This is a genomic window from Myxococcus sp. AB056, from assembly GCF_006547365.1.
In the GTDB taxonomy this organism is placed as follows: Bacteria; Myxococcota; Myxococcia; order Myxococcales; family Myxococcaceae; genus Myxococcus; species Myxococcus virescens.
In genome coordinates, this window is the sequence record NZ_VHLB01000028.1 from 1 (window position 1) to 57,671 (window position 57,671).

A 57,671-nucleotide genomic window follows, 5' to 3' on the forward strand; every position below is an offset into this window, starting at 1 on the left:
CCCCGAACCGTCCCGCCCCCACAGCCCCGCGCCTTCGGCCAACACTCCGAAGCGCGCTGCGTCAGGAAACGCATACACCCGTGCCCCGGCGAGCATCCGGAAGGCCGTCCGTCCCAGCCGGAGCTGAGGCTCCAGGAACGGCGACACCACCAGCGTGGGCCCTGGCACGTCCAGCGGCGGCAGGGCCCACGGGTGGATGGGCCAGGACAGCACCCAACCCTCCTGGGCACCCGGCCCCCACTCGTAGCGGACGTCGGGGATGAGCGGCTCCAGGAAGCAGCCTGTGTAGAGGCACAGCGAGCGCTTCCAGGACACCAGCACGGGGGCTCGCTCGTCGTCGCCCTCACCTTCGTCCGAAGCCTGGGCCGGCGCGGCGGCCAGGAGACACGCCAGCAGTCCCCCGGCCGCGAGCCCCTTCACCGCGCTACTTCCCGGTGAAGGTCGCGGGGCGCTTCTCCAGGAAGGCCTTCATGCCTTCGCGCTGGTCCTCGGAGCCGAACAGGTCGCCGAAGGCCTTGCGCTCGATGTCGTTCGCCGCGCGCAGGTCCTGGTCGGCGCCGGCCTCGATGACCTGCTTGGCCTTGGAGATGGCCAGCGGGCTGTTCTTGAGAATCTTCTCCGCCACGGCGCGGCAGTGCGCGAGCAGGCCGTCCGCGGGGAGGACCTCCAGCACCATGCCAATCTCCTTGGCCTTCGCCGCGTCGATGCGGTCGCCGGTGAAGATGAGTTCCTTGGCGCGGGCGCGGCCCACCACGCGGGTGAGGCGCTGGGTGCCGCCGAAGCCGGGGATGACGCCCAGGCCGACTTCCGGCAGGCCGAGCTTGGCCTTCTCGGAGGCGTAGATGAAGTCACAGGCCAGGGCCAGCTCGGAGCCGCCGCCGAGCGCGAAGCCATTCACGGCCGCGATGGTCGGAATGGGCAGCGCCTCCAGCGCGGCCATGACCCGGTGCCCCAGGGCGCCGAACTCCTGGGCCTGCGCGTCGGTGAGCGCGGCCATCTCCGCGATGTCCGCGCCCGCGACGAAGGCCTTCTCGCCGCCGCCGGTGACGATGAGGACGCGCACGTCCGCGGGAAGGGACTTCAGCGCGGACTCGAGCTCCTGCAGCGTCTTCGTATTGAGGGCGTTGAGCGCCTTGGGGCGGTCGATGAAGAGGGTCGCGATGGCGCCCTCCTGCTCCAGCCGGATGTTCTCGTAGGCCATGTTCGAGGCTCCTGGGGTGGAAGTGGGTAACCGCGGGGCTCAGTACTTGTAGAAGCCGCGGCCGTTCTTCTTGCCGTACCAGCCGGCTTCCACGTACTGCCGCAGCAGGGGGCTGGGGCGGTACTTGGGGTCGCCCAGGCCCTTGTGGAGCACCTCGGCGATGTAGAGCACGGTGTCCAGGCCGATGAAGTCCGCCAACTGCAACGGGCCCATGGGCTGGTTGGTGCCCAGCTTCATCGCGGTGTCGATGTCCTCGACGGAGCCCAGGCCCTCCATGACGGCGAAGCAGGCCTCGTTGAGCATGGGGATGAGGATGCGGTTGACGATGAAGCCCGGGTAGTCCTTGGAGACCACCGTCGTCTTGCCCATCTTCTCCGCGAGGGCCCGCGTGGTGGCGTACGTCTCATCGGACGTGGCGGCGCCGCGGATGATCTCCACGAGCTGCATCACCGGCACCGGGTTCATGAAGTGCATGCCGATGACGGACTCGGGGCGCTTGGTATACGCGGCGATCCGGGTGATGGGGATGGACGACGTGTTGGTGGCGAGCACGCCGCCCGGGCGCACGATTTCGTCCAGGTCCAGGAAGATGCCGCGCTTGAGGCCCTCGCTCTCCGTCACGGCCTCGACGGCGAAGTCCACGTCCTTGGCGTCGGTGACCTTCGTCACGGTGACGAGGTTGGCCTCGGCGGCCTGCTGCTTTGCCGCGTCGAGCTTGCCCTTCTCCACCAGCTTCTTCAGGCCGGCGCGGATGCGGTCGGCGCCCTTGGCGAGCCCCGCCTCGGAGACGTCCGCCAGCGTGACGCGAAGGCCCGCGACGAGTGCTACCTGCGCGATGCCCGCGCCCATCTGCCCTGCCCCGACGACGACAATGTGTTCCGTTGCCATGGCGTGTACGCACCTCTTGGGTCGGAAAGTGTGAAGAACGTTGTGCGGGCGGCCTTAGCCCACGCCCCCAGGTCGGTCAACGAACTGCGGCGGGCAACTGGAGCTGCCGGACGATGTACTGCCCTTCGCCGACGACGAGCTCCGTCTCCAAGCGCACACGGGTGTCGCTGCCCTCACGTTTCACGAAGAGCGCCGCGTCCCAGGTGCCCTCGGGCAGGTCCACCTTGTACGTGAGCTCAGGCGGTGGTCCCGAGGGGAAGAACCGCTCCTCGCGCTTGATGAGCTGGCCTTCCGGGTCGGAGATCTGCAGGTCCACGGCGCGCACGGAGGCCCAGCCCGGGCCCGCGAGCTGGAAGGCGACGTCGCGCTCGGGGGTGCCTGTCACCTGCCACAAGTAGAGTCCCAGGGCGACGAGCAGGAGCAGCGGCAGCCGCTTGGCCAGCGCGCTCTTCCGTTCGTTCGGGCGCGGAGGCGGCGCGGCACTCGAGGGGGACTCAGCGGGAGGGGGCGTGTCCGCCACCGTTACTCCTTCTTGGTGCGCTTCGCGCTGGGGCGCTTCGCGTTGAGCTCGGAGATGACCACGCTGGGCGTGGCGGACCGGCGGGACTTGGTGGGGGCTTCCGACTCGGAGGGCTTCTCCTCCTTCTCGGGAGGCACCAGGCGGATCTGCGCCTTGATCTCCACCGTCATGCCGGACATGAGCTTGAGGAACTCGTCGCGCAGCTTCTCGGACTGGAGGAAGCGGCGGAGCTCCTCGGTGACGGCGCGCGTCACCTCGTCCTTGGTCTTCTCGGCCTGACCGAGGATGAAGCCCAGGGCTTCCTTGGGGAGCTTGAGCTGGCCCGCGAGGTTGCGGATGCCCTCTTCCGTCATGAAGAGGGCACCCAGGCCGGCCACGGCCATGCGGCGGACGAACTCCGGAACGAAGCCCGCGGGCCCGTTGGAGCCACTGGAGCGGTCCTGCCGTTCGTCTTCGTCGAGCAGCGGATCGGGCGGGAAGTCGTCGTTGCCGGCCGGGGCCATGATGTCTCCTCGATAGTTAGCGGGCCTGCATCACCGGCAGCGGAACGCTCTTGATGCTCTGGGCAGACACGCGCCCTGCGACGTTCCGCGCGACTTCCTGGAAGGCCTTCGCCTCCGGGCTGTCCTTGGCCCCCACGACCACCGGAACGCCGGAGTCTCCAGACTCCCGCACCTTCAGGTCCAGCGGGATTTCACCGAGGAATGGAATCCCGAACATCTGCGCGGCCTTGCGGCCGCCGCCGTGGTTGAAGATGGCCGTGGTGTGCGAGCAGTTCGGGCAGACGAACTGGCTCATGTTCTCCACGATGCCGAGCACGGGGATGTGGACCTTGTCGAACATCTGCTTGGCGCGAACCACGTCCGCGAGCGCCACGTCCTGCGGCGTCGTGACGAGCACGGCGCCCGCGGCCCGGACGGACTGGGACAGCGTGAGGGCCACGTCGCCGGTGCCGGGCGGCAGGTCGAGGACGAGGTAGTCGAGCTCGCCCCAGTTCACGTCCCGGACGAGCTGCATCAGCGCGCCGTGGAGCATGGGGCCGCGCCAGATGAGCGCCTGGTCGGCCTCCACGAGGAAGCCGATGGACATGACCTTGAGGCCGTGGGCCTCGAGCGGGTTGAGCGACTTGCCGTCCGGGCTGACGGGGCGCTTGTCGCCCAGGCCGGTCATCAGGGGGACGGAGGGGCCGTAGAAGTCCGCGTCGAGCAGGCCCACCTTGGCGCCGTGCTGGGCCAGGGCCGTGGCGAGGTTGAGGGCGACGGTGGACTTGCCCACCCCGCCCTTCCCCGCGCCGACGAGGATGATGTTCTTCACCTGGGGGAGCAGCGCGCCAGCGGGCATGCCCCCGCCGGCCGGGCGGACCCGGGCGCCCCACTCGATGTCGAAGGACTTGAGGCCGGGGACGGCCTTGAGGGCGGCCTCGGAGTCGGCCTGGATCTTCCCCTTCATGGGGCAGGCAGGCGTGGTGAGCTCGATCTTGAGTTTCGCGGTGTCCCCACTGACGTGGATGTCCTTCACCATTCCCGCCTTCACGAGATCGATGTGAAGCTCGGGATCCATCACCTTCGACATCGCAGCGAGGATGTCGGCCTGGGTAACGCTCATCAGGACACCTGAAACCTTTGGAAAACGGGCGGTTGTCAGCCGCCAACGGGCGCGGAATCTGCCAGCCCAGGGGGGGCTGTCAACGTCGTTTAACGGGGCTGTACGCCCAGCGCACCCTGTAGGTCCCAAGGACGGCCGGTGAGTGTCGGCCCGCTGAACGGGCCTATCAGGAGCGCTGGTGTGGGCCCCGCTCACCATCACGCTTCGGTGGCGTAGAGGCCATTGGCTGTGCGCCTGCACGGGGACATTCAGCGGGCTTTCTTCGCTCGTTGAAAGCCCATCACGACCATCCAAGTAGCCCATGTAGTCGTCGTCCCTCTATCCGGCCATTCGCTCGTCCATGGGAGCACGTACCTCGTAGTGGTGCTCCAGATCCTCAACCAGCAACCTCGTCGCAAACATGGCCGTATCGGATCTGACCCGCCCGACTCACTCCTCCTGCCCAACTCCTGAACAGTTCGCTTGTCGCGGCGCCGCCGCACACGGTCCTCGTGCGTCTGCAACCGATCACGCCACGTCATTGACCGGACGGTTACCCCTGAACTGCTCGCTCGTCGCGGCGCTCGCCGAACACGGTTCTCGTCCGTCATCAAGCCTCCCGGAACGACGTCCACCGGACGGTTACTCTTCGTCAGCACTCGCAAGTCCACCGATGCCGAAGCCATGGCGACCTTCGTGCGTGCGCACTGGGAGGTGGAAAATGGGCTGCACCAGCGTCTGGACGTCGTGCTGCATGAGGACGCCACGCGCATCCACAATGGCCCGGGCGCTCAGAACCTCGCCGTGGTACGCCGTGCTGCCCTTGCCGTCCTGAAGGCTGACACCTCGTTCAATGCCAGCCCGCCCAGGCGCGTGCGACAGGCTGGTCACGACGACACCTACCGCACCCACCTCCTCACCCTCGTCATTTCATAGGCCTATCGTGCGGGCACCCTGCCTGCCAGGGGGAGACCATCTCGGTTGGTTTCACCGAGGAGTTTCCCTCTTTCTCCCTCGTCCCTCATCACCATCTACACACTTATAGGGACACGACCGGTGAAGAGCCGTCCCTACCGCGACCGTCGCTAACGGGAGTGCGCTCCACGTGAGCCCCTGCATGAATTCGACACATTTTCAATGACAAATAGATAGACAGCATGACGCATTCACTCCCTACGAAGATAAACAAGGCGCCCCACCACAACAACAGACTCCCAAGGTCCGGAGTCCACAACACTGCTCAACCACACGCTCTCGCCGGAAGTCTGGAGAGCCTCCAGCTCAAATACTATATCGTCGACAGCTTCCGACACATCCTCATTGGAGCGCTCTAAGATCACTCTCAGTTCAACCCCCCCCTCGCGCCTCACGAACGATACTGCGCGGATTTCCGGAACAATATTTCCAAGCATTGCCTGAACAACACACAGAGCCTCAATGTCATCGCGATCGTTCATCGCTTCGGCCTCACTACGGGAGACGTCGGAACAACACTTGGGCTTTTCTGTCCCTTTATCAAAAACACATTCGTCGCCTGGTCGACAAAACCCTTTAGGGGATTATTGTTGTACCCTGTAACCCCATCATACTGCACCCTGAGGTGTCCTTGCGAGGTCACTTCGAGAATAGTTGCCTCGCCCGAATGAACAGCGTCAAGCACCTTCTGTGCATCTTTAGCGCTCTTCATGTATCCACCACCGCCCTCGCGGCGCTCAAGCCACTCCTTCCGCCCCTCCACATGTCTGTATTGTTTCTGGCCAACCTTTGTTCCAATTGAGCGCCTAGCAGCCTCCACATTCAATCCTTCAGGAAGCAGGGCCAAGGGCAGCTTCCCTTCCGGAAGCAGGGCGGGCATTGGGGCTGGCGAAACCCCAGCGACAACAGGCGCTGGCTGTGTGGCTGGCGTAATAGGCCGCTCCCATACCCCGGGAGAAACCTCAGCAAGATCAATCAATACCTTCGCATGCGGATTCACGGGCGTCATGTTTGACGCTTCAGGTGGCAGCACCTCCGCTATCGGCATCTGAGGTCGTCCCCGCCTCAAACTGCCTAGTCCCCCGCCAAGCATGCCACCCGCAATGTCCCCAGCAAGGCCAACACATGACTCCGCATCACCGTTAGCGCAATGACGTCCCTCATTGACAGCGCCATCTGCCGCCTCAACGGTAAACTGGCCAGAGGTATGCAGGCCGCCAGCGAGCGCGGTCATGCAGGCCGTGCCTCCCGTAACAACACAGGCAAACGATATTGCAGTTGCTACAGCCGCACGCCTTTGGAATGTGCCATTAAGGCGGTGCCCAGTAGCCACGTCCTCTGCGATGGTCTCAGGCATGCACTCCGGCCCACCGAGTCGCTCGCGGTTGTAGCATTGCTCCGCAAAAATCGAACCGATGGTATCGGAACTCGACTGCCTCCCGTCTGGGTCCGTATACCGGAGCGGATTGCCATTTGCATACAGCCAAGGCTGCAGGCCCGTAGGTGTCGCCAGGTACGCCGTCGCACTCACCGGGTCCTCAGACAAGAAGCGTCCCGTCGACGAGTCGTACCATCGCTGCTGGGCGTACGTCAGGCCCACCTCGGCGTCCCAGGCATGTCCGGTGTACCCGATGCTAGGTTGGGTTGACGTCGGCCCATTCCCGTCGCGGTAGTTGCCCCACGCGTCATACCGATTGGTCGTCAGCGTGCCATCGGACGCAAGACGGCCCACTGCGCTGCCGAGCCCGTCATGGAGGATGCGCTCGCCTCCCGTCGCCACAACCAACCCGGCCGCGCGCTGGTAGAGCACCGCCCCGGTACCCGGCAGACTCTCTTCGACCAGCGTCCCCCCGCTCCACAGGTATTCTGTGGTCGCGTCACCTGCCTTCCGGGAACGCCGCAGACCCGCGTAGTCATACTGATACTTCACCTGATGCAGTTCTTGGCCCTGCGTTTCTTCCACCTCGAGCAGGCGCCCAGCAGCGTCGAAGTGCGTCAGTCGCGTGAAGTCTCCACGCCTTTCGCTGACAACGCGCCCTGCACTGTTCGTTTGGTACTGGGCCACCGTAATGTCTGGCGTCGGCTCTCCAGTCTCCGGTGCCGCGACCTTCTTTTTGACTGTGACCAGCCCGCCAATCTGAGGATCGTACTCATAGGTGAGGTGCTGTTGTGGAACCGTCAAAATGGCGAAACCGTCAGGACCTAGCCCTCCCGTGTACTCAGTGGCAAGCTTCTCGGCCTTCCGAGATCCGTCACGACTAAGTTGGTAGAGAACGGACTCGCCCCCCGGATAACGGACGCCGGTCAGTCGGTCTGCAGTGTCGTAGCCATAATGTGTCGTCTCGACTGTCCCCGTGCCATGTCTGTGCACGCTCTCAGAGAGCCTATTGTCCCGATCGTCGTAGGTGTAGACAAGGCGAAGCAACGGCGAGGCGATTGGAGTTGTGCAATTCTCTGGATCAGTCGCATGTGTCACTGATTTAATTCTGCCGCGCACATCATGGCAGTATGACTGCGTGAGCGCTGAGTCTCCCAGGGTCGACAGTCGTTCTCCACCAGCCTCCCAGCCCACTCCAAGGGCCCGGCCATCAGCCAGAGTCACCGTGTCCAGGCGTTGAAGTTCATCGACGCTGTACTGAACAATTCCCGCAGGGGACTGCAGGGACTGCAGCGCGCTGCTGTTGTGATAACTGTAAGTTATCGAACTCGCACCATCGCTGTTCGTCCAGAGCCGATCGCGTGAATCGTAAGTTAGATTGTAAGCGATTGCTCCGCTGCCACGGCGTTCGATCGCCTGTCGCAACTGATCAATGCCGTTAAAGACATAGTCGACGGATTCGATATCTTTAAATGTTCGCAGCGATCCTGAAGCGGTGCTTTGAGGAGGACCTGGCTTGAATACTTCGCGAACAGTTCGGCCGCGCCCATCGAGAACCCGCTCGACTCGCTCGCCCAGCGAATTCAGTACTTCAGCATTCCCGTTCAGCCAAAAAGTGCTCCAAGTAGACGTTCCGCGAGTTCGCGACCGCTCACGTCCGAGTGAGTCATACTTGAAGGTTGAAGAAGGCGTGACGGATCCAGTCGGAGGATTGATGCCGGCGAGTCGACCGAAGGCGTCATAGGCATACTCGAACGAGCCTATGTCGGAATTTGAGATCTGGAGCAATTCCTCGTTTGGCCCATGACTGTAATTCCATATGCTTGTTTCGGACTGCGAATCGGCTGCATGCCAGATCTGGGTAACATTTCCGGCATTGTCATGTGCGACATAGCGGGTGCTCCGGAAGTCGTCGTCACGCCCATATTTCTCAGTTTCGAGCAACCCTCGGGCATTGAATGCTAGCATCTGGACGCGCTGGTCTGGAGTCGTAGTGGATTTGGGCAGGCCATCCGCATAGTAGGTGTATGAGGTGATTTCCGGGCCAAAGAGCATATCCTTGACCCGTCCGCTTGACTCGTACGTCCACGTTCGTGCGGCAACATTGGCATCAAAGCCGAAGGGAACCTCCCACAGCAATTTCCCGTCGGCATAGAAGTCCCATTGGTCCGTGCCGCCGCCCTGGGTGCGCTGAACAGCGTTACCGAGGCTGTCAAATCGTGTTGTTACAGTCCTGCCTCCCAGGTCCGTCGTTCCCCAAATCCACGAATCAACGACGGTAGACTGTCGGGGAAGCCACTGCGTGCTCGTCTCGTACCGGTATTCGCGACCCTGTGAAGACCACGCTTCAACTTCATTTCGTGTGCGGCCACGGTCATCAACACCACTTGCCGCTTCCCGAGACACCTCAAACAGGGACTGGCCTTCCGCTGACTCGTGTCGCTTTACCCAGGTTCCGTCGTACCACGTACGAACAGTACGCGGCTCGTAATCCCCTTGTGCCCAAAGCTCCTCTTCCACCAACCCGCGGGCGTTTCGAGTTTGGGTGACGATGGTGTCATGAGGGGCACGCTCCCTCTCTAGTCCACCACCGAGGTACTCGTAGTTCCACTCAGCCAGCACGCCAGCGGGGCTGCTTGGGGCCAACGCTTGGGTGCGACGCTCCAGTCGCCCCAGCGCGTCGTAGTACATTTGCAACTCAGCGTTGCTCTGCGGCCCGACTTGCCTGCGAATGCGGCCTTGCTCGTCATGAAAATACTCAACCGTGCCAGTGGAGGGGACACTGGCCTTCAGGAGGTTGCCAGCCGAGTCATACTCCCACGTTGTCTCTCGGCTGAACGTCGACGGATCGGTGTACTTGACCTGCCTACCGAGCGCGTCATGGCTCCATGAATGAACGGCCAGTTGTCCGTCCACGGTCTCCTGCATTGTTCGAGCACGTCCGAGTGTGTCGAGAGTGTACGTCCTGACTTCCTGCCTATTCGAATCCTCGTCCCTGCCGTTCAGGTTTCTGGTCACGACAAGCGTCGTCGTCCCCGCAGACGAGTCGCTGTAGGCGCGCGTCTCTAGCAGGGTTCTCGTTCCATGAACGGACTGAACTGTACGCTCGTGCCGCGTCATTCGTCCCATGACGTCGGCATATTCATACGTGTCGCGGAGGCCTGTCTCGTGGTCTTCCCGGAGCGTTACCCTCCCCGCCGCATCGTACTCGGTTTGTGAATTGATGCCGCCATGGCTATCTGCATGGCTGGCAACCCTTCGTTCGCGGCCAAGCGCGTCCACGGTTGACTCAAGAATATGGGGCCTTGGGATGGACCCGTCCTTGAGTGAGCCAAATGTCCGCTCGACTACGGCGCCTGGTGCGTTCAGGACGACTGTTTCGACATCGGCGAATGAGCAATGTCCTGAACAGCCGGGGTCATTGAGTTTCGATTCATACTCCCAGCGAACCGCGCGCCCCAGTGCGTCGTACCCGATACGCGTCCGCAGCCCGTTGCTATCGGTTTTCTCAATAACCTTGCCGTCTTCATCGAGCGAATAGGTATAGGCAGAGACCGTTTCGACCTTCTCTCCGGTCAATCGTCCTGCTGAGTCATAGACGAGCTCATGGAGTTTCCCGCGTTCGTCCCGGAACGAGCGCAGCTGAGTCCCCACGTATCCCGTGTAGTGTACCGTCGCCGGCTGGTTGTCCCGTCCGTAGTGAACGGTTTCTTCGCGCTTGAGCCCTTCCTGGGTCACTGTTTTCCGAATCTGCGTACGGCCCCAGTGTCCAAGGGGAAGCGACTCCGTGACGGTCAGTTCATCGTCACCAAGCTCGTATGCGTAACTCCACTCCTGAGGTGGCTGCCCTGCAACGGTTCGCGTAAGCGCTCGCCCGACCGCGTCATAGACCACATCCACCTGGGCCCCGGTGGTCTCATTGAACTCTGAGATCCGGTTACCAAGTCCGTCGTAGGTGTAGGCGACGGTGTACTGGAGCAATCCCCCAGTAGGCGTCTCGGTACCGTGAGCCGGGTGCGTCACTGTCACGAGCGTGGGGAGTCCTAGCGGCTGGGTGTCGTGCCCCGAGTAGGTCACCGTGTTCCCCGCCGAGTCCGTTCCTTCGATGATGACGCCGTCTGGGTCAGGGAACTGGGAGGCGGTGAATGCGATCCCAAAGGGTGTATCACTGATGGTGACGCCCATCGGATCACCCGCATCCGACAGTGGCGTGGTTACAGCGGCTTGTTGAGTGCCACCCTTGAGCACAGACATGCTCGTTACGCGTCCAGTGACCTCGTGCCGGGATTGGACGGACCAGAGTTCGGTCGAGCTGCCTACACCTGGCACTGGGATGCTGTTCGGAGGCGACTGTTCGAGCAGCTTGCGATCGAGCTGCATCCGGCTGTTGTGGTCGTTCCGGATACTCCGCCCGGAGGGAGACACCGAGACGTCCATCTGCACAGGGCCGCCCCGAGCATCACTGCCCCACGCCATCGTGCTGGGTCCCAAATCAGGGACGCGCACTTCGTTCGTGTTCCCATAGGCATTGAGTTGAAGTGTGACTTCAACACCATCCGGCCGGTGGATCTTTCGCATCGAGGAATCAGGCGCCACGATGCGCCAGCCCGGGCTGGGCATCCCCGTCCCATGGACCGACGTCACTACTTCGTGCAAATCCACATGCGCATAGGCGCCTTGCGCTGCTGCACGGCCGTACGTCGCTTGCCACTGGATTTTGCGGTCGCCCCCCATTGGCGGGCTCAAAAGGTACTTTGCCGTCTTGAGTTCATTTGAAGCAAGCCACAGCTTGTGCCCAGACAGTCCGGCAGGGAGTGGAAGGTACGTATACTCCCACGACTGCGTTGCATTCGAGTTCGTCCCTGGCGTTGCGCTGGGAAGCGGAGTGGACGTCCTCGTGACGCGAGTCAGGTTTCCGCGTGTGTCGTGCCCGAAATCCAGGCTGTGCAAGACATTCTGGCCAGAGACAAGGACCAGTTCTACCGACTTCAGCAGCTTGAATCCTTGGTTTCGCGATAGGTTTTTCAGCCGGTAGGCGATGGCGGGATTCGCAACGTCAATCGCATCGTAGTCGAACTCAAGACGTAGCTTTCCGGGCGAACGCTCCACGGTATCCAGGAGCGTGTCCTCCGCGCGATAGGCCAGCTTCGTCCACCCCTCGTCGCCCACTCGACCCCGACCGTCATGGAACCTGTCGAGCAGCCAGCGTCGCCGCGTCTTCGTGGAGGAGCCACGCGCCAACGTTCCAAACTCGTAGACAAACCCATCAGGGGTCTTCACCTCCACGACGTTCAGGTCACCTCGCTTCACCAGCTTCACGTCCAAGCCATGTGAACGGTCGGTGGCGCAATCCGCCGCGGTGGCTGCCTCTTCGTCAATGGCACCGCACAACGGAACGTCATACGCCTGTCCCGCGAGTACGACGGTATAACGTCCGATCTTCTCCTCTTGGACATAGCCCTCGTAGCTGTGCGTCCACCCCACTCCCGAGGGCCCCACTCGACTGCTCTGGTTGTTGTAGGTGCGCGCGAAGCGGACCACCTCGGCCATTTGCGGGACGGTGAAGTCCTCATGCTCGAAAGAGAGGTGCCCGTCGGCCACGTTGATGCCCTGAATGGTCGCTTGCCCCGGAGCTCGGGCATTGGCCCCCTCAAAACTGCCTCGAGGCCGCCCCAGCCTCTGGACGAGGTGACGAGGCTCGGGAAGCTCAATCTCCTGAACCAGGTAGAACCGCTTTCCTGCCTCAATGGCACCTGGCATGGAGACCATGTTCGCGGGAATTGGAAGCTGGAAGAACCGGGCCGCGTTGAGCCCCACCTCGTCGAGTTGTTCGAGCTTCTGCTGCGTTGTCCCTGCTTCGCCAACGACTCGATAGGCGCCGTTGCCGAGCAACTCCACATCCGCCTGCTTGAGAAGAGTGTCCGCTGCGCAGTTCTCGGACGTGCACACCTTCACCCGCCCTCGGTGGATGACGCCCGGGTCAAGGGCGAAGCGAGCAACGGCGGGCGTCGAAACGGGCCGGTCGGTCACTGTCTGACCTTGAGCATCGACTTCTACGGACCGCTCAGCCGTAAAGGAACTGCCGGCCTTCAGCAGGTCGATGCGCGGAGACACGCCCATCAAGTTGAAGCGATAGAGGACGTTCTCGGCGTTTCCGCTGAGATACAACTCCATGTACAGGATGTCATTCGCCGCGAGGACGTCGTCGATGAACTCGTTGTCACACGAGCCCACCAACGCGCCGTCGTCGAAGCTGACATCACACTCCACGCCATATTGGTCGCTACCGAAGCGCACCACATAGTCGCCAGTCAGCGTCCCGGCACGCCCGGGATCGTCGGGCTCCAAGAGGGTCGCGAGGAACTGGTAAGCAAGGTCGTCGAGCGCTGCCTCCGTGGATTCGCCACTTCCCACGTCGCGTTGGCCGACGCTGTTCTGGGCCACGACTCGGGGATTCGTCAGGTCGAGCACGCGGAATTCGTGCTCGCGATCGCGGTCGTAGCGCAGGACCCGGAAGCCATCTGGGTCCATGCTGGAATAGACGTTCTTCAGCCCGAGCGCTCGCGTAGGCATCCCAGGCAGGTCAGCATCCGCCGACTCAGCAAAGTCGGGCGGACTCGAATTGCGCTCACTCGGAGCAAGAACTCCATCGCCGTCCAGGTCTCGAGGAAACACCTGATGCCCAACGACGTGGAGGTAGAAGTTGGCGCGCGGCAGACTGCTCACGGTCATCTGCTGACCGCCAGTTCCTATGATTCGCATCGCGGCCTGGAGCGCGCCGGAGCCTCGGCCCGGCACCACCGCGAACTGCGTCACCTCCGGCTGCTCCATAGCGGAGTCCGTGACGCGCACCACCCGCCCCGCCAGAGGCGGAACGCCCGCGGGAACATCCTGGAGGTCCTGGCTGCGAAGGCACGCGGCCTGTTTTGTCGCGGAGGCCGCCGCGCCTGGCCCGTACTCCGAGCACGTTTCGAGCAGCACGCCCGAGATACCGACATCCCGCAGGACGTTCGGCGTGCAGTTCGGATTGGCCCCACCGTCCGGTCCGCTGCCTGCCCCGCATTGCGACACGCCGCCGTCCACACGGTCCGGGGGCAGCCCCACATCGATGGGCGACGTCCGCACACCGCCGTCTTCACTTCGCCACTCGACCGGAGCCATCGTCCGAACACGCCAGTGGGTGTCCAGGTGCACGTAGTTGTCACGCGTCGTGGCGGCGCCGCCATGACGGACGAGCGTCGGCGGCTGGTCATGCTGAATGCCCCCTGCCTCGGCACTGCGCCAGATGCGCACGTCGATTTCCGGAGGGAAGAGGTACACCGGCGCATCAATGCCGAGCTGCGCCACCGAACAGCGTGATAGCTGCACCGCCTGGCCGAACTCCACGACCTTCAGCGGCCCCAGCTCATCGTCCAGTGCGCAGCGTCCAGTTTCATCCAACTGCTTCTTGGAGATGGGCGGAACAGGCAGCCGCGTCATTCCGGTGTGGCCCGTCGCATGGTTGACCGCGACGACGACCAGCGGCTCGCCGGCGGTCAACCGCAGGAAGTTGGTGTGATTGTCACGGCACTCCGTCTCATAGAAGGCGCGGTCGGCCTCGCTCAGGTGTCCGGGCGCAGGCGCACTTGGGTCGTAGACGAGGGCGGGGTTGAGTTCCCGGCAGCGCTCCCGGATGACTCGCTTGAAGGGCGTGGTGGGCCCCATACGAACTCTCGCATAACGACCTTGCGGATCGCGCTGTCCCTGCGGTGCCGGCGCGCACTCGTTGTCGGGCACGCCCACCGTGAACTGGGCAATGGGGCGCGTCAGGTCATCCCCACGGAAGAAGTGGACCTCCGTCTGTGAAATGTCCGCATTGGCAATGGAGACATATTCCCCCGCATCCGGGCTGTACTCGCTGGAGGCGTTTGCCTCGCAGTCGTGACGCAGCGGCCGGCCTTCTCGGTCCACGAAGTGCAACGCTCCGTGGAGCAGCCGGGCATCCACGAGCAGATCCGCGCGGACCTGGCTTCCTGAGCTGACCGTAAAGGTAGGTGAGCAGGTCGGGTAGCTCGCGGAAACCATGGACTGAACGACGGGGGCGCCCGTCGCCGTGTCACGCCCGAGCACGGGCCTGGCACCGAGCGGCACATCCGCACAAGCAATGCCCATTGAGGCGCCAGCGGGGACCGACACAGGAATGGCGAACTCCCCCGTAGCGCCCGTCACCCCACTCATCGTCGGACCGGGCCCCGTGACGGTGACGCGCATGCCCGGGAAGCGAACCACGGAGTGCATCTCCTCCGTGCCCGCAGTGGCCTGTTCATCCAGTTTGAAGACGAGCCGATACGGAGCTCCCCCAGTGCCGCCATCGCCTGCTGCTCCTGCATCGGGCGCGGTTCCCACCTCCGGATCCACCGGAACCGTCTCAACCTGGAGGATGTAGGTCCGCAGCTCGCTCCCAGTGCGTCCGCGCAAGAAGATGGTGGTGGTTCCGCGCGACAGTTCGACATTGCCAGTCAGTGTGACTTCCGTCTGATCCTCAGCCTGGCTGCTCGCGGCCCAGACCTCTCCTGCCGGCGGAGCGATCTCGGAACCATTCGCCGCCTTCGCGGAGAGCATGGCGTCGATGCGCGCCCCTGACGCCCCTGTCGCGACGCGTGTCACCTGCATTGACACGGGCATTCGGTAGGGCAAGGCCACCTGACGGGGAACGGCGATGAAACTCTGCGTGGCCTTCGACAAAGCCACGACAATCTGACGGTCCTCAGGGGCGCGGAGTGCACCGACCACCGTCGCGGGCACCTGGTTCTGGATGGACTGGTCCAGTTGCGAATAGACCTGGGTTCCTGGCGGGTACTGCGCGTGGGCTTCGCTCAAGAGCGCATCGAGCGCCTGCTTCCAGAGCGGCCCCATGGGACGTGCGGGCAACTGCCCAGGGAACAGGGTTCCCTGCATGCCACCGTCGTCCGGGGACGCCCCCTGCCCGCCCATGTTCGCCAGGGCGTCTTTCACGATGGTGTGCTGCTCGTCGGTGAGCATCATGTAGCCGATGACTTCCACCGAGCGGAGGTCCAGCGGGGTCTCCGTCCGGACGTACGCGCCGTCGGCGGATACCCGCGCCAGGCCCATGCGCGCCAGCGTGTGATTGCGCGGCTCGTGTGCGAGCACGACAGCGAAGTGCCCCGCCCCCTTCGACGTGACGTTCGGGAACTGGAGCATGAGCGGCTTCTGGACGCGAAGTCCGGCCGGCCCGATCTGCCAGACGGCGGTGGGCGTCGAATGGCTCCCCAGCTTCATCGGCAGCGTCACGGCTTCGAGCCGGGTCGCCGTCAACATTCCCTGCGTCTGGCCATTCTCGAACAGGAGTGCGTCGGCGCTGCCATCCAGGGTCAAGCCCTCGTGCCGCGACGAGAAATCCACGTGCAGCGCAGCAGTCGTATCCACGCGCACCGCGCTGTCGGTATCCACGGCCGTCAACGCGACCGGAACGTCCACCGTCTCCTCTTCCGCGGTGACGGTCAGCAGGCGCCGCACCGTCGGGAGCGGCCTCCCATCCTGGCTCGTTCCCCCCTCGTAGCGCAGAACCTGAGGTCCAGACACCGAGGTACTGAGGGACCAGTTGCCATCCGCCCCCGTGCGGACCGACTCTCCAGTGCCCTCCATGACCACGCGGGCGCCAGGAAGCGGCTGGAAGCTGTCGTCCATCACGAAGCCGCGAATCCGCGTCAGCGGACGGCGCACGGTCAGTTCGCTACGGAAGTCGTCGGCCTGCCCGGGCCCCACCGCGGCGTGGAGGTCCGACACACGGATCTCGAGCGGCTCGCTCTCGGGAAGTGGCGAGCGCGCGATGAAAGTCGCAGTCTGTCCACCCGGCGCGAGTGAATAGCCTCCAGGCAGGTCGGCGCCTCGATGGAGCACTCGGAATCCGGTACGAACCGACTCCAGCGTCGCCGCCTTGTTGAAGGACACGCTGATGAGCGCATCTGTCTTGACGTTCACCGCACCGGGTTCCGGCTGGACGCCGGTCACGACCAGCGGTTCCGTCGCGGGGTCCCGATAGAACACCGTCACGGAGTTCGTTGCGGAGAAGCCCCGGACATCCGTGGCGGTCACCGTGAGCGTGTTCTCCCCCAGGGCCAGCGGCACGTGCGCCGCATAGATTCCGGGGGACTCCTCGGCCGCCAGTCCCGTTCCGATCCGCACCTCGCTCAGCGCCGCGAAGGCGACCACGCGAGCCCGGACACGAACCGTCGCCGCCGGAGCCTCGCTTCCACTTGCGGGCTCGAGCACGGTGATGACCGGGGGCGCGTTCTCGACGTTCAGCACGACGTTGCGGTGCTTCTGGTTGCCAGCCCGGTCGCTCGCGACCACGTTCACGACGGTCTGGCCCATGGACAGCGGCACGGCCGCACTGAAGCTGCCTCCCATCACCGTGACGGGCACCCCCTGGACCGTGACTCCCGCGAGGTGCTTGTCACCCGCAATGCCCTGAATCAGGTAGGGAGACTCACTCACGGTAACAGGGCTCGCTGCAGGTCGCGTCACCTCCAGCATGGGCGCAGTCCGGTCCACGGTCACCGTGCGCGTCGTGCTCGCGGTCCGCCCGTCCGCGTCCGTGACGACGAGGGTCAGCGTGTGGTCACCTTCGGGCAGCGAAAGTGACTGGCTGAAGCTGCGCACCATCATCGTCGCGGCGACACCGTTGATCTTCACGTCGAGGGGGAGCGTGCCGCCCTCCACCTGCCCCACCACTGCCAGGCTCTCGCCACCCAGCACCGCATCGGGGGACGGCATGTCCACACGGAGCACGGGTGCGGATGAACCCGTACCCGCGTCGGTTCCGGGCGTCCCGGAGTCGACTTGAGGCTCACTGCCCGCATCCGTGCCGCTCCCGGCATCCGGCAGGGTCCCCGCGTCCGTGGAGCCCCCGTCGGGCTCCGAGACGACCCGCGTCACGTTGATGATGCGCTCCGTCTGGAGTCCGTAGCCATCCATGGCCACGACGCGAAGCGTCTGGTGTCCGGGCGTGAGCTGAACGGTTCGAACGAAGGCCCCATCCCCCGAGACAGCGGCCAGAGAACCGGCGACCACCACCGTGACGGAGTCCTCGGTGTCCTCGACGGATGCCGTGCCACGCACCGTCACCGTCCGCTCCTCGGTCTGTGTATCCGACGTAGGTTCAGTCACCGTCAGGTTCGGAGCCCTTCCATTCGCACGCACATGGATGGTGCGAGCGGCGGAGAGGTTGATGGCGTCCGTCACCAGGAGCTCCAACGTGTTGTCTCCCTGGCTCAAGGCATGGTCGACCTCGAAGGAGCCATCCGCAGTCACCTGGATGGGCGCTCCGTTCAAGGTGAGCACCACCGGCGAGGTGTCGGTCGCGGTGCCACGGACCTTGACGGACAGCCCACCGATGCGGGCCCCCGCCGAGGGGCTGGTCACGACCAGTTGGGGCGGCGTGGAGTCCCGCAACACGGTGAGCGTAGCGGTATCGGCATTGCCGGCCGCATCCATCGCAGTGACAACGAGGTGGTTGGCACCCTCGGTCAGCGCCACGGTCCGCCGCCACAGCCCATTGCCGCCACGGACCAGGTCCTGGCCGCCCACCTTCACGCTGGCGACGACATTGGCCTCTACGACGGACGCGACGAGCTCGACCTGCTCCTCCTGGGTGACGAGGCCCGCGACAGGCGACTGCACGACCAACTCCGGGGGCACGGAGTCGATGACGAAGTTCCGCTGGACCACCTCGGTGTTCCCGGCCCGGTCCACCGCCGTGACCACCAGGACGTGTGGCCCATCACCTGAAACGCTGCCGCCACTGGAGAAAGGCAGGCCATCCAGAGTGGCCGTCACCGTGTCGAGGTGCGCATCCTCCACGGTGTAGGTCAGCACCACGGGGCCACGGACGTACTGCCCCTCTGAAACGCCGGAGACCGTCACCACCGGCTTCTGGTCGTCGAGCGTCACGGCACGGCAGCTGCGCCGCACGTTGCCGCAGGCATCTCGCGCCGTCGTGACCAGGGCGTTCTGCCCCGGAGTCAGCGGCACGGAGGCACTCCACGTCCCCGACGTCAGGGTCGCGGGAACACCGTTGACCTCCACGCGGGTGACGTCGAGTCCTGCGGTGCCGCTCACCTCCCAGGGCGTGGCGGTTGCCAGCGTGCCATCCTGGGGTGACGTCAGCTCGAACATCGGCGCGAGCGTGTCGACATCCAGCACGCGGGCCTGGATGGACGAACCCTGGCCGCCGGAGAGCTCGACCTTCAGCGTATTCGCCTTCAGCAGGGGCACTTGGATGACGCGAGGGCGGAACGGCCCCGCCTCGGGGCTGAGGCGCATGACGACGCGCTCGTTCAACACCACCTGGCCAACGAGCGAGTTGCCATTCCGCGCCTCCACCACCAGGACGCCCTGAGCCCCGGGGCCTGCCCCATGGAAGCTCCGGGACACGCGCGCAGGGGCACCCCGCCCGCGCTCGACGGTCACATCGAGCAACGTGCAAGGCAACTTGGACAGGTGAGCCACGGATGCGCGGGCGGAGCTACCACCGGTGGCTCGAACCTCGAGCTGATTGCTCGCGCTCAGCCACACGGGGACGGCTTTCAAGCCCTCGCCACTGCCCGCGAAGGCGACGCGCTGCCCATCGAGAATCACCTCGGCGGTTCCCGCCGCCCCCTGCCCCAGCCCATCTCCATGCTGGAGGGCGAGCAGGCCCCATTCGCCTGCGTTCGCGGCAAACGTCGTCGCGACCGGAGTGCCCGTGGACTCAACCGGTCCCGCCACCCAGTCGGCGGAGTGCCCTTCGGGCTCCACTTCCGCGCAAACGCCCGTGGGAGCCGCGTCAGCCGCCTCGACGGCGGCGCTCAGCACCTTCGCGGCGGCTGATTCGGAGGGACGGGCCTCCTGCGTACACGCGGCAACCCAGAGCCCCAGCGCCAGAACCTGCAGCAACCGACTCATCCGACATCCCCTCTTCGCACTACGGTTCTGGGCTCGCAGACGTCGAACCAACACGGTCATCCCGTCCCCAGGCGTGGCAACGAGCCAGGCGCCCAGGGCCCGGTGTCGCGCACGCTCCGGCGCTCGCCAACTCCACCCGGGGTGGAGAGCGCGGCGCGTCCTGCCTGCCGTCCTACGCTGCATGTATGAACCGTGCTTCATCGTGGCGCCTCGCCCGTTCCCCTGCCGTTACTGCCCTGTTACGTCACGCCGCGTGCTGTCGCGCTCTACGGCCAGGTTCAACTCCACCCCATGCCGGGGATCCTCCCCCAGTGAGGCTCCAGGAGCGGGATGGCCGTTCCAGGTCGAGCCCCCAGGAAGACGCATGTTGGCCTCCGCTTCCGTGCGCAGGCTCTGGAGCGGATTGTTGTGGGCGTAGACGTAGGGCGCGGCACTCCGGCCCTGAAGCGCGTTCGAGATGATGACCTGAGGATCGAGGACGCGCGGATCCGGCTGGAAATACCGTCCCACGCTCGGGTCGTAGGACCGCATGCCTTCGTCGAACAGGTCCGACTCGGTGTCGTAGTACTGCCCCACCCGTCGGAGGTTCGTCCAGAAGGGGGCTGCCCCGTTCTCGAAACGCCGGTACTCGTAGGCGGGAATCGCGACGCCACGCCGCCGCGCGGTTCCTGGACAGGTGCAGTTCGAAGGCACGCCCGCGTCCGCACCACAGGTGGCGGCATCGCAGGTCATGTTGGTGACGAACTGCACGGCGACTTCGCCATTCGTGGCTTCGACCCAGTCGCTCCAGACCATGCCCCGGTTCGTGCCACTGTAGGGGCCTGCGAGCTGGGCGCCCGTACTCCCATCCTTGAGGAACACGTAGTCGTGTGCGGGCTCGGTGTCGATGAGGCTGAAAAGCACCCGCGCCTGGAGCTTCAGTGATGCGCTCCGAGCCAGCTGCTGGAATCGAGTCAACTCCTGGTCGAGGCCATCACCGTAGGGATTCCCGGACATCGCGTAATGGGATACGCGATTGACGTGTCCGAGCGGATCGTACTCGCCGGTCCCCGTGATGCGGCCATTCGCATCCATCATGAGCACGGGCCTGCCGGCGTGGTCCGTGACGATGAAGTAGAGACCACAGGCAGCCGGGTCTCCGTTGCGTGCACACTCGGGCGAGTCATCCGACAGTCGGGTCCACTGCGGCGTGAACTTGCCGCGAACCACGGCCACCGGCCTGCCCCCCAACCACACGAAGTCATCCTCAATCAGGTAGTTCACCGGCGCGAGGATCCGATCGCCGCCTCTGTCCGACAGCAACTGGTCGCCCAGGTCGTGAAAAAACTCCTCACGAACGCCCGTCGGATAGTCCTTGAGACGCCGACGATTGAAGGCGTCGTACAGGTAGACGTAGTAGGAGTTCGTCCAGCCCACGCTCATCGAGCGCATGTGCTGGTCCCGCACGCCGTCCGCCGGATTCAGGTTGAGATGGGTATGACTATCACCCGTCGTGAGCCGGTTCGTGGCCTTCCTGCTCACGTTGCCATTCGGGTCGTAATAAAAGGTGTTGGCGAACATGGGCCCCGGGCCCGAGTTCTCGACGAACAAGTGGTCGGGATCCTGGGGGCCGTAAAAATGATAGGTCGTCGTCCTACTGTGACCGTCTTCCGAGGACGATGTGCGATTGCCTCGACGGTCGAAGACGTAGGTCCTCGATGCATACGGCCCTCCCGCCGCGGCAAGGTTTCCAGAAGGACGACTTGCGCTCGTGAGCCGCAACGTCCGGTCGTAGGAGAACTCCTCTGTCTGGGCCTGCGTCGAGTCGAGCAAACAGGTGTCGATCCTGCGCACCAGGTCAGCGGTCCATGTATAGGTGCGGCTGTAGATGTCCCCAGTCCCCGAACCAGGGCTGAGCGGTCCGGACGACACGCGCAAGGACCGGAGTCGCCCTGTCAGATCGGTCGACGCGGCTGAAGGCGGCGTATCTGCGCAGGCCGCCGCTGACGTCGCCGGCGGTATGGAGGCATCGTCCCCGAGCATGTACTCCACCGAGCGGGTGACGTCTGCACGAACGTGCTGCTGCTGGTAGCCCCTCAAACCGCCGTACGGCTCCCAGACCACGCCGCTGATGACGCGTCGGGTCTGCCACTCCGTGCCATCGTGGTGTGTCACGTCGACGGCGGTGACCCGGTCGACGCCGGCCCCCACGCCATGGACATACGACACCTGTCGGCCGTGGGGATACGTGATGGATGCGAGGTTGCCGTTCGGCGTGTAGCCGTAGTGGGTGTCCGGATTGAGAGCGAGCCCCTGGCCGCACCCGGACGCATTGGCCCGCACCCGAATCTCGCGAACCACCCGGCCGAAGTCATCATATTGGTACCAGGTGCGCCCAAAACTATCCTCCCGATACCGAAGCCGGCCCATGCTCTTGAGCTGCGTCGCACAGCCAGACGGAGGCGTACCCTCGTTGTCATACGCGAGCTTGTAGTGCGTAAAGGCGAAGTCCGCGTCCGCGTAGAGCGCCTGGACCTGGACCAGTCGGGAGAGATGGTCGTACGTGAAGATTAGCGGGATCTTGAAGGTACTGCCCATGTACGGCGAGACCTCGACGGTCTTGTTGCCGAGCGCGTCGTAGGCATAGCGCATGGCGCCATTCATCTGTGGGGGCGCGACCTCCACGAGATTGCCGAAGTCGTCATAGGTGAAGGTCGCGGAAGGCTGCGTGCATGCCTCGAAGGTATTGCTGCTGAGGCAACCCGCCTTGAGGGACGAAACATTGCCGTGTGCGTCGTAGCGCAGCAGCAACCGCTGTCCCTGCCCCTCGGAAGGAAACTCGTCGACTTGTTCGAGACGGTTCGCCCGGTCGTACGAAAGCGAGCTGCAGACCGCAGTCGACGGCACGCCATTGGGCCCCACACCGCACCACGCAGGCGGGGCGTTGAAGGCATGTCCAACCCCAGTCAGGTTGTCCGCACCGTCAAATGACTTCGCGCTCGTGTAGCTGCCAGGCCCAACACCCCACTTCTCGTGCGTGGGGCGCAGATGCGCATCCGCGGCGAAGGAGCGCACGCGACGAGCCACGCCCGGTGCCTCCAGGAATCGCTCTTCCTTCAAGGAACCGTCCGGCCAATATGTGAAGGCGACCTTCTCCGTCCAGACGGCTCCCGTGCTATCCGCCGCCCGAGCCTTCCATTGAAGGTTCTCGGTGAGTGTTCCGCCACTACAGGCCCCAGAGGGTGTCCCGGTGCGGTAGCAGAACACCTCGAAATTCGCTTCAGGCCGCTGCACCCACGCGAGGTGCCCGTCGTCATAGCCAAAGCGGGTGACGATGTCCGTTTGTGGCCCGGAGGTTCGCACCGTCTGCGCCGTCAGAAGGCCATCATTCCAGGTGAAGACGGTGGTCACGCCGTTCGCATCGACGCGCTCAGTGACGTTTCCAGCGACATCATATGCGTTGAATCGCGTGTCGACGGGCGCGCTTGACGGGCCTGCGGGAAAGCGAGCCACCCGCCTCAGCCGGTTCTTGCGGAAGCCCGTGGTCTCCGAGTCCGCCCAGTAGAAGTATTGTGTGAGCGGGTAGTTGGTTCCAGCCTGGCAGTCCGTGGCGGCCTCGCCATCCACCCAGCAAGGGCCGTGGACCTCGAGGACCCGCCCCAATGGATCCGAGGTCTCCTCACCCGTGCGCTGGACGAAGTAGAAGGTGCCAATCCACCGCTTCTGGGGGCTCCAGGCATTCGTCTGCCTGTCCATGTCACGGGTCCACCCGGAACGAATGGAAGCCACCAGCCGGCCCGAGGTGTTGTAGCGGTGGTAAGTCCGGGCCCGCTCGTCAGCGCCGCCCAGCAAGCTGGCCTTCTCCACCGAAGCCAACTGCTGCTGTCCACCGGGCCCGTAGCTGTGGGTGTAGTGCTCTTCGACGAGTGCGCCAGTGCCCGCCATGTCCTGGGCCCCGCGGAGCACGGTCCTCTTCTCCATCGTCATTGCGGGCGCCCCGGCTCCCTCACCGGACGGAGCGTGGACGTACACCTCCCAGGCATCCCGCTTGTTCTTGATGGCGCGCTCGTAGGCGTGCGCGTTCTCGGTCGCACAGGCCCATTCGTGGCGCACGCTGCCTGGGCTGCATGCCCCGGCGGCGTCACATGAGTCCACCGTCTGGTAGACGCGAGGGACACCACCCGCCTCCGTGCCGGGCAGGGAGGAGAAGACGCGTGAGAAAGATGCCGGCGACTCCTGCCCGTTCCCGCGACCCGCTGCCGGCTCCGTCACGGTCTGAGACCACGGCTCGACGCCGCAGCAGTCGCTTCCGGGAAGGCACAGGCTCTGCGCCAAGGCGTTCCCCGGAAGCATGATGCACAAGGCGCCAAGGAGCGAAACAGAAGGACCCATATACGGCTTCATCGAGACTCCGCTACAGCGCCGGTCCAGCCTTCAGGCGGCGCGCACACCTGCCCTCCGGCGGAGGGATGAATCTGGACGCAGCTCCAGGCTTTCGGGCAGTCGTCATCACTGCGGCACTGCTGGCTGCAGAAATAGTCCTGATCGAGCTGAGGCCCGGCCCGCAGGCAGAGGCGGGAATGGCAATCGGACTCGCCGCCAGTGGCACAGCGCTCTCCCAGTGCCTTGGTCCGCTGCTTCGCCTGCTCGAACTGGTGGACCGGCCGTACCGAACTCGATGGAGTGGCAGGAACATCGGACTGCCGCTCTACCGTCGTCGCGGCTTGTTCGCTACAGCCGAAGCTCCAGGTCAGCATCCACCCCAGGCACAAGGACCGAACCAGTGTTCGGTGCATGGATGCTGGACGACTCGCAGTCGCCGTCACCGGGCCAGGGCAGAGCCCTCTGCGATTTCGCGAGGAGGTCATTGTTGTCCCCCCTCCCCGGCCGAAGCTCCTGACGCGTGAGTACCACCATCGAGCGCCGATAGCGCCGCAGGAAAGCGCTTGACGGGAATCTTCGTCTCCAGCTCCTTCATCAGATGGCTTTCGGCCTCACGCCGGGCCTCTGCGGCAACGCGTCCCCTCGCCTCTTCGAACGTCGGTATTACGGTTTCTACGGGCGCAAGCGCCTGGACCACATGAATGCCATAGGGCGTCTCGAACGGCTTGCTCACCTCATCTTTCTTCAAGGCAGCCGCGGCCTCGAAGAACGAGGCGTGAACCTGTCCTTCCCGAACGATACCGAGGTCGCCTCCACGCACCGCGGAGACCTCGTCCTGACTTACCTCTCGAGCAACGTCTTCAAAGGCTTCCCCACCAATGATTCGGGCATAGATGAGGCTTGCGCGGTCCATGGCCCTTCGGCGCTCGGCCGCGGCCGCATTGGAGGCAATCCTGATGATGACCTGACGGACATGAACTTGCCTCCGCGCCAAAGATGCCTTCGTGGACTCAAAGCGCTCACGCAAGTTCGCTTCGCTCGTGGCGCCTTGGAGCTCCTCCTGGAGGAATACTTGCGCCAGAACTTCGCGGCGAGCTGCCGAAAGCCGCGCACGTACATCGGCTCGCTGATCAAGCCCGGCAGAAACAGCTTGCTCAGCCAGGCGAGCCTGCCCGACAAGCGCCTCGAGCTCGGCATCCAATGCCTCCGCGCCAGTGGCGCGTCTAGAGGAGAACTCAACCAGGTCCGAGCGCCGAAGTTCGGTGTGCCCTACCTCCGCGATCACATCGGCATCACGGCAGCCGTATGCTGAGGCAACCGTCAAGAAGATGACAATTGCAGACGAGGTGCGCCTGAGCCAACGGGGCGCTGGAGCGCCCCGAGTGTAGGAGATGAGTTTCATGGCCGGATGATGTTTTGAGACTGCAGTCGGGAATTCATATCCACAGTCAGCGTCCCCCTGACGTCCAACGCGTCAGGTGTGAACACCGAAGCCCCGCCCTTGACCGTGAAGTTTCGGAAGGTCTGTACCCCTTCTGGGGTCCCAAAGAGCTCGGTTGGCCTCACTCGAGTCGGGTCGGGCTTTCGCGTTCCATTGTCAAAGACAATGTCGCCGTATTCTTCCTGGAGTGCCTTGAGGTACACCGTTCCCGTGCCACCTTCATCCGCCCCATTCGCAGAGGTACCGTTCCAGGAGAACGAGGATGCTGAGGCGTCATAGTAAACAGCGATACGTCCCCCTCCTGCCCAGTTGGAGCCGCCTCTTGCCGAAATGATGCCTGACCCTGTCAGTGCTCCGACATTGACGAGGACACTTCCTCCAGCTCCGCCATAAAAGCCACCGAGAGCACGGCCCGAACCGTTCGCGTACAGGTTGCCGTTCAAACGCATGGAGGCCGCAGTCAAATGGAGCACTCCACCCCCGTTTCCTCCGGCATCGACGTTGCCCAAGGATCCTCCTGCTCCAAACGTCAAGGGCATTTTGTAATCACCATAGACAGCAACGGGCTCGCCCTGAGAGAGCGGGTAGGTCATCCGCCCATATCCGCCATGGCTGCCTGCAGCGCCGACCCGTCCGGAGGGCACATTGCCATGAGTCAGGCCGGATGGATCGGGGTTCCCTTCTTGCCCCCCTCCCAAATAGCCCTGCCCCGACACATTGATGCTCGCTGTGTCCCCTAGATCGACGTGGCCAGTGACAACGATTTCTAGTGGCCGCGGCAGGCCGTCCGACCTGCGCTCCTGCCTCAGCACAGGATAAGTTCCGGTCAACTTCAAGCTCGACAATCGCAGCGGCGCTCCACCGACGACTGCAAGCTGTCCGTTTAGTTCCACCGAAACGTTGGGTTGGAATGCCCAAGGTTGACGCAAGGTCATCTGACTCAGTCCATTGACGTGAAGCGATGCCACTGCCCCCGTTACTTCTCCGTGGAAGGTGGCCCGAACGCCGCGCTCAATCTCGAGAGTACCCGTCGTGAGCGGCCCCATGACCTCCACGTCGCCATGCCCAAACGCAACGAAGCGGTCAAAAACGCCGCCATCAACGCGCGTAGGTTTTGCGCGGTCATAGAATTGGAGCGTGCCTCCAGCGTCGGTCGCCAGGATGAGTTCGCCATACTCCTGCGCTGTCCCCTTCAAAAACACCGTCCCCGCGCTGGCGTACTGCCCCTTGGCTTCTACCTTCGACCAGTCGAACGAACTCACGGCGGAGTCATAGTAGATTGCTACGCGTCCGCCACCTCCTCCGTAAGCCGTCCCCCGGCCAGCACCGTTCGCCTTGATGCTGCCCGTTCCGGTCAGCGCTCCGGCCTCGACACGGATCCCGCCGCCGGCGCCGCCATAGCTCGCATTGAGGGTGCTTCCACCTTCCGCATTCGCAAGCAATTCGCCATCCAAGCGCAACGTCGCCGCCTTGAGCCTTATTAGACCGCCCCCGTTCCCTCCGAGAACGTCCGAGGTTTCTCCGCCGGAACCCCCTGCTCCGAGCTCAGCCGGATTTCGATAATCGCCGTAAGTTGCGACAGCCACTGCGCCGTCAACTCGAGGAATTGCCTTCCCGAAGCCACCATGGCTCCCTCCAGCCGAATCGAATTCCGTCGGTTCATTTCCCAGAGTTTTGCCAGAGCGCTCAGAATTTCCTGGCTGCCGCCCCCCGAGATAGCCGCGGCCGCTGACATCGATCTTGCCTCCTTTGTAGATATTCGCCTCATTCGAGACAGTGAGGTCCATGACGTTTCGCACTTCTCCGTCTTGAGGACCATGGGTCACCACTGCATTCTGCAATACATACAGGTTCCGGAATGCATGGACGCCATCGATTCGGATGGTTTGACCACTTCGAATAATGATGTCCTGCCCTTCAAAGCGCATGTCATCAGCAGCAATGGTGCTGGTGATGTCCGCGGGATATCGCGCATCCAGGACGAGAACATCCTGAAACACCTCTGTCACCTGGCCATGCTGGTCTTGCGCAACGAGCGCGATGCGTGCGACTCCACCGGCGATAGGCGTGAACCTTCGACGAAGATTCGCTGACGTCGCTGGGGCGATGAATCGCTCTCCGAGAGCAATGCCATTCACGCGGAACTCTGCCCACGCGAGCGGGGTTCGCTCGTCGACGACGTATCCAATGAATTCTCTCTCTTCGCCGACCAGCATGTAGGTGATCGGATTGAGCGTAACGGCAGGCGGCCGATTGGCGCCTACCGAGTACGTTCGAGAGAAATGTACGACTGCACCCAGACTGTCGGTAGCAGTCGCAGTGACCAACAGCTGTGTTGCGGATGCCCCAAGCGTCACGTTCGCACAGCGCCTCTGGCACCGTTCGCCGCACGAGACACGTTCCTCCAGAGGTACGTCATCGGCGGTGGCGGTGAGCGTGACGACTCCGACGTTGTCGGTCGCCTGCACGCACGCGCGGACAGTCTCCCTCTGAATCGGACTGGATGGGAGTATCCAGGCATCGATTACAGGAAGCGGGTTGGCCGCCAGGACTGTCGTGCGTTCGTCCGAGCCCGTTCGGCCCCGCGAATCAGTGGCAACAGCCCGGAAATGAACCGAGGGCCGCTCACTCAGGCGGGGCAGCGTATAACTAACGGAGAGCACAGTGGAGTTCGAAGACCCAATTTCGACACCGTCCGCAAAGATTCGAACGTTTGACACGTCTCGATCGGCATCATTCGCCGTCGCTGTGACGGTAACAACTGTGCCTTCGCTCGCAGATGTGGGCGGGCTCGACGCTGCGAGCGTCACTGTTGGCGCCGTCCCATCCGGAAGGACGGTATAACTTTGAGAGACACTCGTCCGGCGTCCTGCCAGGTCCACGGCAGTCAGCACCAATGACAAGGACTGCCCTACCGCCTCCTCAGGCAGGAGAAGTGAATGGTTGAGCGTAACGCTGCTTCTGACTTGCGGCGAAACGGCGATCAGCTTCCCGTCCTGCTCAAGTTCTAGCCACAGAATCCCATCATCAGTACCTCTCAGCACCAGTTGATTGACAAATGGTCCCGCTCGCACTTGTGCCGGTAGGCCGCTTGGCGTCCCGGGAGGCTGAATATCTCTGAATACGTCGACAGGAACCGACGCTTCGACCATTCGTCCCCCACCCTCCGTCATGACCACGGTCAGAGGAATGCTCTCGGATGTATCGAAGATCGGCGCTTGGAACGCGCCTTCAAACTTCGACGCATCTCCCGGGACCGAATGAAGCTGGCCAAGATAGGTCGCCCCAAGCCGAGCTGTGACCCTGAAGGGAGGCAATCCCCCTCCCTTTTCTGCGGAGACACTGACAACAGCTCCTGAGTAGATGTCGGCTCCAATGGAAGGGACGGTCACGCGGAGCGTAGGCAACTCCGTGGAGGGTGGCTGAACGGCGATCTCTACTGGAGGCGAAGTGGCGATCGCGCCGCCCGCGCCGCGAACACGAACCTGCACAAAGTGAGACTGTCCGGCACTAGAGCGCGGATCCACCATCCAAGCCCCGCTCAGGCTCATCTCGTCAATGGCCGCCACCGGCCGCCCATCCACAAGCAATTCAGCGGCATCTACTCCGACACCGCGCGCGAGAGCATGGAGGTTGAATTCACTTCCAGCTTCTAGCGCCATGAAGCCCTTGGGCGTGTGGATTCGAACCGAAGGCGTTACGGCGTCTGGAGGAGTGTATGTACGGACACTTCCCGAAACTCCGACCGTACTGTCTGCAACCACTATCCGGCCAGACGCAAGAACTGCATCCTGCGCATTTGTCTCTGCAAGATGCGCAACGCGTTCCGCCGGTCCCCCTTCTGGCAAATGCCACACTTCGACGCCTGCGGCGCCTTCGCTGATCAGTGCCAGCCGTCCTTCAAGGCGAATCCGCTGCACGTCCCCCAGCGTAGACAGGGTTCCCACGAGCTCTGGCGAGTCTCCATCGCGCAGTTCGAAGATGGAGACCGACTTCTCGCTACCGGCCAAAGCCAAGTGTCCGTCAAGTGCAACGAAGGATGCCGATACGGGAAGCACAGCCGTCTGGATCAACTGTCCTGACGGAGCGACCTCCACCACGGCAACTCCATTGGTGCCCATGGCCACGAGCGCCCGCGACTCGTCACCCGTGACGTCGAGCACCGACCGCCCAAACGCCAAAGTCTGGCTGCCCGTCACAGCAGGCCAGTTGACCGATCTCAAGGTGCCCGACGAGGAAATTGCCCAGATCCGGTCAAGCGCAACTGAGAACCGATCCACAGGGCCAAGCGCTTGCTGGAGCGCTCCCGACCTGCTCGTGAGCCACTGAAGCTGACCTCCAATCGACGCGCTTGTTTCAGCGAGCCTCAGCGATTTGTCATCAAGGGCAAAGACGTTACGACCGAGGCTTTCGACCTGATGGATATTCGCGCCAGACAAAGCAGTTCCGCGAAGAGACGGTTCCGCCCCACCTGCAACGTCAATGTATTGAACACCCGATGCCCCGTTCGCAACAACGACGCCGCCCCTGAAGGGGGCGAGCCCGAACGCAACGTGCTGGACTGGCACAGCGCCCGTAGGCTGTCCCGAGGTCGGCGCTGGGAGTCGCAGCACCTGAAGGCCGGACGGGCCTACGGCGAACAAAAGGCCGCCGCTCAGCTGCAGATCGAGCACGTCAAGCTTGATTCGAGAGACCACGCGCGGGTCACTTGGCTCGCGGTAGTCCACCATTCTCAACCAGCCGTCATCACAAGCGATGTAGGCCACGCCACGAATAACCTTGAGCGAACGCACGCCCGAGGTCAGCGAAAGAACCCGTGCTTTAGCGTGGGTCTGATTCGCATCGATCCTTACCCAAGCATGAAGTGATTGTTCCGTTCCGACGACGATCAGATCCCCATCCCGTGCCACAGCGCGAATCTGCTCGTTCGGAACATCAATGATTCGCGAGTGCACTTCACCCAAGTCATTCACAGCAGGTACGACCACCCGTGATGCTCTGTGCGTGACGACAGGGCCCTCCGCGAGGGCCTCCAAAACTCGACTCGGCTCGCTTGAGCTCCCCCATTCGGAGCGTGCAGGAGAGGCCGGATCGCCAACATCAATCTCTTCGAAGCGATACGTCCAGTTGGACTGGTTACGCGTCGCGTAGAAAATCTTTGACGAGGCCACGCTGTTGTACGTCCCCGGCAACCGAGACACCAATCGGGGAGTCGACGGAACACTGACATCGACGAACCACAGGCCATGGCCTTCAAGAGCAAGCGCCGATAGCTGATCAAGTACCGCCAGTCCCACAGGAGGCACGGGCGTCGGAAATGAAGCCAATTGCATGACAGTGGGAGCGTGTGCGTTCCCGCTCACCTGCCCGATCCAGAGTCCTGTCGATGTTGTAACGTAGACCAGGTCCCCACGTCGGATGATTTGGGAAGCGCCATCGAGCGAGACGCTTGCTACCTCGTGTGGTCGCGCGCCCCCTGTTACCGTCCGGGTCGCCGAAACTGTCGAGATATTCCCAGCCTCATCTTCTGCAATTGCAGTCAGGCTCAGCAACGTTCCAGGAGCAGCATTCTCGGGGATTTCATACCGGAGCTCCTTCCCTCCCCCGGCCTGGCGTACCTCATCGATCGACAGCTCGATGGAGACGCGCTCCAATGCGACCCCATCTGCGGCCTCGACGCTGGCAATCAGCTCGCTGCCTGCGGCAATGAACTCTCCCTCAGGGTCAGTCTTGATGGACGTCAGGACGGGCGGAGTCAAATCATCGACGACAACGAGCGCCAAGGTCGCTGGGGCTGACTCGCGCCCGGCTGCATCTCTCGCCACCGCAGTCACAGTCACGGTCCTGGCGCCATCACCCAATGGGGTACGCACAGGCATCAGTAGCTGTGCGCCCTTGGCGCGCCCAGCCTCCAATCCATCAACACTCAGGACGATGGTCTCACCACCGGTTCCCCCCTCGACGGCAGCCTCAATCGTGACGAAGGTCCCTTCGTAAATGGGGGTCGTATCACCCTGCGCGCGCCGCAGCACACTCACCACGGGGATTGATGCCCCCGGGTCGTCGTGCACCAACAGCGTGCGTGTCAAAGGCGCGCCGCGTCGCCCCTGCACATCCAGAGCGACAAACGTCACTTGTACGGACGTTGGCGCTCCTGCTGAAACCATGGGGGCGCGGAGTTCGCCCGCAAGCCGCGGCGCCGTCAGGATGATGGGAGCGCCGCCAGCGAGCGTCACCTCCACCTGTGCCACCTGCGCTGGAGCCTCCGGCAGGGCGACGATGGGGAAGTAGGCGCCCTCCGGCACTTCCGCGGGCAGGCGCACGTCAGCCAGCGCTGGTCCGTCTGCCGGGCCAGGCTCGGTCAGCGTCACCTCGCGCTTGAGCACCACCTGACGTCCCGCGAGATCCCGCACCGCCAGTTCCACTGTGGCCGAGTCGCCCGTGGACGGCATGTCGATCCACTGCGGCAACGACGTGTCCCGGGTCTCCACGACGACGCCGTCGACAGAGAGTTCCGCCGTGAACCCGTTGAGGGGAATTGCATCGTCGGACACCGACGCGTCGACTGTGACGCGCGCTCCCTGGCGTGCCGTTGCCGGCAGCTGGAAGGCCACCCGAGGTGTCATCGGGCCACGAATCACCGCCAAGTGGGACAGTCCTTGCGAGGTCCCCCCTACCAGGGCGCCAGGCACCAGCGCCGCAAGCCCCTTCACCGCCGGGTAGAGGCCTGCTCCCATGACCGTCCCACGCACGTCCAGGACGCGAGCGCCTGAAGGAGTTCCCACCGACAACAACTCGCCAAAAGCCAAGGCGTTCAGCGCTTCGGCACCCAGCGAGACGCTTCCTCGCGCCAGCCACTCGGCTTGCGCCCCCCCTGTCTCTGCGACTGCGAAACAACGCACCTCGGTACCCGCCACGCAGACCCCGCCGTTTCCGAGCGCCGCGACGGCCTTGTAGGGAGCACCGTCCAACGGCAAACGCGCGAGCTCGCGATGCGCATGCGCAGCAGTGACATCCACCGCCACCAACTCCGTGGCCGTCATGGCAAAGAGCCGCGAGCCTTCGGCGGACAGCGCGAGCACCGGCCGCATGAGGATCCGGCTCGCCAGTGCTCCGTCAACGTGACGCAGCTCAACCCCCTGGTCGGTCGCGACCGCCAGCCAGTTTCGCGCACCGTCCAACGCTGTCGGAGCGCGAACGAGCGGTGTCGATTCCAGGGATTGGTGTTCGAGCCCTGGCAGTGAGAATCGCTCCAGCGCTCCGGCGCCCCGCTTGCGAATGGCGACCACGACCTCGTTGCCCGCGAACACGGCTCCCACAGGTGTCCCAGTGAAGCTCCGAGAAGCCACTCGTGCACCGGACTGACGCGACCTCAGCTCCAGTGCGCCACCTCCCCCACCATCCGACCGGACGACCAGGACCGAATCGCCACGTGAGACCAGGGCGACGGGCTCCATGAAGTCCAGGGCATCCTCTACGGCATCGGTCTCTCCCATGGACAGCACAGCCAGGGAGCCCTGCCGCTCGGCGACACTGGACGCGCCTCCTGGCGCCTGGAGCGATGCACGGGTGATGACTGGGGCGCCCTCGGGCTCCTCCGGCAGCCGCGCTTCACCCACTAGGCTTCTCGCCACTCTCTGCACGTGAACCGTGGTGTCCGCCACACGCACGGACAGCTCTGGGAGAACGCCAGCGTCGGTTTCCCCCGCCAGCGTCAACGTCGAGCCGCCCAACAGCAACGGCCCATCCGGCTCCTGAGCCAGTGCGACGTTGACTTCCGACTGACCGTCGTCAACGACGGACACCATGACGCGGGACACAAGGCTCGACGCCCCCGCCACGTCCGTGACCTGTGCGGTGAGCTCCAGCGGCGCCGTTCCGCCATCGAGCACGGGCGCCCGGAATTCTGTCGCCCAGGGAGCCTGGGTCAGCACGTGCTCCTCACTGCCTGCCGTAATTCGAACGGACGCCACGGAGGCGACGGAGACCGCCTTCACCGTCACGCCGAAAGGCCTGCCCTCCTGCAGCTGGGTCCCGGCGTCAGGCGAAGTCACCTGTGCGAACGGCCGAACCGGCGACGGCTCCACCGTGAACGAAGCAGAAGCGTCGGCCTCATTCTCCCGGAAATCACGTGCAACGACGCGAACCACATGTGTCTGGGCGCTGGAAACGACCGGCGCCTGCCATGTGACACGCCACGGAGTATTACGAACCAGCCCCACCGAGGCGTCATCGACGAAGAACTCGACCTCGGCGATTCCATTCGAGTCGGAGGCAAGGGCCTCAATGGCCAGACTCGCGCCCCCTGCCACCTTGCCACCCGCGACAGGCGTTCGAAGCTGGACCGACGGCGGCACGGCATCTCGTGTCACCGTGATGACTCGGGGCGCAGACGCGGTGACCTGCCCCTTGTTGTCGGTAGCATACGCTGTGAGCACGCGCTGTTCGCTCGCCGCCGAGCCCTTGAGGCGGGCCAGCGGGATATCGCGCGTCAAAGCTGCGCTCGCTTGGGTGAGGCCATCCAGCTTCGCCCACGGGATGCCATCCACGTGGAGTTCGACCGCCGTGACCACGGCGTTGTCCAACGCAGTCACCACCACGGGCTCCGAACCGCCCTCCTCCCGCGTCACGTCCGCGACCGGCTGCTGGATCCTGACTTCTGGCGGGGAATCCTCGACGACATGAATCACCACCTCCACAGGAGCACTGATGTTCCCGCTCGAATCCGTCGCGGTCGCAGTCAGGAGCTGACAGGTGCCCACCTCGTCAAGAGGCCACGTGTACACGTAGGCCCCATTGGACGCACTAGGCACGGGCGTGCCGTTCACGCTGAAAGTCGTCGTGACCGCCTGCCTACTGTCATCCGTGGCGGCAACGTGGAACGACCAGGAGACGCCCGCCGCGAACGAGTCCCTCTCCAGCACGACCGTACCACCTGCCCGCTGGAGCTGGAGCGTAGGCTTCGTGGTATCCACCGTACGGAAGTTTTGTCGGAAGGGACTCGCGACATTGCCCACTGCGTCCGTCACCCCCGTGGCGGTCAGGGCGTACCAGGTTGTCGAGGCGAGGTTCGCTGTCGGCGTGAAGCGCAGCGTCCGACCATCGGCCAGCAACTGGGACACGCCAGAAATGGCGATATCCGATGCGTTCAGCCGCAGTTGCAGAAGGCTTCCACTCTCGGCGGACAACGGCTCGTCGAACCGGACCTCGAATACGGACGCCAGCGGCACGTTCTGGAATCCGACCATCGCCATCGGATCGACACGCTCCACCTCTGGCGCGCGCACGTCCCCTCGGTACACGGCCTTCGGGATTTGGAGCGGCTCGGCACCGGGTTGAGACAGCGTGAGCGCAAGGTGACGGATGTCTCCCTTGGGCACGAAGGCCCGCACGCTGGTGGCCAAGTTGTCTTCGGTCACTGCGCGACTGCCATCGAACCGAACCTCGAGGCCGCGGTGGAACCCCGTACCGGAGATGTGGACCCAGCCACCCTCTACGTCTACCGCGCGCGGGCTCACGTCCACGAAGCTCATCGGCGCGACGTACACGAAGGGTGAAGCCGCTACGGCGCTGGCCCCGTTGCCCCCCATCACTCGGACCAACGCCGGCCCTGGCGCCGCAGATGAAGGGAGCACCACCGTCAGGACGCCATCTTGCGCATCCCCGACGCGCGTGGCCTCGACGCCGCCAATCTGCACCGTGGTCCCTTCATCAAAACCAACGCCGGACACCGTGACCTGAATGCCGCCCGCCATCGGGCCGCTGGCGGGCTCCACGTCATCCACGCGGAGCGATGTGGGCGCACCTCCTGCTCGGAGGACGTAGTCCCACGCGCCCAACAGGTGGCCTCCCGTCACCAACGGCATCGGCTCCAGGGTCAGCCGAGCCACGTAGGTTTTCCCGAGGTCGAGCTCGCCCGTTGGGACGAAGCTGAGCGACGACCCGCTGTGTCCGGCATTTCCGCCGACTGGCAGCGCACCGTCCCACAGCTGCAGCGAAGACGCCGCGGCCACCGATCCAGGCAGCTCCGAGGGCAACGTGACCGAAGCGCTCCCGTTCCGAGCGATGGCCGCGCCGGGCAATGGAGACAGCGTGTCAACCGTGGGGTACGGCAATTCAAGGACCCGCAACGAGCCGCTGGCACTCACGACGGCGACGCCATTGAGGACAACCGCGCCGGAAACCGTGCCCGGAGTGCTCGCGAACGTGCGCTCCACCAGGCCCTGCGTGGTGTCCAGCCAGGAGACCCGGTTCCCATTGGCGGCGATCAGCCATGGGCCGCTCAGCGCGAGCGTCTTGGAGAGCCCCCCATTCGGATCCACGGCGGAAGCCAATATCTGAGGCGCATCCACGCTCGTGACGTCAATCAGGTGCAACTGGGTCCCCGCCGAAACCACGACCCGGGAGCCCTCGCGTGTCATCGCCCCCATGGAGCTTCCGAGCCCAGGGATGTCGTCAATCAACGGAAGCGAACTACCTTCCGTGCTGCGCACTTCCAGGCGGGAATTGCTTCCGTCCTGGATCAGTAGGAGCAAGGCGCCGTCCACCACATCCAAGTCGATGACCTTGCCGCTGCCAAGGAAGGTTCGGGCAACGGTCACGTACGCCCCGTCCACCGGAGCCATGAGCGCCAGCTCGTTCCCGTCTGCGATCGCGACATAGGCGCCCGCGCCGCCCGCCGCGACGGCCGTCAACTCAAAGCCGGGCGCGGGAGCAAATGGCAGCCGCTCCTGCTCCACCGGACTGCAGGGCGCCTTGGGAGCGGGGCTGCACACCACGTCCGAGACGCTGTAGCGAACAATCTCGCGGCGGCCAGCCAGGAACAGGTCCTCACCATGAATGGCCATGTCCACGGGGTCATTAACCCCGCGAACCGCATCGCCCATGGGCTCCGGGCTTCCCGCCACGGAGAAGTCAACGACGGAGAGCCACCCATCCCGCGCAGCGAAGACACGGTGTCCCCGTCGAACCAGCACGGGCCCCATGTTGTCGAGGTGCGAACGCTCAGCCAGGGTGAAGGTGAATCCTCCCGGCAACGTCGCCTGCTGGGGAGGTGCTCCGGGCGTCTGCACTGTCAGGGCGACACGCCCGATCACCTGGTCCGGGACCTCGGCGAGCAATGCTCCCGTGTCGTCCATCGTCACGGAACGCGCGGGCTTGGCGTCGAAGTGAACCAGTGAGCCCGGGAAGAGCCCCTCGCCGGTCAGCTTGACCACCGAACGGCTGTTGTACGCGGCGTGCCGTGGCTGCACGCCAGCCACGGTCGGCGCCGCCAGATACCGGTACGCCCCCAGACGCAGGTGAGACAAGCCGCCCGGATTGGTGACCTCGACCGCCGCGGCCCCTGCCTTCCCAGCGGGTACCAACACGCGAATCCTGCGACCGTCCGCCGCCAGTTCCTGCACGGGAGCCTGCACGCCCCCAATCGTGACGGTACAGCCGCTCAGGAAACCGCTCCCGAGTACCTCCGCCTCATTCCCACCGGAAGCCAACCCATAGCCGGGCGACACGGAAGCAATTTCGGGGCGTTCCTGCACGGCATCCCGGCTGGTCCTGAAGTGGACCCGTCCCTGGGTGCCCAGCGTCGCGCCTCGGAGGTCCTTCAAACCGGCGCCGATCTGAAGCTCGTAGGCCGTATCCCGGGCCAACGGAGCGTACGGCGTCAACACCACCTGTCCGCCCTGGGCGTCCGATAGTGCCTGCCGCGCGACGGGGACCTCCTCTCCGGAATCCCGCCGCACCAGCTTTACTTCGCCCACGCTCGACGCATCGGGCAGCGCGGTCAGCAGCACCTGCGCAACGTCCCCTGGCGCCACGATGTCGCCATCTCGCGGATGCGTTCCCCGGATGTCGAGCGTGTCGAGCTCCACCGACGCCAGGGCACCTGCGAGCGGCAGCCCGGCATCGTCTGGGTCGCTGACAGGCAATTCGACGGGCGTGCCGTTCCTGTCGAGCACGAGCGTGCCTACCAGCAGGTAGCGGCCCATGAACGACAGAGTCCGTGCATCGCCGACCACCGTGGCACGGCCCAGCTGCGTGGGGGCCTGCCCTTCGCGCACGGAGAAGCGCAACACCTTGCCGCCCCCCGCGGCCACATACGCAACGCCTCCCGCGACGTGCGTCTGCTCAGCGGATGCCCAACCGCCAACCACCCCTTCCACCATCAAGGTACCTGCGGTCGCGGGATTCTGGACGTCCAGCAACTGGTAGATGGCGACTTGCTTCGCCTTCCCGAGCGAAAGGAAGGCACGTGTCCCTTCCACCGTGATGTGCACCGCAGGAGCCGAGAGCGCGACCGTCCCCCGGGTGCTCAGATCGCCCGTCCGGGCATCCAGGACATAGAGCGACGGAGCTCCAGAAGCGGCGCTCGACACCAGCAGGTTCGGGCCATACAGGGCCAGGGCACTCACGCCGCCTGGGATGGCACGGCTTCCGACTCGCAGTGGCCGGTGGCTGCCATTGCCCAGATCGAACACCTTCACACCCTCCGCGTCACCGACGAAGAGGAGTGAGTCGCCCAGCGCGATGTCCGACGCAGCGCCGCTGACCTCGAGCGGTGGGATCGGATCTTCGATGTCGCCGGGCGTCGAAACGTCTACGATACGGACGCCCCCTTCCCCTGCGGCGACGTAAACGGTCCCTCCGCGCTTCAGCACTCGCCGACTGCCACCAGCTCCAGAGAAGTCGAGCTCGCTGATGACGGTGACGTGCGTCGGGTCGCTCAGGTTGGCCACGAGCAGTCCGCCGTTGGACGTCTTCCGGTTCGCTTGCAGCGGCGGGCCCCCGTTCACGTCGTGGATATCGACGATGGCCCCCAAGGCCGCATAAGCCACGCCGGATTCGACGACCACGTCGCGGATTGGGGCCGTGGACAGCCGCGCTACAGCCCCCGCTCCGTAGAGGAACGCGCCCGTCAGCGGGGACTCATCGGAGCCCACGTGCGCAATCACATCCACCAAGCCAGCGGCATGTGGCGGCGCAACGACTTCCGCAGACTGGCTGCTCAGGACGCGGACATCGAAGGCGTACGTCCCCCCGAAGGACACCTGCATCCCGGGCGCGAATCCCCTGCCCTGCAACCGGACCCGGGTACCTCCCTGCTGCGCGGAACGTGTCGGAGAGAGACTGAGCAACTCCAGCGGCTCTCGATACACGAAGCCACCCAAGCGCAGTGCGCGGAGACCGCTCGGGTCGATGACCTCCACAGCCGCTGGGCCGGCGGCGTGGATGCCGTTGACCTTGGGGGCGGCAGGAACCGTCACGGTCATGGACGTTCCGGCTGCATTCACGTTACTCGAGGCAACCTGTCCACCCACGAGGACGATGGTGCCTGGGCTGGTGATGGTGCCCTGGCGGAAGCCACTTCCTTCGAGCTCGACCAGGGTCTCCTCGTCGGCGCGTCCGGAGGCAGGCTCCAATGTCTTGATGGTCGGCTGCAACGCGTTGCCGTCCACGACCTCGAAGGTCCCAACGAATGCGGCGGCTTGAGGCAACTGATCGAAGGAGTCCAGGCCATCCAGCACGACCGTGACTTCGTCGCCGGGGGTAAACGGCGCGCTCGGCGTGAAGATGACGGATGAGCCCCTCACCGCGTATTCGACGTGCCACTCTCCGGCGGCAGTGAGGACCTGGCCCGCGCGGGCCACCGTCACGGTCGCGGTCTCCGAGGTGATGGACGCCTTCAGCACTGGCAGCGTGAAGTCCACCTTCACGTGCGTGCCCGGCATGGCCTGGCCACCTGACACTGGCGTCATTCCGACCGCGAGCAGCTCGTTCGGAGGAACGACCTGCACCGTGTTGGGGCCGCTCGTGGCGACGAAGAGTGTGCCAGCTGCCCACCCCATGCCGGCCAGCCCCGCACCCACCTCAGAGTCCTGGAGCAGCTCGATGTCCGCCAAGTTCGAGAGGTTGAACACGTACAGGCGGCTTCCTACCGTCACATAGGCGCGGTCCGCACGAACGACCAGCCGGCTTCTCACCAGCGCCTCGTAGGAGCTGATGCCGGTGTCAACAGCAATGCCGCCCAGGCGAGCGCCCTGACGGTCGTAGACGGACAGGAAGAGCCCATCTCCCTGCGTCTCGACGATGTTCGAGGTCAGCGCGAACAGGCGTCCCGGACCGAGGTCCAGGGCCAAGGCATCCGCATCCAGCGGCACCGTCTCGAGCACGGGCAGCACGGGAGAGCTGACATCGAACACCTGTACGTTCCCTGTCGCCACCGTCGAATCCACGGTCGTGACGAACGCTTGCGTGCCCTCGATGCGCACCGCGGTGGCCCGTCCCGCTCCAGGGGCCGCGCTCCCCGTGCTCACCTGTCGCATGAGGACCGGGGTCTCTGGGTGCGTCACGTCCACCACGGCCAGGCCGGCCAGGTCGTTCGCCAGCAAAGCCAGAGCCCCATCCACATCGAGCCCCCGAACCGGAGACTGCGTGGACAGCCCTCCCAGTCGGAGAGGCCGCTCCGCCAGGCGCACATCAAAGATCTCAAGACCGGCCTGCCCCGGGGTGGAGACACCGACATACAGCTTGTCTCCGACCAGCTTGATGTCCGATGCCGTGCGCGGAGGGAAGCCCGGAAGGGCCATGCTCACGCCGATCGGCAAATCGTAGGAGAAAGCGCCCACCGCGACCGGCTCCGGGCACGGAGCGACCGATCCCTCGTCGCACGGCGGCACCAGCTCGATCATCGCGATACCGGCCCCGGTCGCCGCTGGCGTCGTGAACTCGAGCGACGAAAGGTTCAGAACGTCCACATCGACAGCGAGCTCATTCCCCACTCGGACGGTGGTCCCTGGCGCCACGGCGCGAACCGGCATCGACACCCGGACGCGCGTCTTCCCCTCCACGGGCCCATGGTCCGGGCTGATGGTCGCCGGCCCGGCGAACGGCTCCAGCGCGAGCAGGCCCGCCGGCAGATACGCCTGCGGCAGCCCCTCATCGATGACCCACAGGTCGATGGGGCCCGCATTCAGCGCAGGGAGCGTGAAACGCAGCTCCGTCTCAGAACGAGAGGTAATCGACGCCTGGAGGTTCGACGAGAGCTTCACGGTGCTCACGCCAGCGAGCCCGCTGCCGCGCACGACAACCTCTTGCCCCCCCGAAGTCGAGACAGTGGTCGGCGAGACAGCCGAGACAGCGGCGAAGATGGGCTGTCGAGCGTTCGCCTTGCCCGTCCGGAAGTGGGTCCGCAGCGGGACCAGCAGCGCACCTCCGCGCTGATCCGTGACCGTGGTGTCGACCTCCAGTCGGTACTCGCTCTCGGGCGCCAGCGCCGCACCGAGGGTCGCGACGATGGCGTAGTCGAGCTGTCCTGGATTGTCCCTGACCGCCAGGTCCAGGGGGATTGAGACGCCATCGGGGCCCAGCAGGCGGACCGAGTCGCTCGTCACACGGGATGCCGCGATCGGACGGTTCATCTGAACCACGAGCTGCGGAACGCTGGGTGGCACCGTCGTTCCGCGTGCCGGGCTGTAGCCCGTCACGAGCATGAACGGCGTCTCCAGCTCCGTCAGCCGGCTCTTGCCCGCGAGCATGAGCCGGTCTCCGACCGGCAACACATCGAGCGCAAACTCACTGTTTCCGCCGCTCAGCAGGACAGGATCTTCTCGTTTCGACACGTCCACGAGGACGACGCCGCCTTCACTGGCGGAGACGAACAGCACGTCGCCCACGAGCCGCAGGCGCTGCGGCTGGCCCGGGTTGTTCGAAAGGTGCGAATCGAAGTTGATCCGCTTGATGACCTTCAATGCCTCAGGAACCGTCACGTCCACGAACGTGAGTCCGTATTCGGCCGAGGCGACGATGGCCACGCCATCATGAACGACGACGTCCGTGAGGTTGCCATCGAGCGCAATCGACCCGACGACCTGGGCATCCGCCCCCGCGGAACCGTAGATGAAGAGGCGATGGTTCGTGGGTAGCGCGTCACGATTCTTGTAAGCCGTGCGTTGGCCGTAATCGAGCGACTGGTATGGCGCCGGCGGCATCAGCTGCGCAGGGTCACACTTCACGTACTGGACGCCCTGGTGCTCGCCGGTGACCACGTAGAGCCGCCCATCCTTCATCGTGGCACCGAACGGCTGGAAGTCCTCTCCGCCGGCGATATGGGACACCACCAACGGATCGGCGGGATTCCGAGCGTCAATCAGGCTCAGAGCACCCTTCGCGCCAATCAGCGGCTGAATGGGGGTACAGAAGCTGGACGGTGGAAGAGCCGGGTCCACCTTCAATCCGTTCGCGAGAACCCACGCTCCCACGGGAGTCGGGACCACACGAGAGGCCAACAGGCCTTCATCAGAAGAGCCCAGCTTCGCGCGCCCCAGGAGTTTCAGGCTTTCGAGCGACCCGTCGGGCTGCTCCGACGTGCCCCGCCCGTCCATGACCGACAAACCACTCTGGCCATTGGCGACATAGAGCGTGTCGCCCGAAATCGCCACGTCCAGCGAGTCTGGCATCAGCTCGACATCCGGCAATGGCGTGCCGCTTGGCAGCCGGCGCTGCAGCACGGCGACCAGCCTGTCAACCAGCGCGTCGGGAGGATCCACGACCTGCGCCCCTGCTGCCCTGGGCCGCGTGGCGAGCTGAACGTCAAACGAGGCCATTCGGTAGGACTGCGGCACCAGGCCACCGCCCGTGAGAATGCCCTGGTACTCCTGTTCGAATCGGTTGCCACTGACCGACGAACCCGCCGCGGCGTAGATGTAGAACGGTGACAGCGGGCTGCGCGAGAGCGCCCCAGGCCTGACCGAGAGCACCTGCTCCTCGCCGAGGAAAGGCAGGCCGTAGCCCACACGATCCGGCGCCGTGCTTCGCTCGATGCCATCCGGGCCAACGACCACGATAGGGGCATCACCGAACGAACCCGGGCCCGCAACGGCGCGCATCCGCGTCAATGAAAGCACCTGGACCTGGGTCGCAGGAATGCCACGGACCCGAACCTGGGTGGAGCCCAGGGCGTGAGCCCAGGCAGGCAGGAAGCCCTCACCCGTGATGTCCACCGTGCTTCCACCCCGGGGGTTCAGGAACTGCGGGGTGGCGCTCCGGATGGAGAGCGGGAGCGTGTACAGGTAGCCACCCGCACGGCGCGCGCTCAGTCCCGAGGACTGGTTCCAGACCACCACGTCCGCCAGTCCTGGCTCGCCAGGCGGGACCTTCACGGTGAGGCGTGTCGACGAGCGGGTCAAAACGTCCGCGGGCTTCCCGCCAATGGACACCTGGGTCGAGGTATCGAATTCGAAGCCCAGGAGTTCGCTGGTACCGCCTCCCGAGACGGGCCCCACGCGGGGCAACATCTGCGCTATCCGGGGGGAACCGCCCTCGGCCAACGCGCTCCAGAACTCGACCTCGAATGGGGCAACGAGCGGCTTGCCGGCCGTGTTTTCCAGCGCTTCCGACAGCCTCAGGCGCATGGGCGCGTTGGCCGGAAGCGGCTCGGTGAGCCGGAAGACGATGGTACTCCGCCCCTCCTCCACGTCGCCCGCTTCCAGGTCCCCCTCGACCAACATGCCACCTGCGGTGAGCTGGAACGCGGACTCAACCGTGTCGGCGTTCACCACGGTGGACAACGTCACGGTGATCGAGCTGAGGTTCAATGGAACCACCTGCCCGGGCGATACACTGGCGCTCACGACGGACAGTTCGGTTCCAGGGCCGAAGTCCAGCGACCAGCCGCCTCCAACTGCACGCTGGCGCAGGCTCACCACCCGGCCACCTGGCGTCACCGTGGCGGCAAAGGTGCTGCCCGCGTGTGCTCCCGTGACGTGGTGCAAGAGCTGCGGCGATCTCGGAGCAGTCACGTCCACGACCGCCACTCCCGCGGCGCCAGCCGACACGTAGGCAAGGCTCCCCACCAGACGTACGTCATTGGCAAACCCGCCAACATCGATCTCGCCAAGCTGCTGCGGGTTGCACGGGTCGCTCACGTCCACCAACACCAATCCATCATGGCCCGCGGCCACGGCGGCGAGCGTGCCCCGGAGCCGCACGCGTTGGACGTTGACGTCCAGCATTCCCTGGACCGTCAACGGCCCTTCCACCGAGAGCGTCCGCAGGCTTCCGCCGGCCACCTCGCCCGATGACGTTCGTGTTCCAACGCCCGCCACCGCCAGCCCGGCCTCCAGCGCCACGGCTTGCGCACCGGGGTCCGACGCGAAATCTCGAATGGGGAATGGCTCATGCGAGATATCGAAGGTGTGGAAGCCCGCGCTGGCGGCCGCAGCCAGCAACCGCTCTCCGCGCGCATCCACGTCATACACCCCAGCGTCCGGAATGGTCCGCTCGCTTATGAGCTGCGGCTTCGCTGGATCGGAGATGTCGAACTCGTAGATCCCGCCCACGACGATGCCCTTTTCGTCGTCCCGTGTCGCCACGCCACTGGCAAAGAGCCTGTCGCCCCCCGTGTCTGGATACGACACCGCCCACAGGTCACCACCGCTTGCGGTCCCCACGATCCGGTCATCGCCGACGATACCGTCCTCGTCCACGACTTCGGCCTGGCGATCGGGAGGAATGGGAATGGGAGCGCTCTGCCCCGTCTGCGAGCCAGGGGTATACACGCCCGACATATCCACGACATGCAAGCCGTGGCTCCCCACCACATAGGCATAGGAGCCAATCACCACCGCGTCCCGAAGGGTGCCCTCGAGCACGACCGAGGCCCCCGTGGGCGCATCGTAGGTAAAGGCAGCCGGAAGCGTGCTGGATTCGCCGTCCGGGTTCTGCACGGTGACATGCGCGGGCCCCGCGACTCCGTTCGGAGTGTAGGCCTCGAGCCTGTTGAGTCCCAGGACGCGAACGCGCTGAGCCTCCACGCCATTGAAGAGGACGGTGACGTGCCCGGTCACCGAGAAGCCGTGCCCCTCGATGATGACCCGCGTGCCGCCCGACGTGGGGCCCCGCGCGGGCGCCAGGCTCGTGAGCATGAGCTCGCGTGTGTAGAGGAATGCGCCCGGTAGCACCGTCGAATGACCCGCCGTGCTCTTCAGTTCCAGGGTCGCAGCCCCCTCTGCGCCGCGCGGTGTGCGCAACGAAATCTCCGTTCCATCCTCGGAAATATCGGGGTTGTCCGCCGGGCGCCCATTGAAGGCCACCGTGAGGTCCTGAGTGAACCCGCTGCCCTCGATCTTCATCTCCGTGCCACCGCCGACAGGTCCCTCCCGGACCGAGAGGCGGGTGATGGTCATCTGGACTGCGTCACGTGCCCCTGCCGTCGTGAATTCAAGAACATAAGTGCCCGGCATCACCGCACCACTGCCGGCATCTTCTCCGGTGGCCTCACGGACGCCTTGAATGGTCAGGCGATAGCGCGTGTTCAACCCCAGCTCGTTGCTGCTGGGCATCACCGTCAGCGTATTGCCGGAGACGCCCACGGCTCCCGTGACGTCTAGCCCCTCGGAAGAACCGTTGAGCTCAGACAGGCGAACCGAGCTGTCACCTTCGTCCCTCAAAGAGATGGGGACATTGAAGGTGAGTCGCACGGACTCAGTCGGCCGGACATGCTCCTCGCCATTTCGAGGGCTGCTGGCGACAACCACCGGGAACGGTAGTCTCACCACGGCCAGTCCGTCCTGCGCGGCCCCCTGGCGGGTCGCCGAAATGGTCGCGACCGCGACGTCTCCATCGATGTCCACGTCGGAGAGGTTCGTCGCGGGGTACAGGTCGAGCGCGTCGATGCTCTGCGGCGCCGCCATGTTGGAGGCCTCCACGAGCTGAAGCGATGCGGGACTGCCCACGGGACTGATGGGCGAGGTGATGGCGGCCATCACGTGCGGCTGCACCGCACCGCCGACGAAGAGGCCCGAGCGCATGAGCGATGGCACCACCGCCTGCACATAGGGCCGGGACGACGGCACGAGCGAGACGGTACGCAACGACCGTGACGCAGAAAGTGCCTGAGGCCCACGAATGTCCATCTCCCCAAAGCTTCCGGACAACTCTCCCACGACCGAGAACGACGAAGTGGCGAGGTCGACGATCAGCGTGCTCGCCAGCGTGCCCCGCGTTGCATGAAGCAGCGCATGGCTCCCGGAAGCCGCGACCTTCTCCACGGCCACGGGGCCGGAGACTCCCGCCATCAGGAAGTTCTGCTTCGCACCAAGCAGCAACGGGCGATCCGGGTTCGCGATGGACAGCACCTGCAAACCCCCGCTACCCGCCGCGATGAGCGCCAGATCACCGACCAAGGCAATTGCCCGCGCCGTTCCGGGGAAGGTCACCTCACCGACGTACGTGGGAGAGCTCTTGTTGCTCAGGTCGAAGACGAACAGCGCGCCCTCTCCTTCTCCAGCGACGTCCACATGCTCGAAGGACGCCCCATTGGCCACGACGAATGCGCGCGAACCACGCACCGCCAGAGCCACAGGAGCGAAAGGAAGCCGGATGGACGCACCGCCCATGACCCAGGCGTTCTCGGGCGACGTGACATCCACGGCCCCCAGAGCGCCCGGAGCGCTCTTGGAGTAGAGCTCGGTGAGACTCTTCGCCGCAGTGTAGACCCGCGCCCCCGACAGCACCCACGCCGTCTTGTCCTGGAGCGCAACAGCCAGCGGGGTTCCTTGCGCCAATACGCCAGTCGGCTGGCTCTCGCCGTGAGACTGGGGATCGTGACGGCCAACACGCCTGGAAACTGCAAGTCGGCTGTAGAGGAAGGCCCCTGCCGAGAACGCGCGCTGACCGTCCGGATTGGTCACCACCACATCCGCGGGGCCGAAGGAGCCCTCGGGCGTAACCGCGACCAGCCGCCCAGGCGCAACGACCCTGACTTCCGTCGCTTCGGTTCCATTGAAGGTGACCGTCGCGCCCCGGTGGAAGCCCGCGCCTGATACCTCGACCTGCGTTCCGCCCGTCACTGGGCCCGAAGCGGGGGCCACCAGCGACACCTGCAGCATCGGCAGATAGACGAAGCCGCCCACGAGTGACGCTTCGCCACCATCCGGATTGAGGACCGTCACCACCGCATGCCCTTCGACACCAGGAGGCGTGATGACGGTGATCTGCTTGTGGTCCTGCGACACTGTGACCACTCGCGCTTCGGTGCCCGCGAAGTACACCCGGGCGCCCTGCGCGAAATGGTCGCCGCGAATCGTCACTTCCGTACCGCCGTCTAGCGGACCTGCGGCTGGAGACAGACTCGACACGACAGGGAGTTCGTTGACCGTGGCTCGCGTCCTGAAGCTCGCGATGTACGGCGCCTCCAACGGGACTCCGCTGAGGTTCTTGACCTCTTCCGTCACCGTGACGAAGTACTGAGCCGACACGGTCAGGGGCTTCCGCGGCGTCAGGGTCACCGTCCTCGCGGTCACCTCGATTTCCGCATCAATCAACCGCCCCAGCGTGGCGTCGCCTTCACGGAGCATCACGGACTGCTCCGTCACGAATGCAGGGGCCAGGGGCGTGGAGAACTCGATGGCCACCGGCGCCTCCACGCCAACCTGGGACGCACCGTCCTGCGGCTGCATGCCGGTGACAACGAGACGGAATGGCGCGAAGGCCGCCCCTCTTGCCGCACCGTAGGTGGCCACGGGGATGCCCGAGGTGATCGCCACACTGCTGGCGCGCGGCAGGTTGGCCTTGAGGGGAGGGCTCTCAAGCGTGCCATTCGGCTGCAGCGCGGACACCGACATCAGTCCCTTCACCGGCTGGCCCTTGCGATCCACCAGGGAGGCCGCTACCACCGCCAGGTTCCCACTCACGGCGACGTCAGACAGCCCTGTCGCGACGAGGGACTGGCGCTCCGAACGGTGAGTCAGAAGTGACTGAATCAGCGGTGCGCTGGGATTCGAGAGATCGACAATCGCCAGGGTCGCCGATGGGTCCTTGCACGCGACGTATGCCCGAGCCCCCTGCGCCACCACGCGAACGGCCTCTCCAGGCAGCCCGATGAAGCCCGCTTCCTTGAAGCTGGGGTCCTGCAGGTGATGCACTCGCAGCCCCGAGGGCCCACCCGCCACGAGCAACAAGTCGCCGTGCACCGCGACGTCCATCGCAGGGCCAACGGTGCTCCTCGAATTCAGCCGTACCGGCGAGTCAGGATCCGTGATGTCGACCACGGCGACGCCGTTCGCGCCGTTGGCCACGAACGCGAGTTGCCCGGACACGGCCAGGCCATGGATGTTCTCGCCAGGAAGATCGACCGAGCCCAGCCGCCGGGCGAGCACCTCCGGTACTCCGGTCATATCAATCAGCGTCAGCTGCGGCGGATGCTGTCCCGTCGATGTCGTTCCCGAACGTCCGGTCGCCACCACCGCGATGTTCCCCTTCAGCGCCGCGGCTCTCGGAGGACCATCCACCATGGCCAACCCCAACGTCGTCGCGGTCCCCTCACCTACCTGGACCAGGGCCACCTGGTGGCCCCCGTCACGAATCGAGCCGAGCAACAGGCGCTGGTCAGGGCCTGCCCTCAGGAAAGACTGTTCGCCCTGCTGATTGAACGCATCGAAGAAGAAGTTCGGACGCATGCCGATCTCCACTTCCTCGCTGCTGGACACGCCCCGGTTGCCAGTCGGATCCACCGCGGCTGCGCGGAACTCCAACATGTCGCCAACACGGTGGTCGGTGGGGATCGGCCACTCCACGCTGTACAGTGGCCTGTTCGCGGGCCCAACGACCGACTCCGTCGTCGAGTCGATGACGCTGCCATTCAGCAGGAACTCCACTCGGGCGACCCGGGCGTTGTCCGAGGCCCCCGCAGACAGCGTGACGGAAGTCCCCTCCGTTACCACGTCGTGGCCGGGCGGTTCGACGAGCTCGACTTCGGGCGGGACGGTGTCCCTCACGGTGCCCAACAGCACCGGCTCGGATTGCGTTTCCTGGTCCGCGGAGTCGACGGCGACCGCCGTCAGGACCAGCGTTCGATTGCCGCTCCCCAGCTCGGGATGGAACGTTGCGGCGAAGTGGGTGGGCTTGCCGGAGATTCCGGCTGGTGCCGTCGAGGTGGCCACATTCCGCCCGTCCACGAAGAAGTGGACGGCCTTCACTGGTCCCTCGATGTCTCGGGCATCCGCCTCCAGGCGCACGGAGGCGCTCTCGAAGATTGCACTGCCCGCCGGTGGCGAGGTGACGGTCACCGTGGGGGGCTGATCCTTCTGGACAGTCGCTGAGACCGGGCTGCTGCAGCCCTCCTGCCCCGCCACGTCGACGGCACACGCGCGGAACACCAGCGTCGGAAGTGGCGCGTTCCCGGTAATGCGCTCGGGCGTATAGATGAACTCGAACGGAAGCTGGTTTCGCCGGCCGATCTCCACCTCGGTCTCGCCAGGGCGCGTCATGAAGAACCTCACGCTGGCGACCGCGATATCGTCCGAAGCTGTTGCGACCAGCGCCGTGGGACGACCGGATACCATCTGAGCAATCGGCTTGAGCTCGACCTCTGGGAGGTCGTCCTTCACCACCCCCACCGTCACCGTGGCGCTCTTCGTTTTGCCGGACGTATCCGTCGCGATCGCCTTGAACTCAAGCTCGGTATCCACCCGCTCCGGCGGGACGCGATACGAGAAGGCAAAGGGTGGAGCGGGCATGGTGACGTGCGGCATGCCATCCACTTCGAAATCCACACGCACGACCCCGACGTTGTCGTCCGCATGGGCCTCGACACGAAGGACCTGGCCGGCCGTCATCTCCGAGTTGTCGGCGGGCCGGAGGAATGACACTTCAGGAGGCGTCGTATCCGCCTGGACAGCCACCTGGACGACTGGCGCGCGGGCCTCCTTTCCCGTCGAATCTCGCGCAGTGGCGCGAAGCGTCAGCGTCCGCTCCGCTGAGCCAGGAGGAAGTGGAACGCGGAAGCGGAATGGCGCGGCTGTGGCAGCGAAATGAAGCGGCCCGCTGAGCCCCCCTTCCACGCTGGCCTCGACTGACACAATCTCCTCATCGTCCTGGGCGGCCACCACGAAGGCGAAGTCCCTGCCCTCGGTGAGCGTGACGCCTGTTTGCGGCTCAGCGATGGCAACAGTCGGCGGCTGATCCTCGACCACCGGGAGGCGCACCACCTGGCTCCGGACTTCGTGGTCGAACGAGTCCCGAGCCACCGCCTGGAGCTCAACGGCTTCGACACCCTCCGGAACAGGAACCATGAACACGTAGGGCGGTGCCCGCAGCACCAGATCCAGCATCACGCCATTGACCCGCAGCGCGACGCTGGTGACCGCCACATCGTCCTCGGCGGAGACCGTCACCGGGATGGTGCTGTGCTCCACGACCGGACTGCCATCCACCGGCGAGAGCAGCGACACCGCAGGCGCACGATCTCGGACGACATCGACCAACTGGAGTGCGAGCTCGTTCTCATTGTCTTTACCGGCGGAGTCCCTAACGCGAACCGCGATCAGGTACGGAGCGGAGTCCCCCGCCCCCAGTTCGTTCAACCGAGGCACGGTGAACTCAGCACGTACCACCGGGCTGGAGTATGAGTAGCCGTCTCTCTCGCCTCCCGAGTCGGTGGAGAAACCACCGGCGCTCCGGATGACCCGAAGCTGACCCAACGTGGGACCCACGAGGATTTCGAGCTCCTCGATGAAGACGTTGTCGACGCCGACCGCCTCGACGATGACCGCGCTTCCCTCCACCAGGTCCTGTCCGAGCGAAGGCCGGAGAATGATGGCGGAGGGATGCACCTGATCTGGAACGACCTGGGCGACTTGCTCCGTCCAGGTGTCATGGCCTTCCAGATCCGTGGCCACCGCCCTGATGGTGATCTCGGTGCGCTCACGCGTGGGATCCAATGTCACGAATCCCGGGGGAATCAGGATGCTGCCCCGGAACTCCTTGACCCGTGACAGGTCCGCCTGGAAGGACGGCGGCAAATGCTTGATGGCGTCCCTGAGCGCCGGGTCATGAGCCTGGGGCAAGCTGTTCGGCGTCCCATCTGCTGCCCCCGCGCTGATGGCCCTCGCTTCGTTACGGGATACGATCAGCGCGAGTCGACCGTTGACGAAATACTCGACCTTGGCCACGCCCGTGTCATCGGCGGCCACCGACGACAGCACCATGCCGATGCTCCCCTCGGTCAGGGTCGCGCCGGGGGTGGGACTCGCAATGGCCAGCGCTGGCGCCTGCGGCTTCTGCCCCTCGACAACCAACCTCAGCGACTGCTGAGCGCCAAGAGTGTCGGTCACCGTGACATGCAGCACCGACGGTGCTCCGTTGGCTTCGACCGGTGGCGTGAGCTTGACGGTGAGGCTGAATTCCCTTGGGACCTGAGGGAGGTCCTCGGAAATCAGCTCCATCCCTGCGTACTCCACCTGCATGTGCGTCAGCCCGACGTCATCCTTCGCGCGCACCACCACCGAATGCTGTACGCCCTGAAGCAGCCGGACGTAGCCACTGCGCAGCTCCGTGGCGGAGACGAAGTGCTGACCACTTCCCGGGAGGTCATACCAGAGCCGATCCAGGGCGACCTGGGGCGCGCTGTCGTCATGAACCTCCAGGTAGACCGGCTGCGACACGGACGCATTGCCTGCCGGGTCCACGGCAACGGCCGTGAGCGTGACGGGGGGGCCTGACGTCGGAGCCGGAATGGAGAGTGGGAAGTCGACTTCCGAGGATACCCGGCCCTCTCGCGTTCCTCTCAGGACGCCATCCACCAGCAACTCGACCCGTTGGACCGCCACCTCGTCACGGGTCTGGACACGAACCGTGAAAGGCATGCCGGCCACCACGGAATCTTCTGAGGTGGGCTGGGTGATTCGGACCGTGGGCGCCTGGGTGTCAGGCAGTGCGGCGACATTCTGACTTTGGAGTGTCAGCGCGCCTGCAAGGTCACGAACCGCGGCCGTGAGCTCCAGCGGGCTGGGGTACCAGGCCGAGGGCAGGCGGTAGTCGGTTCTTGCAACGGTCGGCCGGCCAGGCGGCACGGTCATCGTCCACGGCTGCACCGTCAGCCGTTCACCCGCCGCGGTCGCCCGGACCTGGACGAATTGGCTTTCGTAGTGCACGCCCACGTCCGAAATCGCCGAGGCCGTATTCGTTCCCGCCTGCGGAAGGAACGACACCCGGACATCCTCCACGAGGATGCCAGAGGGGAAGGTCAGGTTCGCCTGGTGCGGTGCCTCGTTCAAGTCCACCCGGCGCACGCCTCCAGGGTGCCTGGCCAGGAAGGATTGAACGTTGGGGCTCGTCTCCATCCCGGGAGTCACGGTGAACCGGTAGTGGACCTCGGCCTGGAGACCAGGGGCTGCGTCGGGATCCACGCTCAGGATGAGCCGCTGGGGATCTCCCTCCACGGTGCCCTTTACCGGTGCGCTGACCTCCAGCGCGGTGGGGCCCGCATCAACCGCGAACGACTGGTCCTGACCGAACGCCAGGCGAATGGCCGAGCCGTAGGCGACGCCCGTCGCGCCAGGGGTTGGCAGCAGGAACTGGCCATCGCTGCTGAAGTTCGCGGGTGGGCGCGTCGTCGCAAGCAGCCATGCCGCACCAATGCCCGTGTCCTCCTCGACATCCACCTGGACGGCCTGCACCGCCTCCTCGATCAGCCCGCCCCCACTCGAGGGTTGCACCCAACGAACCACCGCCGGTACGTCCGCCACCAGCTCGCACGTCACGCTGGCATGGGTGGTACGGCCCGCGGCATCGGTTGCATGGGCCTTGGCGGTGTAGCTGCGGGAACCAAATGTACCCAGCGCAGGCAAGGTCAGCTGCCAGCTCCGGGTGGCGGACGGCCCAGGAGCGAAGGGCTCCACCTCGAGCGGCTTGTCGTCGACTTCCGCGACAAGCGTCTGGAGGGTCCCATCATCCGTCACATCAAGCTGGAGCCTGACCTGAGAGCCAGCCACGCAGGACTTGTCGGATGGCGTCCCGTGGAACTTCAGCGAAACGCGGGGTGGCTCCGTGTCTTGCGCCTGAACGATGTCGAGCTCCAGGTCCGACGTCGGCGTAGCATTGCCCGCTGGGTCGAAAGCCCTCGCCCGGAGCGTGTAGCGGCCCTGTTCAATCCCCTGGAGCTTGAGCGTGCCCTCGAAACTCGAGAAGAAGCGCCGGCTGGTGATGATTTCCCCTGGGGCCAGGGGATTGGGGACACGGGTTTCCTCATATCGGCTGTCCTTGGCGGAGAGGATGGCGTCCGCGTTGGGAATGGGCACCGCCGTCCCCGCTTGCGTCACCAGTTCCACGTCGACCCGAGCCACTCGGACGTCGTCCTCTACGGCGACACGCATCCCGAGCGCGCCGTTGACTCGGACTGAAAGAGGGCCGCCCGTGCTCGGCGGCGCGGGCGCCAGCAACTGAGCAGTGGGCGCCTCGGTATCCGGGCGAATCGTGAGGTGGACTTCGGCCTTGCCCGTCTGCCCTCCCGTGTCCCGGGCCTCCACACCCACTGAGGGAGGCGCACCCTTGCTGATGATGGGAGCCCACACGGTGAAGAATTGCTGGGCACTGAGTGGTATCACCGGCCCTGTCTCGGGCAGCGTGCCCTGCCGTTGGCCACCGGAGAGCCCCACCATGCCGACGATGCCGTCGTCGTCTCCGAGGGTGGCGACGATTCGCACGTCTTCACCCTCCTTGTAGGGGGTACCCGCCGCGGGTGACGTCAGCGTCACCACGGGAGGCAGATCCTCGACCACGGCCACGTCGAGCTCCCGCTCCGCGACAAGTCCGGATGAGTCCGTCGCCACGGCACGAAGCCGCAACTTCTGGCCTGCAGGCGTTGCAACGGCGGGGATCGACCAGCTGAACACCTGGAACAAGCCGTCCGTGTCCGCCTGAGTCAGAGCCCCCAGGCTCTCGGGCGCGAACAACTCCACCTTCGCGATTCTCACGTCGTCGGAGGCGGCGACATCCACCTGAAGCGGCCGTCCCGTGAACACGGGCGCACCGGGGAGCGGTGCGCGGAACGTCACCATGGGCTTGCGGGTGTCCTCCACAACCGTGAGGAACTTCTCAGCGGTCGTCACGCGGTCGGGGACACGGTCACGCGCACGCGCCTCCATCCGCACGATGCCGGGAGTGCTCTTTGCGTCGAACGAGAAGCGGTACGGCGCGACGTTGTCGGTGCCCAGCGACAGACCGTCGACCAACAGCTCCACCGACGTCACCCCCACGTCATCCGAGGCGAGCAACTCCACGTGGACCATGGTGCCCGCAGTGGCCTTGGTGGGGGTGGTGAGCGCGAACGACACGCTCGGAGGCTCATCATCCTTGGTGTGGAGCTCCACCGGTGGCGAAACGCCGACATTGTTCGACGTGTCATACGCCTTGGCCACCAAGGTGAGCTGGGTCGCGCCCTGCATCTGCGCTTCCGTGAGCACCGTGTGGGTCACGAACGATCCACGCACACTTCCGTTCGTTCCAGGTGCGTTGTCCGTGAAGATGACGTTGCCGTTCAGGAGGATTTCCACCTTGGACACGGCGACGTCATCCAGGCCCGCCACGGTGGCCAGCACGTCACTCGTCCTGGGGACGGAAGTCCCATCCTTCGGAACGACGAAGGACACGGCCGGAGGCTTGGTGTCCGGAACAGCGAAGATCTTCACCTCGGTCCGAGTTGTGTTCCCAGCGGCATCTCGCGCTTCGGCGATCAGCGTCACCTCCGTCGATTCAACCACCGGGGGCAACGTGTAGAACGCTTCGAATGGCGCGACGGAGGCCCTGCCGAAGACGGTGTCCCCCGCCATCCAACGAACCTCGACGGGGTCCTCGGTGTCATCCACCACGAGCGCAGTCAGGCGGACCCGACTGCCCCCCACCAACGTGGTGGACGCCAAAGGGCTCAGAATGGAGATTTGCGGCGGCGCATTCGCCTTGGCCGTGACGGTAAAGAGCCGGGAGACGATTTGGCCCGCGCTGTCCGTTGCCGTCAGCTCGAGCCGACGAGCACGCCCCACGTCCGCGGTGGTCGGCGTCCAGGCCAGACTGAAGCGCTCGCTCCCCAAGGGGGACCCTCCGGCCCCGCCGCGTGTGATTCGCACAGCATCCACCGTGGTTCCATCCACGGTGAGTGACAGCTGGGTACCGAAGGCCAGCGCATCGTCGCTCACGGTGCCCGTCACCCGGAACGGCGCCCCCGCGACGGCGTCGACGGTGGCGCTACGAGGCTGATCCACATTCAGCAGCGGCGGCGCGTCGGCGACAACGCGCACCAGCAGCGTGTCGGATCGAACCAGGGCGCCGCCTCGATCCAGTGCCTCCACTCGAAAGGCCAGGCTCGTCCCTGCCGTCCCATTCCGCGGCGTGAAGGTGAGCTCCCAGAGAGGGACCGGGATGACGTCCCCGCTCGTGGGGTGCTTACGAACCTCGACGCGAGGGAGGTCCACCGAGCCCGCGAAGACGTCGTCGACGTAATACCGAACGAGCTGGAAATCTTCCGTCGACAGTCCCCCACCCGCCCACGAACCGCTGGTGACGCGCAGAACCTGAGGCAGGCCCTGGACCAGCAGTGCGCCAGGCGCGGGCAACTCGATGACGACGGGCTGGGTGCTGGGCGCGGGAACTCCGGCCACACGCACCTTCACCGCGGCGGCCTCGGCACGCTGACCACTGCTATCGACAACGGCCGCGGACAGGGTCAGCGTCGCACCGCCATAGGGGGGCGCCTGGATGCGCATCGAATACGGCGCTTCGGTATCCCGCCCCGCCGGCGCGCCGTTGATCAGGAACTCGACGTACGACACGGCAATGTCGTCCGTCGCGGTCGCATGGAAGTCGAAGGAGGTGCCCGCCGTCACCGTGGAGGGGGCCGCCACGCGAACCGTGGGCTTACCGTCGCGCACGGTCACATCGAGGAACGTATTGAAGGCATCATGCACCGCGCGAATCCGCGCGACGCCAGGGCGCAGCCCGGTCACCTTGCCATCCCGTCCTACCGCGGCCACATCGGGCGATTCGGAGCTCCACGTCGTACCGAGCACCCCGGCCGTGAGGTCGACACGACGCTCGCCCGAAGGCGCCGCCGCATCCGACAGGATTCCCTCCAGACGCAACGCCAGCGTCCCGCCGACGCGTTCCACCCTGGGCTGAAGCGGAAGCATCTGGATGCCGATAAGGCTTGCGTCCGAGTCAACCACGACCTCGGCAGTCTTGCTCACGCCCGCGAAGGTCGCGGTCAGCACGGCCGTTCCGTCATGCCTCGCCTGTACGAGCCCCTCTGGCGAGACGACGAAAACGGAGGAATCGGAGGACTCGTACGTGACGCCCTGGAACGAGCCACTGAGATTCACGTCGCCCGCGAGCGAGAAATGCCCCGTCACCTGCACCTGGGCGGAGGAGCCGTACCCGCCAGAGAGCAGCAATGGATCCGGGCTGATCGTGACGTCCACGAGCGGATCGAACGCGCGCCCGCTGGTGAACTCGACGGCAGAGGTGTTCACCACCCGTCCGTAGGGGTCATGCAGGGCGACATCGACCACGACCACGCCGTCCGCCGGGACCTGGGCTCCATCGAGCAAAGGCACGATGAAGTCGACCTGGCTCGAGGTCTGCTCGCTGGGGCGCGCCACCAGTCGGCGTACGCTGGAGAAGGCCACGGACTCCGCGTCACTGAGGCTGCCTTGGACCCGTCGCAGCGCCTCGACAGAGGCGCCCACGAGCGTCAGCTCCGCATGGGCCACCGGCCCTTGGGCGCGGACGCTCACCATGAGGTGCGTCAGCTCCTGGCTGGCGTTGACCCGGACAGCGCCCGCGGGAAAGACAGGCGCTTCCTGGGTCAGGTCGTACCGGGCAATCAGGGGCGTGGCGGTGCTCTCTTCCGCTGGCTCGGCTTTGATCTCCAGGATTGCGTCCGCGGGGAGCTCTTGGCGCAGTGGCACACGAACGTGGAACGGGACTGCGCCCGCGAGGTCCTGATTGACCACCACGTCTCGCACGTCCACCAGCGTGCCAGCCGACGGAGATGTCGCCTTCACGGCGACCCGAAGCTGACGGACATCCCCCTCGACGGACATGCCCAGGTCGACGGCGGTCGCTCCCGGTCGAAAGGGGGTCAGCGGAAACACCGTGGCCACGCGCGACTGCGCATGGGCGTTTCCCGCGCCAACAAGTCCGGCCACCAGCGCGACGAGCGCCAGGCCCCGCTTCAGGTTATCCAGGAGCACAGCTCCCCCTCGAATCCGACGAAGACCACGCGCGGTCAGTCTCGGCCGCGCCTCACGCCCACCACGACGAATACGTCAGTGCTGCGCCACCGTATCGGTGCCCGCTGACGCCGCTGCCCGAGCCCCCCCGGACGGGAGCTCGACTGAGGCCTCTTTCCGCAGTCGCGCCAATACCTGCTCGAAGACACGCCGCTGGAGCATGGGTGCCATCTGCCCCAGCACGACCTCCCGAACCTCCTCGAACGGGGGCACCCTCGCGGCCTGGCGCTCCAGCAGCACGAGGATGACAGCCCCAGCGGGATCCTCGATGACGGCAGTTGCCTCGCCCGGCTTCTTCAGCGCCAGCGCCGCCTTCTCCAGGGCCGCACCGCCAAACTCGCCTCGGGCTAGCAGCCCCAGCTCTCCGCCACGAGTCCGCTCTGGCCCATCCCCTGCTTCCGCGACCTTTGCGATGGATTCACCACCAGCGACGATGCGTCGGCGCAGGCCCTCCGCGCGCTGAAGGGCTTGCCCCCATGCAGAGCGGGGGCTTCCAGGCGGAACGGACACGAGGATGCGGGCGATCCGCAGGCGCTCGGGCTGGGCGAAGCGCTCCACGTTGCCCTGATAGTAGGCCCGAGCCTCCTGGTCCGTCGGCGCAGCGGCCGCCTTCTCCTCCCGGGCCAACAGCGCCTGGATGGTCAGCCGCTCTTCCAACTCCCGAACCTGACGGCGGATCTCAGGGTCCTGGGTGAGCCCGAGCCGCTCGGCCTCAAGTGCCAGCAACCGCTTATCGACCATCGAGCGGATGAACTCCTCCCGCCCTGTGCCCTGCTCGAAACGCACCCGCAACCCCGGCGGGAGCCGCTGACTTTCGCGAAGGACCTCTTCCTGGGTCACCACCCCGCCTTTGAAGCGGGCAACAACGTTCGCCGAGAGCCCAGCGGGCGCAGGCGCAGCCCGTTCGCACGCCGATATACCGAGCAGGCTGCAGAAAGAGATCCACTTCAACAGCCCCATCGCGCGCTTCATCGTGCTTGCATTCTCGCTATTCCGTCCGACGGCAGAATTACTCTATATGTGAGAAAGATCGCAAGGCAGTTGTCCGACGTCGGACATGTGACATTCAATTGCACCAATCCCGGATCAGTGTCCGTGGATGCAGACTTCAAGGTGGAGTGCTCGATGGTCAGGCAGCTTCGGTGGGTGGGAACGGCCTCACTGGCCGTATCTTTGACACTGGGTGCGGGTGGATGCGAACGCAGCAAGACGGGAAGTCCTTCCAAAGAAGAAGGACCCGTGGTGGCCATCGTGGGTGAGGGGCGCATCACGAAGCAGGAGTTCGAAGCCAAGCTCGCCGAGCAACCGTCCTTCGTGCG

General features: G+C 65.1%; 13 protein-coding genes and 1 pseudogene (1 of these 14 running past the window's edge). 2 read left to right on the forward strand and 12 right to left on the reverse strand.

Going from position 1 to position 57,671, the window contains the following annotated elements; genetic code table 11:
• The 6 genes and pseudogenes from FMP39_RS14825 to apbC form a co-directional block, all read right to left on the reverse strand.
• Positions 1-420: pseudogene (locus FMP39_RS14825) on the reverse strand (hypothetical protein); the annotation flags it as partial.
• 4 nt (positions 421-424) lie between these two features.
• Positions 425-1,201, reverse strand: coding sequence for an enoyl-CoA hydratase-related protein (locus FMP39_RS14830; RefSeq protein WP_140798526.1), 777 nt, complete (start codon positions 1,199-1,201; stop codon positions 425-427).
• A gap of 39 nt (positions 1,202-1,240) precedes the next feature.
• Positions 1,241-2,089: a 3-hydroxyacyl-CoA dehydrogenase family protein gene (locus FMP39_RS14835; protein WP_140862915.1), complete on the reverse strand. Its 849-nt coding sequence runs from the start codon at positions 2,087-2,089 to the stop codon at positions 1,241-1,243.
• A 76-nt stretch (positions 2,090-2,165) separates the two neighbouring features.
• Positions 2,166-2,609 carry a hypothetical protein gene (locus FMP39_RS14840; protein ID WP_141590593.1) on the reverse strand — a complete coding sequence of 148 codons (444 nt, stop codon included), beginning with the start codon at positions 2,607-2,609 and terminating at the stop codon, positions 2,166-2,168.
• Positions 2,610-2,611: 2 nt separating this feature from the next.
• A complete protein-coding gene (locus FMP39_RS14845) occupies positions 2,612-3,112 on the reverse strand; it encodes a hypothetical protein (RefSeq protein ID WP_141590595.1) in 501 nt (166 codons plus the stop codon).
• A gap of 16 nt (positions 3,113-3,128) precedes the next feature.
• On the reverse strand, positions 3,129-4,214 hold the full coding sequence (apbC, locus tag FMP39_RS14850; protein WP_011553815.1) for an iron-sulfur cluster carrier protein ApbC: 1,086 nt from the start codon (positions 4,212-4,214) through the stop codon (positions 3,129-3,131).
• A gap of 663 nt (positions 4,215-4,877) precedes the next feature.
• Here apbC and FMP39_RS14855 point away from each other — a divergent pair.
• On the forward strand, positions 4,878-5,129 hold the full coding sequence (locus FMP39_RS14855) for a transposase (protein ID WP_141590597.1): 252 nt from the start codon (positions 4,878-4,880) through the stop codon (positions 5,127-5,129).
• A 230-nt stretch (positions 5,130-5,359) separates the two neighbouring features.
• On the opposite strand, the gene FMP39_RS14860 is transcribed toward FMP39_RS14855, so the two are convergent.
• From FMP39_RS14860 to FMP39_RS14885, 6 genes are all read right to left on the reverse strand, one after another.
• Positions 5,360-5,650: a hypothetical protein gene (locus tag FMP39_RS14860; protein ID WP_141590599.1), complete on the reverse strand. Its 291-nt coding sequence runs from the start codon at positions 5,648-5,650 to the stop codon at positions 5,360-5,362.
• On the reverse strand, positions 5,647-19,491 hold the full coding sequence (locus tag FMP39_RS14865) for an RHS repeat-associated core domain-containing protein (protein WP_141590601.1): 13,845 nt from the start codon (positions 19,489-19,491) through the stop codon (positions 5,647-5,649). Before FMP39_RS14865 ends, FMP39_RS14860 begins: the two co-directional genes overlap by 4 nt.
• Positions 19,492-19,719: 228 nt before the next feature.
• The gene (locus tag FMP39_RS14870) at positions 19,720-23,742 is read right to left on the reverse strand and encodes an RHS repeat-associated core domain-containing protein (RefSeq protein ID WP_194858405.1); all 4,023 of its coding nucleotides are present in this window, start codon (positions 23,740-23,742) and stop codon (positions 19,720-19,722) included.
• A gap of 592 nt (positions 23,743-24,334) precedes the next feature.
• A complete protein-coding gene (locus FMP39_RS14875; protein WP_141590606.1) occupies positions 24,335-25,255 on the reverse strand; it encodes a peptidylprolyl isomerase in 921 nt (306 codons plus the stop codon).
• Entirely contained in the window at positions 25,252-56,313 is a 31,062-nt protein-coding gene (locus FMP39_RS14880; RefSeq protein WP_141590609.1) for an Ig-like domain-containing protein, read from the reverse strand. Before FMP39_RS14880 ends, FMP39_RS14875 begins: the two co-directional genes overlap by 4 nt.
• 75 nt (positions 56,314-56,388) lie before the next feature.
• A complete protein-coding gene (locus FMP39_RS14885; RefSeq protein ID WP_194858406.1) occupies positions 56,389-57,195 on the reverse strand; it encodes a peptidyl-prolyl cis-trans isomerase in 807 nt (268 codons plus the stop codon).
• Between the two features lie 282 nt (positions 57,196-57,477).
• On the opposite strand from FMP39_RS14885, the gene FMP39_RS14890 reads away from it, so the two are divergent.
• Positions 57,478-57,671 carry the 5' portion of a peptidylprolyl isomerase gene (locus FMP39_RS14890; protein ID WP_228558005.1) on the forward strand. Its footprint extends 790 nt past the window's final position, so the window shows 194 of its 984 coding nt (coding positions 1-194); the start codon lies at positions 57,478-57,480; its stop codon lies off the right edge, out of view.

Bases quoted from the DNA above. Each gene is read 5' to 3' on its own strand.
- FMP39_RS14830 (WP_140798526.1), bottom strand. From the start codon at position 1,201: ATGGCCTACGAGAACATCCGGCTGGAGCAGGAGGGCGCCATCGCGACC.
- FMP39_RS14835 (WP_140862915.1), bottom strand. From the start codon at position 2,089: ATGGCAACGGAACACATTGTCGTCGTCGGGGCAGGGCAGATGGGCGCG.
- FMP39_RS14845 (WP_141590595.1), bottom strand. From the start codon at position 3,112: ATGGCCCCGGCCGGCAACGACGACTTCCCGCCCGATCCGCTGCTCGAC.
- apbC (WP_011553815.1), bottom strand. From the start codon at position 4,214: ATGAGCGTTACCCAGGCCGACATCCTCGCTGCGATGTCGAAGGTGATG.
- FMP39_RS14855 (WP_141590597.1), top strand. From the start codon at position 4,878: ATGGCGACCTTCGTGCGTGCGCACTGGGAGGTGGAAAATGGGCTGCAC.
- FMP39_RS14860 (WP_141590599.1), bottom strand. From the start codon at position 5,650: ATGAACGATCGCGATGACATTGAGGCTCTGTGTGTTGTTCAGGCAATG.
- FMP39_RS14865 (WP_141590601.1), bottom strand. From the start codon at position 19,491: ATGAGTCGGTTGCTGCAGGTTCTGGCGCTGGGGCTCTGGGTTGCCGCG.
- FMP39_RS14875 (WP_141590606.1), bottom strand. From the start codon at position 25,255: ATGAAACTCATCTCCTACACTCGGGGCGCTCCAGCGCCCCGTTGGCTC.